The organism is uncultured Amnibacterium sp., from assembly GCF_964250715.1.
Taxonomy (GTDB): Bacteria; Actinomycetota; Actinomycetes; order Actinomycetales; family Microbacteriaceae; genus Amnibacterium.
In genome coordinates, this window is the sequence record NZ_CAXUGX010000007.1 from 55,354 (window position 1) to 112,136 (window position 56,783).

Below are 56,783 nucleotides of genomic sequence, written 5' to 3' on the forward strand. Positions count from 1 at the left end.
GCCTCGTCCTGCACCGTGGGATGCCGCAGGGTCGGTGCAGGGGCAGCGGCGGACGTGACGACCATGCCCCCACCCCCGGTTTCGCGTCTGATCCGGCCTGCGAATCGAACTCCCGATCGCGCCTCGGCGGTCTCCCATCCTCCTCGGGACCGACGGAGATCGCGCTCTTCCCCGTCGGGGGGTCGTCGATTACGTGGAACGTTCCCCTCTTCTTTTCCTTCCATTGAGTTGAATGATTAGAAGATGTGTACTAGTTTCAGGCTCTGGCCGACCCAGCCGAGATCCTTCTGCAGCACTCGCGTGCAGTGCAGTCGATCGCTGCCCGGGTACCTGGTGGTGTCGCGGGTCTCGGTTGTGCGCGTGATGCGGAGGTCGTCGCTCTGGTCGTGGCGGCGCAGGCGGTGGTGCGGTCGGCACAGGGCGTGCTCGCTGCTGCGTCGGGTGAGCTCGCCCGGCGGTCGCAGGGCGATGGTGACGCGTCCCTCGCCCGCCGGCTGGGCGAGAAGAGCGCGGTGCAGGTCGTCGCCAAGCAGGCGGGGGTGTCGCTGAACGAAGCGGCGCGGTTCGTGAAGGTCGGGGAGGCGACGACGCCGCAGGTGGCGCTGTCCGGGGAGGATCTTGCTCCGAAGCGTCCGCACATCGCTGCGGCCGTCGCTGCCGGAGCACTGTCGGTGGCGTCGGCGGAGTTGATCGAGCGGACCCTGTCCACGGTCGCCGACACGCTGTGGGCCGATCAGGCGGACGCACTGGAGCGGATGCTGGTCGAGAAGGCGGTCTCGAACACGTGGTCGGTGGCGGACTTCACCGCGTACTGCCGCCGCATCCCGAACACTCTCGACCCCGACGGGGCCGAGCCACGCGAGAACGATCTCCGCGGCAAGGCCTATATCCGGGCGACGCAGTTGGACACCGGGATGCTGCGGATCGTGATGGAACTCGACCCCGAGCGGGCCGGGTTCTGGCTGGCCGCGATGCGTGCCCGCACGAACCCCCGACGTGCCGGACTGGCCACGGTGGATGTGAACACGGGCGGTGAGAGCACGGCTGCCGAGAACGCGAGTGTCGAGAACCTGGGCGGCGCGAGCCTGGGCGGCGGCGCGAGCCCAGTGTCGGAGTCATTGAACGTGACTCCGTTCGCTCGACCCGTCGACCCCAGCCAGCCGCCGCCGATGCAGGCGAGACTCGACGCGCTCACCGCGATCCTCCGCGATTCCCTGCGCGCCGACGGGGGCCGCAACGCCGGAGTCGACACGACGATGCTGGTCCGCATCGACCTGACCGACCTGCGATCCGGGCTCGGCACCGCCACGATCGACGGGGTGCAGGAGCCGATCTCCGCCACGACCGCCAGACGCCTCGCCGTCGACGCTGACCTCATCCCGCAGGTCTTCGACGGCAGGTCCGTGCTGCTGGATCAGGGCGAGTCGAAATGGGTCTTCACGAAGCAGCAGCGCTACGCGATCCTCGCTCTGTACGCCGGCTGCGTGTTCCCGAAGTGCGACGTCCCCGGCTCGATGGCCGAGATCCATCACATCGGACCGTGGGCGACTCGGTCCCAGCATCGCAAGGGAACCGACCTGCTCAACGGCGTCCCCTTATGCGGGTTCCACAATCGCCTCATGGAACAGGGCTGGGAGCTGTCCTTCGACGACGACCGCATCCCCTGGTTCACACCACCACCACATGTCGACCCCACCCGCACCCCGGTCCGCGGCGGACATCTCGCCCACCTACACGCCGCCTGACGTGGTGCGCTCTGGATCGGGAGACCTCTGGCACACACGGAATGCGGGTCCGGATCACATCGGTCGTGATGAGGATCGACGCGTGGATGGCGACGGAGTCGCGTTCCACGGGCGGGACGGTCGACTCGCCGCTCACGCGGGGACGGGAGCGCAGCTACTCGATAGGGGCGGGTTCGTCCCACGGGAAGGGCGGGCCCGCGTCGAAGATCCGCCAGACCTCGGCTTCCGCACGAGCCAGCTCCTCCGCACCCCGTGCGAAGGCGACGTCCGTGATCGCGTCGTCGAGCTGCTGCCAGGTGCCGTTGTCGGAGAGGCTGTAGTGCTCGAGACGAGCGGTCCTGAGCAGGCTCTTCACCTCTGCTCGGCTCGCCCACCCCGCATCCGCAACCCGCACCGCCCACCCTTCCCGAACTCCGCACCGTAGGCCGGGATCGGACAGCTTGCAGCAGGTCCGTCCCAAAAGATGAAGGGCCGTCCAGTGGACGACCCTCTCGCTTCGGTGCGCCCGAAGGGATTCGAACCCCCAACCTTCTGATCCGTAGTCAGATGCTCTATCCGTTGAGCTACGGGCGCCAGATCGGTCCTGAAACCGACCGGAGCACACTACCAGCCCGACGCGCGGGGCTTCTCGGGTCAGCGGCCGGCGCGCGACCATTCCAGCAGCCGCTCCACTGGCCAGGTCGTGACGATGCGGTGCACTGGCACCGCGTTCGCAGCGGCACGTTCGGCGCCGTAGCGCAGGAAGTCGAGGTGGCCCGGCGCGTGCGCGTCGGAGTCGATGCTGAACAGACAGCCGGCATCGATGGCCAGGCGTACGAGGTCGTCGGGCGGGTCCTGCCGCTCCGGACGCGAGTTGATCTCGACCGCCACGTGGTGCTCGGCGCAGGCGGCGAAGACCCGCTGAGCGTCGAACTGCGACTGCGGACGGGTGCCGCGGCCGCCCTCCACCAGCCGGCCCGTGATGTGTCCGATGACATTCGTGCGGGGGTCGGTGATGGCGCCCAGCAGCCGCCGGGTCACGGTCGACTCGTCCGCGCGCAGGTGGGAATGCAGGCTGGCCACGACCACGTCGAGCCGGTCGAGCAGTTCGGGCTGCTGGTCCAGTGCGCCGTCGTCCAGGATGTCCACCTCGATACCCGACAGCAGGCGCACGCCCCCATCGCCCGCGTTGATCTGGTCGATGTTGATCTGGTCGACCAGGTCGAGTTCGGCTGCGAGCCGGTCCGCCGACAGTCCGTTGGCGATCGTCAGGTTCGGCGAATGGTCGGTGAGCGCCAGATAGTCGCGGCCGAGGGCCGCCGCCGCCTGCACCATCGTCTGTACGGAAGTGGTGCCGTCGGACCAGTCGCTGTGGGTGTGCAGGTCGCCGCGCAGCTGGGCGAAGAGCGCCGTGCCGGCGTCGGAGAACGTCTCGGCCGCCGCGTGGTCGCGCAGGTTCTGCAGGTAGTCGGGCACGCCGCCGGCGAGGGCCTGCTGCACGACCTCCAGGCTGCGGCCGCCGATCCCCTTCATCGCCTTCAGGCGGCCGTCGCGAGCGCGGGCGGCGAGCTCCCGCTCACTCAGGGAAGCGAGTGCAGCGGACGAGCGGCGGAACGCCTGCACCTTGAAGACGGGCGCCCGCTCCCGCTCGAGCCAGAAGGCGATCTCGCTCAGCGCCTGGATGGGATCCACGCGTTGATTCTCCGCGAGCAACAGACACCGGGCGTACAGCGGAGGACCATCGACCACCCCACCGGTCCATCACGAGAACATACGAGCCGCCGACAGCCTGCCGTCGGCAAACTGTCCAGATGACAGTGCTGACGATCCAGGAGACCTCACGGCAGACCGGGCTCAGCGAGCCGACGCTGCGGTATTACGAGGAGGTCGGGCTGATCGGACCGGTCGCGCGAGACGACAGCAGCGGCCATCGCCGCTACCGCGAGAGCGATGTCGACGCGCTGCAGGCGCTGGCTTGTCTGCGGGCGATGGGCGTCGGCATCATGGAAATGCGCACGTACCAGGCCAACCGCGCGCTCGGGCATGCTGCGGCCGGCGATCAGCGCGACATCCTGCTGCGGCATGCCGAGCGGGTTGAATTGGAGATCGCGACGCTGCATGTGCATCTCGAGTACCTGCGCCGCAAGTCAGCGCTCTGGGATGCCCGCGACCGGGGCGACGCGGTCGCGGAGGCGGCAGCGCAGCTGCGAGTGAACGAGATCCTGCCTGAGTTGAGACACCTGATGCGCGAGAGGTTGACCTCAAGCGGTTGAGGTCTGTTCTGCTGGGGCCATGACTCCTTCAGACAACAACCTCGTCCTCGTTACCGGCGGCTCCGGCTACCTCGGCACCCGCGTCGTCGCGGACCTCCTCCAAACCGGCACTCGTGTTCGTGCCACCGTGCGCTCGCTTGAGAGCGAAACCGCGCTCCGCGAAGCAGTACGACGCGGCGGGGGTGACGACGCCGGGCTCGACCTGGTGATCGCCTCACTGACGGAGGACGCCGGGTGGGATGCCGCGGCATCCGGTGTCGACGGCGTCTACCACCTCGCCTCGCCGATGACCCATGCCACGGAGGACCCGGAGCTCGTGGTCACCCCTGCGCGCGACGGCGCCCTGCGCGTGCTGGGCGCTGCCGTTCGGGCCGGCGTGCCGCGCGTCGTACTGACCTCCTCGTTCGCGGCGGTCGGCTACTCGCCGAAGCCCTTGAATGCCGACGGCGCGCGGGAGTACGACGAGAGCGACTGGACCGACCCCGACATGTCCGGGCTGCCGGCCTACCCGCGTTCGAAGGCGGTCGCTGAACGCGCCGCCTGGGACTTCATCGCAGCGGAAGGCGGCGACACGCGGCTGGTCGTGCTCAACCCGACCTGGATCGCCGGGCCGACGCTGACGTCCGACCCGCGGTCGTCGCTGCAAGCCTTCGCGGGCATGTTCGGCGGGCACATGCCGCTTGCGCCGCGGCAGCGGTTCGGGATCGTCGACGTGCGGGACGTGGCATCCGCCCACCTGGCCGCGATGGTCACCCCGGACGCCGCTGGCAAGCGCTACCTGCTGCTCGCCGACGGACCCTCCACCACCTGGCTCGGAGTCGCGGCGGTGCTGCGCGAGCACTTCGGCGCTCTGGCCGAGAAGGTGCCGACCGAGGAGGCTCCCGGCGATGAGCTGCCCCCGCTCGTGATCCACAACGAGCGCGCGAAGACGGAACTCGGGTTCGCGCCTCGCCCACGCGAGACGACGATTGTCGAGACCATCGAGAACATGCTCAAGCAGGGAATGCTCGGCTGACGATCCGCGGCGCGGCCGCAACGAAGAGGGCGGGACGGTGGTAGTACCAACCCCGTCACCGTGCTCCGGATTTGGATTCTTGATCTTCGTGCGGAGACGGAGGGATTTGAACCCTCGGAACCCGTGAGGGTTCTCCACCTTAGCAGGGTGGTGCACTCGACCGGACTATGCGACGTCTCCCGGTGCACGCGAGCATAGCCGTCGGCGCTGCGGCGGCCACACCCGAGTCGGGCGTCTCGGGCGGTGCCTCTTCGCATGGGCAGACGAACGGAGCCGCCGGCGCACATCGGAGGTTCGGAGGTGTCGACGCTGTCGCTAGCATTGATCGCACCCCGCTGCCGACGCCTCCCGCTGGACCGGCACCGTCGGGGCTCTCTTCGGGTCGCACCCCAGCCCGGTACGAAGTCTCATTGGTCGACCGTTCGGGCCGTCGTCTGGTGAGATCAGGGGGGCCGTTGGACTGCACATGGGTATGCAGGCCCGGCGGTCCTCCGCCCTTGCTCTGCACTCGCTCGGCGTTTGCTCCGCCCTGCTCACCCGAGAGGCTGGTCAGCGGAGGGGGTGGTCAGCGTCTGCCGAGGGCGTTGCCGACGGAGCAGGACGATTCGCTGGCAGGCTGCCCGAGCACGCCCGAGGGCAGGGTGACGGTTGAGGACTTGCCGCTGGACGAGGGCGACGGGGACGGGCTCGTGGATCCGCTGGGTGATGTGGAGGAATCGGCGGTCGAGCCGACCGCATCGCCCTTGGGCGCATTGCTCAGCTTGAGGGTCTTGTCCTGCTTGATGGCCTGCATCAGGGTGTCTGCCGCATCGGTGTTGGGGACGACGCCGTCACCCTGGACCGCCGTCGGGTACTGCACGAAGACCACCTTGTCCAGGTCGATGGGTGCCAGCGCCCGGCCGATGGAGACCATGGTGTCCACGTTCGCGATGCTGCTGGACAGCGTCATGCTGGTCGATGCGGTACTGGCGATGCCGTACAGCTTGGTGAGGTCGGTCAGGGTCGACCGCTGCTTCAGCTTGCGGACCAGCGACGACAGGAACACCTGCTGCGAACTGATGCGGGTCAGGTCGCTGCCGTCGCCCACACCGTGGCGGGTACGCAGGAACTTCAGCGCCGTCGCGCCCTGCAGCGTGTGCTCGCCCTTGGTCAGGTGCAGTTCGGTGTAGTCGTCGTTGATGGGGCTCGCGACGCAGACCGGCACCCCGCCGACGGCGTTCGACATCTCGACGACGCCGTCGAACGTGATCATCGCGACGTACGGGATCTTGATTCCGCTGAGATTCGCGATGGTGTCGCGAATGCAGCCGATGCCGCCGTAGCTGAGTATCGAGTTCAGCTTGACGTTCGATTCCGGCTGCAGCATCTGTCCCGGATTCTTCGGGTCCGTGCATGCCGGAACGCTCACATACGTGTCGCGCGGGAAGCTGACGACGTACGCCTTGGTGTGATCGTCGCTGATGTGCAACAGGATGTTGACGTCGTTCAGGGCGCTGCCCGGGTCGGAGCCGTAGTGGCCCTTCTGGCCCGTCCGGGTGTCGTCACCGACCAACAGCAGGTTCACCGCCCCCGAGTAGGCGCCGATGGTGGGGATGTCGGACTTCTTGTCGGGCAGGACGAATTGGCGGGCCTGCACGTTGTTGTTCAGGCTTCCGTAGACGATCGCGGCCAGCGAGACGCCGGATACCAGCACGACGCAGAGCGCGACGGCGATGAACTTGGCCACCGCAGCCGCAGGGTTCGGGACGCGCAGCCGTCCGTGCCGGGCGACCGGAGTACCCGGTCGGAGGCCGCGCCCGTCGCTCAACGGTCCTCGCCTCTCCGCCGTCCTCTGACTGGTCGTCGCTCTGACTCGGCCGTGGCTGAGAGTGCAGCCGTACCTCTGACTGGGGAGGGCCGGCCGCGCCTCGCGCAACTACGGTCGATCGGGCAACTCGCCCGACGACGTCGGCACTGTGTGCGCATTGACGTGTGCGCATTGTAACGACGGCAGCCATGGCCGGACCCCGCCCTGGCACTGCACGCCCCCGACCACCACCACGCAGACCACCCCCAGAAGCGGTCACACCGGAGCAACCCGGTGTGACTTCCAACGACCGGGAAGGCGCGCATGGCACCCATCGTCTCCGCCGTCCTGGCCCTGAGCTTGACCGCCGGCATCGGCTGGGCGCCGGCGGATGTACCGGCGACGACACCCACCTCGTCCGCGAGCGCACCGGCGGCACCCGCTCCTGGGCCGACTCCGCCGACGCCCGTCCCCGCTCCGACTCCGATTCCCATTCCGACTCCGACGCCGACCCCGACGCCGACGCCGACCCCGACTCCTCCGTCCGCACCGGTGCTCGCGACACCGATCGCACTGTCGATGAACAAGCTGGTCGGCAACTCCGCGTCGGTGCGCACCGTCACGGTGCACGGGACCGATCTGCAGAACGTGACCGAGGTGCTCGTCGGCGATCAGGTGGCGCTGAACCTGACGCCGGTCAGCCCCGACACCATGCGGTTCCAGGTGGGAACCGCACCCACCTTCCAGCCGGGGACAGCGGCCATCACGCTCGTCTCGGCCGACTGGGCCCTCGTGCCGACGCCGCTCAAGTTCCAATGGGTGGTCCACACGAAGCGGGACCGCGAGATGCAGTACGCGGGCCTGCACTGGAACGTCACCGCGAACGTGCGGTTCGGCTTTTTGAAGGGGATCGACTGCGCCAACTTCGTCAGCCAGCTGCTGCTGGCCCGCGGATGGAAGCAGTCGTCGGCCTGGTGGAATCATTACCGCACGACGAAGGCGTACAGCGCCACGTGGGTCTCCTCAACCGCCATGAGCACCTGGCTGCGCAGTCGCACCGACCTGGCGACCCGCCTGGCCTGGAGCGGACGCGATCAGGTGGTGGTGGGCGACATCGTGCAGTTCAACTGGGACGGCAAGGGGCGCGGATGGGAGCACACGGCCGTCGTCTCGAAGGTGATCGTGCTGCCGACCGGCGTGCACGACATCTATTACACGGCCCACACCTCCGCCCGACTGTTCGGTGGCAGCCTGGCCGCGATCCTGGCCTCCAAGACCTACCGGCACGCCAGGATCCAGTTCTTCCACCTACTGAAGTAGGCGGCCGGCTCGGTACGGGCTACTTCTCGGCGGTCTCGATCACCACATCGACCTCGTCGCCAACCTGCTTGTGCAGGGAGCGCAGGACCCCCGCTTTCACCGGCAGCTTGTGCGTGCCGTCGCCGAGCGCCATGAACGTGGTGGCGAATGGCACGCCGTCCATCGTGCCGGTCACCCTGACCCGGCCGCCCGTGCCGAAGAAGTCGGCCGAGCCGTCCATCACCACGTAGGTCCAACCCCGCTCGGCGGGCGACTTGCGCAGGGGCGCCGAGAAGCGGGCGAGCATCAGCGGCCTGCGAGGTGACGCGTGTCCATGCCGGCGACCATAGCCCCGGCTCCCGGCCGATCGGCGAGGGCAGCCGCGGTGCTCATCGCCCGCGCACCGTCAGCGAAGCCCCGGCGGTACCGTGCTGATGTGAAACGGAACACCTGGCAGCGCGCGGCGGTGCGCGAGGCGCTGGAGCCTCGCGACGACTTCATCAGCGCCCAGGACCTGCACACGGTGCTGAAGCAGGCCGGATCCACGATCGGACTGGCGACGGTGTACCGCGCCCTCGCCGACATGACCGCGGAGGGCGAGGCGGACGCGCTGCAGTCGCCCGACGGCGAGAACCGCTACCGGTCGTGCAGCACCGTCGCTCATCATCACCACCTGATCTGCCGATCATGCGGCCGGGCGGTCGAGATCGAGGCGGATGCCATCGAGGAGTGGGCGGCCGCCACCGCCGCCCAGCACGGCTTCGCGCGCCCGCAGCACGTGGTCGACGTATTCGGTACGTGCAGCACCTGCGTGCAGGCCGAGGAGCGCGCCCTCGCGAACGCCGCCCGCTGACGCTCCTCCGCTGTATCAGGCGTGGTCGACCACTTCGTACAACTCCAGGGGCAGCCCGTCGGGGTCGTGGAAGAAGGCGAAGGCCGCCCCGGTGTGCTCGTCGATGCGGATCGGCTCGCACGGGACGCCGTGCTCGGTCAGCTCGAGGACCGCAGCAGCGACATCGGGAACGGCGAACGCGAGGTGCCGAAGGCCCGTCGCCTCGGGCCAGGTCGCCCGCGGTGGCGGATCCGGAAACGAGAACAGCTCGATCGAGTACCGACCGGCCACGTCCAGATCGCACATCCACGAGTCCCGCTCCGAACGGAAGACCTCGTTGCGCACGGTCAGCCCCAATACCTCCACATAGAAGGCACGCGATCGCGCGTAGTCGGAGGCGATGACCGCGACGTGATGAACGGCGAGCAGGTGCATGCGGCACATGCTGCCAGGCGTGGGCGCCCGGATCAGCCGGGTATTCCCCAGCCGACGATCAGCCGGATCGTGCACGATCAACGATCGGTGATGGAGCCGACCAGCGGCTCCCCGGCGAGAGGCGGCGGTGCCCGGGTGACCCGTACGCTCACCGAATCGCCCGAATCGCCCGGATCGCCCGGATCACCCGGATCACCCGAGGCTGCGGCCCCCACCCGCCGCATGCTGGCCGATCACATCTACGACACCGTGCTCGAGCTGCTCGTCGATGGCGAGTTGCCCGCCGGCGGGGTGCTGAACATCGACGCACTCGCCCGCCGCTTCGCCGTGTCGCAGACCCCGGTGCGCGAGGCCCTGGCCCGACTCGAGTCCACCGGCCTCGTGCATCGCACCGCGCTGAAGGGCTACCGGGCAGCCCCGATGACCACACCCGGCGAACTGGAACGTCTCATGCAGGCGCGCCTGCTTCTGGAGCCGCCGCTCGCCGAGCTGGCGACCCGGCGCCTGGACCACCGGGTCGACGCCGCGCTGCAGACAGCGGTCGACGACCTGGCCGCCGCTCCGCTCGGACCCTCGTTCCACGACTTCCGGCAGTACTGGGAGGCGGACGAGCGCTTCCACCGCACCATCGCCCGGGCCGCTGGCAACGAGTTCCTGCTCAGCGCCTATTCGGCGATCGGCGGCCAGATCCAGCGCTTCCGGCTCTTCGGCGGTGCCGGCGTCACCGACTCCGCGCACTGCATCGAGGAGCACCGGCGGGTGCTCGACTCGCTGCGCAGCGGCGACGGACGTGTCGCCCGCAGAGCGATGGCGGCCCACATCGACGATGCACGCGTCCGCGCGTTGGCCTCGTTCGATGCGAACCGGGCGGCGACAGCGAACAGCTCGACGACAGCGGATCAGAACGGAGACGAACGATGAGCAACGACTTGACGACCTCGGACGTGACCCCGGACGTGGCACCGAGCGTGCAGAGGATCGAGATCGCACCCGGCGTGCTGATCCCTCAGATCGGCCTCGGCGTGTTCCAGGTTCCCGCGGACGAGGCGCAACGCGTCGTCGAAGACGGGCTGGCCGCCGGCTACCGCCACATCGATACCGCGGCCGCCTACGTGAACGAGGAGGGAGTCGGCGCGGCAGTTCGGGCGAGCGGTCTGCCCCGCGAGGAGGTGTTCATCACCTCCAAGCTGCGCAACGGCGACCAGGGCCACGACTCCACCCGCCGGGCGTACGCGGAGACCTGCAAGCGGCTCGGCGTCGACCGCCTTGACCTGTATCTGATCCACTGGCCGTACCCGTCGAAGGGTCTGTTCGAGCAGAGCTGGCAGGCGCTGCAGGAACTCGAGGCCGAGGGCGCGGTACGCGCGGTGGGTGTCTCCAACTTCCTGCCCGAGCACCTGGACGCCATCGCTCGTCACGGCGGACGGCCGCCCGCGGTCAACCAGATCGAGCTGCACCCCACCTTCCAGCAGCCGGAGGTCGCGGCCGCGAGCCGAGCGCTCGGCAGCGTGGTGGAGGCCTACTCCCCACTCGGCCAAGGAGCCGACCTGACCGCCGGCGCGGTGGTGGACGCCGCTACCGCGCACGGCGCCAGCGCCGCCCAGGTGATCCTCGCCTGGCACCTGGCCCGTGGTCATGTCGTGATTCCCAAGTCTGCGAAGCCCGAGCGCATCGCCGAGAACCTCGCCGCCGCCGACCTGCGGCTGTCCGCCGCCGAGATCGACTCGATCACCGGGCTGGATTCGGACGAGCGGATCGGCGGCGACCCCGCCACGTTCGCGCTCAGCCAGATGCGCTGAGCGCGCTGCTCACAGCCCGACCCCTCCCTCCGACGACCCCCACCCCTCCGCCGAACATTCCGACCCAGCCAGTCCCGATCCTCGAGTCCCGATGGAGTGACCACGATGAGTACCGCCACCAACGCGCCCACTGCCGGCGCCGCCGAGCCACCGACCCGATCCCAGTTGCGCACCGTCATCCTGGCGGCGTCGTTCGGCAACCTCGTGGAGTGGTTCGACTTCACCACCTACGGCCTGCTCGCGATGACGATCGCGGCGCACTTCTTCACGGCGTCCGGTACCGGCGGCGGCGGTACGGCGCTGCTGCTGGCCTTCGCCACCTTCGGGGCCGGCTTCGTGGCTCGGCCGCTCGGCGGCATCCTGATCGGGCTCTTCGGCGACCGCAAGGGCCGCAAGCCCGCGCTGCTGCTGTCGATCACCCTGATGGGCGCCTCGACCGCCGTCGTCGCGATCCTGCCAGACCAGAAGACGATCGGCCTGGCCGCCCCGATCCTGCTGGTGTTGGCCCGGCTGGTGCAGGGCGCGGCGGCGGGCGGCGAGTGGGGCGGAGCCGCCTCGTTCCTGGTCGAATGGGCGCCGAATCAGCGCCGCGGCCTGTTCGGCAGCTTCCACACCGCCACGATCTTCGTGGGCACGCTCGTCGGCTCGCTCGTGATCGCGGGACTGACCGCGCTCCTCAGGGAGGATGTGATGGACGACTGGGGCTGGCGCATCCCGTTCGCCATCGGCGGCCTGCTGGCGCTCATCGCGATACCGGTACGGCTGAAGGCCGAGGAGACGCCGATCTTCCGTGACGAGGTCGAGTCGGCGGCGAAGAAACCAGTGCCCGACGTCGTGGACGGCGGCACGATGACTCGCGGCGGGCTGGTCAAGCGCCTCGCCTTCATCTTCTGCCTGGTCGGCATGCAGTCGGCGGCCGTCTACACCTTCACCAGCTACTTCCCGTCGTTCGTCCAGCAGTACACGAAGGACGGCGCCGAGAAGGTCGGCTCCGGGGCCGCCCTCTTCTCGAACGCGCTCGCCAGCGTCGTCGTGATCGTGGTGGTGATCGCCTCCGGCAGGATCTCAGACCGCATCGGCCGCAAACCGGCGATGGTGCTCAGCTGCCTGCTCGTGCTGGTACTGCCGTATCCCCTGATCTCGCTGGCCGTCGCCGCCGACAGCCTCGCCCTCACCGTGCTGGTGCAGAGCGTGCTGGCGGCGTCCGTCGCCCTGTTCCTCGGCTGCCTTCCCGTGGTGCTCGTGGAGTCGATCCCGGCCCGGGTGCGCGTGGCGGGGCTCAGCACCAGCTACAACATCGCCTCGGCGGTGTTCGGCGGCTTCGCTCCGCTGATCGCCGGCGGACTCGTCGCCGCCACGGGCGCGCCGCCGACCGCCGCGCTCTGGACCGTGTTCGCGGCCGCCATCTCCACCGTCGCCGTCTTCTTCTTCAAGGAGAGCCGGGGCAACCCGCTCTCCTGAGCGACCCACCGTTCGTCCCGCCACATCCGGCAAACCCGCGATCAGCCCGCGATCGACAACGCCATCGACAACGCCATCAAGAAGGAGCAGTTCATGAGCACAGCCACGTTCCCGGAACGCCGCACCGCGATCGTCACCGGCGTCGGCGCCCCACGCGGCATCGGCCGGGTCGTCGCACGACGGCTGGCGTCGGAGGGCTGGAGCGTCGGTCTCGTCGACATCAGCGAGGACGGTGTGCGCGAGTTCACCGAGCAGCTGCGCGGTGAGGGCGTGGACGCGGTCGGTGTGCCGACCGACATCACCTCCCCCGACTCCGTGCAGGCCGCGATGGAGGTGTTCGACACACAGCTGCCGCCCGTGGTCGGGCTCGTGAACCTCGCGGGGATCCCCAGCCCCACGCCGCTGCTCGAACTCGGACTGAACGAGTGGAACCGCACCATGGCTGTGAACGCCACCGGAACCCTCGTGATGATGCAGGCGGCCGGACGCCGGATGGTCGAGACCGGCGTCGGCCGCATCGTGAACATCTCGTCCATCACCGCGATCGACGGCGGCGGCACCTTCTCCAAGTCCGGCTACGCGGCGGCGAAGGCGGCAGTGCAGGGGCTGACGCGCGGCGGCGCGCGCGAGCTGGGCCCGCTCGGCATCACGGTGAACTGCATCCTGCCCGGCCCGATCGACACCGACATCATGGGCGGCAAACTGACCGACGAGCGCAAGGCCGGGATGTCGGCCGACATCCCGGTCGGCCGGGTGGGCCAGCCCGACGACATCGCCGCGACGATCGCGTTCCTGCTGTCCGAGGGCGCGGCCTTCGTGAACGGCGCGAACATCAACGTCGACGGCGGCAAGCACATGCACTGATCGGCCGAGGTCGCTCCGGTCGAGCACTGCGCCCTACCGGTCGGCGTACTCGCGATCGATGAAGGACGCCATCCCCGGCACGGTGTAGGCGACGACTCCATGCTCGGGCGCGTATATGAGCCCTTTGGCGATTAGGCTCGCTCGCACGGGCCCGAAGCTAGCGGGTCGCCGACCGAGTCTGGACGCAACCTCCCCCGATCCGCTGCCCTCGTCGCCATCGACCGCCATCGCCCGCAGATACACCTTCTCCTTCGCAGTGGCCCGATCCCAGCGCGCACGGAAGAAGCCGGCGTCGAGCGCGGCCCTGCCCGCTGCGGCACCTGCTCTCGCGTCAGCGAGGTCGATCGGATCGGCCAGCGCACCATCCCACGTGGCTTGACCGTACTGCTGCAGGAAGTACGGGTAGCCCCTGCTCTGCGTCGCGATCAGCTCGAGCGCATCCGGCGCCCAGCGCACGGCCTCCGCCAGCGCGGGCTCGACGAGTGCGTCGCGCGCCAGGTGCGGCTCGAGCGCCTCGACGAGCTCGTAATCGAAACGCTCGGAATACGACTTCGCCTCCGCGAGGATGCGGGGCAGGCTGGGCAGGCCCGCGAACGCGAAGAGCACCGCCCAGTCGTCCTGACCTGCGGCGTGGGCGATCGCGCAGAGCGCCGTGATCTCGTCGGCCCGGAGGTCTTGGGTCTCGTCGATCAGGATCGCCAACCCGCGGCCCTCCTCGGCGGCCGCCGCCGCGACGTCGCGGACGACCTTGCGCAGGTCCGTCTCGATCGTGCCGGTGTCGGCGCCTCCTCCGGCGACCTCGGACAGGTCCACGCCGAAGTTCCACGTCCCGGCGGTGTCGTAGGAAGCCTTGAAGCTGAGCGCCGTCTTCAGTGCCTGCAGCAGCCGGCGACCGGCCGAGGGTCGCGCGAGGTCGGCCAGGGGATCGTGCAGCGCCTCACCGAGGGCCTCCCGAAGCGTGCGGTCCGCACCGGCCTCCACCTGCGCAACGATCCAGTTCCGGTCCGCCGCTGTTCGCCGGAAGTCCGAGAGCAGCACCGTCTTGCCGACACCGCGGAGTCCGTACAGAACGACGGGCTGCGGGCTGCGGCCGAGCTCCACCCGCTCGAGCACTGTCTGCCAATTCGCGCGCTGACGATCCCGGCCGATCAGGGCGGCAGGCTTTCGGCCCGCTCCCGGCGAGTACGGGTTCCGAACCGGGTCCACGACCGAAGTGTATCGAAATCTAGAGACGTATACAGAAAATTTACACCGTGCTAGATCTCTATAGATTCATCACCGAGCTGATACAACATCGGTTCGTCAGTAGCAGCGACGCGGTTCAGTGGCCGAACGTCACCGTTCGCCCGTACCGGAGTGGGATCCGACGTCGATCAGGAGCTTGATGATGGATTCCGCCGGATCCGCCAGCGCCTCGAACGCCGCCGGAACGGACTCGAGCGGGACGGTCCGCGAGATGAGCGGTTCGACCCGGATGAGGCCGGAGGCGAGTCGTTCGACCGCGACCGCCACGTCGTCGTCCCACATATGAGCAGCCGAGCCCATGACCGTCTTCTCCTGGACGACGAGGTCGAGCTCGTCGAAGGGTTCATCGGCGGGCGGCACGCCGAGCAGGACCGCCGTTCCACCGCGGCGCACCAGCCGGACGGCCTCGCGGGCGACTCCCGGGGCACCGGAGCACTCCACGACGACGTCCACGCCTCGCTCCGGGAAGATGAGCGACAGGGCCGCTCGACGCGCCGGTTCGTCGGCCGCCCAGACGGCGCGCACGCCGATGGCGCTCGCGATGTCGCGCCGGGCCCCGCTCGGTTCCAGCACCACCACCGGAGTGGCGCCGGCGCCCGCGAGCACCTGCGCGGTGAGGAGCCCGATCGTGCCGCCGCCGACGACGACCGCGCCGCGGCCGAGGAGCGGTCCGAGCTTTCGGGCCGCCCGGATCGCGACGGCGGCGGGTTCGGCGAACGCGGCGTGCTGCAGCGGCAGCTCGGCCGGGACCGGGATCAGCCGGGACGCCCGGCCCGGCACGTACTCCGCCAGGCCGCCGTCGACGTGCTGGCCGGTCACGACGAGCCGGGGGCACAGTCCTTCCTCATGCCGCCGGCACCAGAAGCAGGTGCCGCATCCGGTGACGACATCGACGACGACCGGGGTCCCCACGGCGGGTCCGGACCCGTCACGCGCCGCCTCGGCGACGACTCCGACGATCTCGTGGCCGAGCACGACCGGCGGTCGGATCACGACCGGCCCGTGCAGGTACTCCTCCAGGTCGCTGCCGCACAAGCCGGTCCAGGCGACCCGCACCAGCGCCTCGTCGTCGCGCACCGCCGGGACCGGCAGGTCGACGAGCGTCACCGCGCGCGGCGCCGACCAGTGCGCCGCGCGCATCGTCCTACCGTCCGGCAAGCGACCCGCCGATCCCCCCGACACTGAAGTACCGGTTCAGGGTCGCGAACAGGATCGCGGGTGGCAGCAGCATCACGACCGAGACGGCCATCACGGATCCCCAGTCGGCCGCGTTCTGCTGGAAGAAGGTCTCGAGGCCGATCGGCAGCGTGAACTTCTCTGCACTGCGCAGGAAGATCAACGCGACCAGGTAGTCGTTCCAGGCGAGCAGGAACGAGAAGATCGCGGTGGACAGCACGCCCGGAAGCGAGTTGCGGACGATGATGCGCAGGAACGAGCCGAAGACCGAACTGCCGTCGACCCAGGCCGCCTCCTCCAGGGTGACCGGGATCGTGTCGATGTACGCCGCCATCATCCACGTCGCCACGGCGACCGTGCCGCCGACATACACGATCGTGATCCCGAACAGGTTGTCCGCGAGTCCGAAGTTCGCAAACAGGATGAACAACGGGATGATCGAGGTGATGACCGGCAGCGACTGCACGACGAAGAGCAGCAGCGAGTACCCGGACACCGCGCGGCTTCGACCGCGCGACAGGACGTAGCCCGCCGGCGCCGCGACGATGACGGACACGGCGACCGTCGCTACGGTGACGAGCAAGCTGTTCAAGAGCCACCGCACCACGTCGGTCGTCCCGAACACGTGCGCGAAGTTCTCGAAGGTGAACCCGCTCGTCGACGAGGAGCGCGCGCCGGGCTGCACCGAGAGCAGCAGGATGACTGCCAGCGGGATCAGCACGACGGCCGTCACCACGACCAGGATGGCGAAATAGCCCCAGCGGCCCCGGATGTGATCCGGCCGGTGCCGGCGCCCGACCTTCTGCTGCGTCGTCGTTCGCACCGCGGTGCTGCCGGCCTGCTGGATCGTGGTCATTCGGTTTCCACCTTCTGGATCTGACGGAACAGGAAGACGGAGATGAGGACCAGCACCACCGTCATGAGGAACGCGATCGCCACACCGGGTCCGGTCTGGAAGTCCTGGAACACGGTGCGGTACGCGAGCACGATCAGCGAGGTCGTCGCGTTCACCGGTCCGCCGCCGGTGAGCAGGAAGATCGTCGGGAAGTCGTTCACGCTGAAGATCGTCATGAGGATCCAGCTGATGTACGTGGATCTGGCGATCATGGGCAGCGTGATCTGCGTGAGCTGCTGCCACCTGGTCGCACCGTCCATCCCGGAGGCCTCGTACACGCTGGGGTCGACCGCCGCGAGCGCCGCGGACGTCATGAGCATCATGAACGGGAAGCTGACCCACACCTTGAAGATGCAGACGAGGATCGCGGCCAGGGTGGGATCGGCCAGGAAGGTCGGGCTGCCCAGCCCGAGCGCTCTCGCGATGGTGGGAATGGGACTCTCGCTCGTCGCCACCAGCCAGTTCCAGGCAGTCGCCGAAACCACGATCGGCACGACCCAGGGCAGCATGAGCAGCACCTTGAAGGTCGCGGAGCCGGGGGCCTTCACGCGGAGCAGGAGTGCGAGCGCGAGGCCGATCAGCCAGCTGCCGAACACGCCCACCAGGGTGAAGACGACCGTGAACAGAGCTGCGCTCCAGAACCTCGGCTGCGTGACCACGTCGATGTAGTTCGCGAGACCGACGAAGTTGCCCGCGGTGATCAGCGAGCCGTCCTGCACCGACTGGAAGAACCCGTAGAGCAACGGGTACCCGTTGACGAGGACCAGCAGCAGCACGGACGGCACGACGAGCACCAGGAGCGTCAGGCGACTCGCGGCCGGCGCGCCGCGGCGCCGGATCGTGCTGCCCGTGCCACCGGCACCCTGCGGGGCGGATGCGCCGGCGACGCCGACGCCCGCAAGAGCGCGCCGGAACCCGGTGGGCGGTCGCTCTCCGCCCACCTTCGTATCTGAGGAGGTCATCGAGATCCTTTCGTCGGCAGAGCATTCCTGGGGGGAAGAAGCAGTGGGACCCGCGACCGCGCAGCGGGGATCATCGCAGCACCGGATCGGCGAGGGCGAGCAGTTCGAGATCCGCCCGACTGGCTGCGCCCTCCCAGTCGCCGGTCGCCATGCAGGCGAAGGCGCCGGCGATGCAGGCGAACTCGAGACGGTGCTCGGTGGACTTCCCCTCGAGCAGCGCGGTCAGGTACCCGGCGACGAATGCGTCACCTGCCCCGACCGTGTCGACGACAGGAACCTGCGGCGGCGTCGCCGAGCGGTACTCGCCGTCGACGAACGCGGTCGCGCCTGCGGCACCGTTCTTGATGACAACCTCCCGGGGCCCGAGCGCAGCGATCGAGCCGGCCAGCACCTCGAGGTCCGGGTCGGCGTCGACGAACAACTCCGCCTCCTCGGGCCCCGCGAACAGCAGGTCGACCTGCGGCAGCAGGCGGCCGAGGCGCTCGCTCGCCTCGGTGATCGACCACAGTCCGGCCCGGTAGTTGACGTCCATGCTGACCAGCACGCCCGCGGCACGCGCGACCGCGATGGCGTGGTTCACCGCTGCTGCGGCGGAGGCGGAGAGGGCGGGAGTGATACCCGTGACATGCAGGACGCCTGCGGCCGCGAGGACGGCGTCGTCGATGTCGGCGGCCGACAAGGCCGACCCGGCGCTGCCCGCGCGGTAGTACGAGACCTGCTGGTGCAGCGGCGTGCGCCGTTCCTTCACCATCACGCCGGTGCGCAGCAGCGGATCGCGGACGGCGTGCACCTCGACGCCCTCGCCACGGAGCGACCGCACGATCTCGTCGCCGAACGAGTCGGTGCCGACCCGGCCGAACCACGCCACTGGAACACCGAGCCGGCTCAGGCCGATCGCGACGTTCGACTCGGCGCCGCCGATGCGGAAGTCGAACTCCGCTCCCGAGCGCAGCGATCCCGGGCCGGATGCGGCGAAGAGGGCGAGCGTCTCCCCGAGCGTGACCACGCCACGGCTCTCGGGTGGCGCGGTCGCAACCGGGTCGGTAGTCATCGCGAGTCCGCGGACCCTGCGCTGTCGACCGCGTCGCGGCAGCGACGGGCGCGACTGGCGAGCTCGGCCAGGTCCCCTCCGCGCAGGGAGTCGCCGAGCAGCTCGCCGCCCAGGCTGACCGCGATCGCACCGGCCGCCAGCCACTCCGGGATGGAGTCGATGCTCACGCCTCCGGACGGCATGAGGGGGATGTCGGGGAACGGGCCCGCGATCGACCGGAAGTAGGCGGGTCCCAGGGACGACGCGGGGAAGACCTTGACGGCGGTCGCGCCCGCGTTCCATCCCGCCTGGATCTCGGTCGGGGTGTACGCGCCGGGGAAGACGGCGCGGCCCGCACCGCTGGCAACCTGGATCACGTCCGGCTGCACCGTGGGGGTGACGAGGAACGCCGCTCCGGCGTCGAGGACCGCGATCGCTACGTCCCTGGACAGCACGGTGCCGACACCGATCTCGGCCCGCCCGGCGTACTGCCGGACGAGCTGCTGCACCACCTCGGTCGTGCCGGGCGTGGTCAGGGTGAGTTCGATCGAGGTGATGCCGGCGTCGACGAGCACGTCGATGACCGGCCGGTAGCGCTCCGCATGGTCGGCTCGCAGCACGGCGACCGCACGCCCGGCGAGCAGAAGGGGGCTGGGCGGCACCCGCGTGGCCGCAGCGGTCGCCGTCACCGCGCGCCCTCGATCAGGTCGGCATCGACGGCGCTCCCACGGATGAGCGTCGTGAGGCGGCGGTGATACTCGACGTCCCGCCACAGCTCCACGAACTGCGGACCGCTGAAGTTGGACACCGCGATCCCGGTCCACCGGCCGGTCGCGGCGGCGTACCGGACCGCGCGCTCATTCAGGTCCTTCACCCAATCCCACTGGAGCCCCGGCCAGTCCTTGTAGTCGATGATCGACCAGCACTCGGTCGTGACGACCGGCTTGCCCGACACCCGCGACCATTCAGCCACCCGGTCGATCTCGGCGAAGAGGGTCGCATCGAACCGCTCCTGCTCGGCCAGGTACACCTGGCGGCCGCGGAGCACCACGTTGTCGTACCCGACCGAGTCGTACCGCTCGAAGGCGTACCCGACCTTCGTGTAGTAGTCCGAGGTGCCCGCCATCCAGATGTGCGGCTCGAGGAAGTCGAATGCGGCGACCTCGATGTCGGGATAGTCCTCGTACGTGGCGGAGAAGGAGTACGTGTAGTCCAGATCGGGGTACTGCTCGCGGACCAACTCGATCGACTCGCGCATCCAGGCCCCGACCCGCGGGTGGGTCAGGGGGAAGCCGGGTCCGTTGTCCGTGCCGTACAGGAACGGCGCCCAGACCGGCAGCGGGAACTCGTTGCAGAGGTCGACGGCGACGACGGAGCCGAGCAGCCCGGCCCGGTCGATGTGACGGATCGTGTCGGTCCATACGCGAGCGATGTCGGCGGGGGTCGCAAGGCGCATGCGCACGTCGTCCGCGTCCTGACGGAACCAGGTGGACAGCGCGACGTCCACCCCGTGACGCTTCGCTGCGGCGATGAAGTCGAGCAGCGCCGGCAGCAGCTGCACCGTGACGACGGACTGCGCGCCCCAGGCCTGCTGATTCCAGAAGGGGAGCAGGGTCCAGGTGCGCTCGGGGTCGGCGGAGACCAGGTGCGGGAACGCGTCGATCCTGACCAGGTCGTAGCCGCGGTCGGCGAGCTCGGCGAGCGCGACGTCCCAGTCCTCGTATCCGGCGCCCGCCCAGCGCCGTTCGAGCCACGAGAAGTCCCACATCGTGACCGCGCGCACGCGTCCGTCGATCGTGATCGTCATCGATACGTTCTCTTTCTCACGAGGTGCCGGAGCGTGAGCCGGGGCGCCGGCCGACCGCTTGAGCGGGTCCGTCGCGGTGCGATCCTAGTATGGTCATACCGGCTCGACCAGGTGTTGTCGGCAGGGTTGCGGGGTCGCTCGCGAGCAGGGCCGAAGGAGTTCCAGCATGAAGATCCAGACCGCCGAGGTCGTGGTGTGCAGTCCCGGTCGGAACTTCGTGACGCTCGTGCTGACGACCGATGACGGACTCGTCGGTGTGGGGGATGCGACCGTGAACGGCCGCGAGCTGGCGGTCGCCAGTTACCTGCGCGACCATGTCGCGCCACTGCTCATCGGGCGCGATGCGCACGCGATCGAGGACACCTGGCAGTACCTCTACCGAGGCGTGTACTGGCGTCGCGGTCCGATCACGATGGCCGCGATCGCCGCCGTGGACACCGCGCTCTGGGACCTGAAGGGCCAGGCCGCCGGCCTGCCGCTGTATCAGCTGCTCGGCGGCCGCAGTCGAACCGGTATCCGGGCGTACGGCCACGCACAGGGGCAGTCCGTCGGGGCACTCGTCGACTCCGTGCACGCGCTGCAGGAGCAGGGCTTCACCGCGGTCCGTGTGCAGGTTTCGACACCCGGCCTCGGACCGGGCTACGGAGTACCGGAGCAGGCGCAGATCGGCCTGTACGAGCCGGCCCGCTCGGGCGCCGCGCCCGCGGAAGAGCTGTGGGACGCCGGCCCGTACCTCCGGAACATGCCGAAGGTCTTCGACAGCCTGCGGTCGGCGTTCGGGCCGGAGCTTTCGATCCTGCACGACGTGCACCACCGGTTGACGCCGATCCAGGCCGCGCGCCTCGGCAAGTCGTTGGAGGAGTACGACCCGTTCTGGCTGGAGGACCTCACCCCGGCCGAGAACCAGCAGGCGTTCCGCCTCATACGGCAGCACACCACTGTGCCGCTCGCCACCGGCGAGATCTTCAACACCGTCTTCGACTACCTGACGCTGTTCTCCGAGCAGTTGATCGACTACGCGCGATCCGCCGTCACCCACGCGGGCGGCATCACCGGGTTGAAGCGTATTCTCGAACTCGCATCCATCCACCAGATCAAGAGCGCGATCCACGGGCCGACCGATATCTCGCCTATCGGCCTCGGTGCCGCCCTGCATCTGGACGCGGCGATCCACAACTTCGGCATCCAGGAATTCATGCAGCACGTCGACAGCACGTACGACGTGTTCGACGTGGGGTACACGTTCGAGCACGGACAGTTCCAGCCCGGGGAACGCCCCGGTCACGGCGTCCGGTTCGACATCGAGGCGGCGAAGCGGTTCCCCTACCGCCAGGCGTACCTGCCGGTCAGCCGACTGCTCGACGGCACGGTGCACGACTGGTGAATGCCGCGGGGGAACGATCCTCGGGGGTCGCACCTCCGAGCCGGACGAGGTTCGAGGCCGACCTGATCCGGCAGATCCTGAGCGGCGCGTACGCCGATCACGAGAAGCTGCCGAGCGAGCGCGAACTGTCGGTCACGAGTGGACTGTCCCGGCCCGTCGTCCGCGAGGTGCTGCGAGGGCTGGTCGAACGAGGTCTCATCCAGGTGATCCCGGCTCGCGGGGCGTTCGTCCGCATCCCCGACTCGATGCACCTGGCCGAGATGATGGGTTCCGTCGCGCGCCATCAGCGGGCTACGCCGCGCGACCTGGTGGAAGCTCGCGAGATGGTGGAGTCGCGATCGGCGTTCGGCGCGGCCACCAGGGCCTCGCCTGCGGATGTCGCACGACTCCGCGAACTGGTGCGGGCGTTCGACCATGGCGGCACCACGATCGATCGGGCGCGGTCCGACCTGGCGTTCCACGCCTCCATCGCGAAGTTGTCGGGCAACCCCGTGCTCGCCGTCATGTTCGGGGCGATCACGCCCATGGTCCTCGATCTGCAGCTGCGCAGCCTCGGCGACCCGGTCGTGCTGGGACTCGGCGCACCGCTGCACAACGACGTCGTGGAGGCGATCGCGGCCGGCGACGCGGAGGCGGCGGCGGCTGCGATGTCCGCGCACGTCACCCTGGCGCTCCAGCTGTACGGCGACGACCTCGACGTCCCGCTGGACGTGCTGGCGGAGGACCGGCTCGCCACGGTCCTGGGCGAGCACGGACGACTCGAGGACATGATCGAGGACGTCCTCAGTTCGACCCGGACCTCCTGACGACACGCTGTTCGCCCGGTGTCTGCCGATCAGTGCAGTGCATACCGATCAGGGCGGTGCATGCCGATCAGCACTGACGGCACTGCCAGCAACTGGTCATACCGGTCAGAGCGAGTTGCGGATAAGCTCCCCCCGTCGGCGTCGTCCTCGCCGGCCTCCGGCCCATCCGTCACGCAGATGGGTGCGGGGACAGCACACAGCCCGACCGCTTGACGTCCGATTCGTCGCCGCACTCAACGCTGAGGAGCACTCAGGGTTGAGCGGCACCGTCGGCCGAGGGTCCCCCACGAGGAGAAACAGATGAACAACGAAGTGTCAAATGCCTTCAGCCGCCGTAACGTTCTGGGCCTCGCGGCCCTCGCCGCAGCGGTCCCGCTGCTGGCGGCCTGTTCTCCCGGAGGAGCCGGCGGTGGCAGTTCCGCGGCACTGAAGTTCTGGGACATGCCCTGGGGCGCCGACGCCTTCCTCGCCGCGGAGAAGGCGCTCGTTGCGACGTACAAGCCGGCCAAGGGCCTGCCGGCCGCCAAGTACCAGCTCATCCAGTGGGACAACTTCTACCAGACCTTCAGCGCCGCAGTGGCGTCGAAGACCGGGCCGGCAGTCAGCTCCGGCGGCGGGTTCCAGGCGTTCCAGCTCGCCGATCAGGGTGCCATCGCCTACGCCGACAAGGTCGTCGACGCCATGAAGAAGAACGGGATGTATGACGACTTCATCCCGGGGCTGATCGACAGCTTCAAGACGGACAAGGGCTACGTCGCCATCCCGTGGTCCATCGACATCCGAGTGCTGTGGTACCAGAAGTCGGTGCTCGAGAAGGCCGGGGCCGAGGTCCCCACGGACTGGGATTCGCTGCGTGCTGCGGGTCTCGCGCTGAAGAAGATCGGGGCCTACGGCTTCGGCACGGGAGCCGGCAGCGGCAACGGCATCGGCAACCAGTCCGTCATGACCATGATCCTGAACAACGGAGGCGGGCTGTTCGACGAGGCCGGCAAGCCGAACACGGTGACCCCCGCGAACGTCGAGGCCGTCGACTTCCTGCTCGGACTCGCGAAGGACGGCATCATCGACCCGAACTCGATCAGCTACACGAGCGACAACATGCTGGCGCAGTGGAAGAACAAGAAATTCGGTATCGGTGTCTCCAACCCGGGCCTGGCCACGGACACGGGATCCACCGACGGCGACCTGCTGGTCATGAGCCCGCTGACGAGTGCCAGCGGTAAAAAGGGCACGATCGTCTACATCCCGAACCTGATGATGTACACGAACACGCCGTCGCAGGAAGGTTCCGAGGCGTTCCTGCTCTGGTACCTGCAGAACATCAAGAAGTACTGGGCGGCGGGCGTCGCGCCGCTGCTGCCGGCATTCAACTCGATCGCGGCACTGCCGGAGTTCCAGAAGGACACCCAGGGAGTCAAGATCATCAAGGAGTGGGCCCCCATCGCCAAGACCCTGGCGGCCAACTCTCCGAAGCAGTTCGCAGCGCTCGCCGCCCTCGACGGAGGCAGTGCCATCAACCAGTTCGCCCAGACCGTGCTCGCCGGCAAGGGCACGGCGACGGCGGCCCTGAAGACGCTGGAGACGGGGCTGAACGCGGTCGTCAAATGACGGACCCGATCGGGAGCGTCGAGTTCGGGGACGATGAGTTCGACGGCCTGATCGGCCGGCTCTCGCTCGAGGAGAAGGTGCTCGTGCTCACCGGGGCCAGCGCCTGGGCGACCGCACCGCTGCCGTCGATCGGGCTTGCGGCGATGGTGCTGTCGGACGGTCCGAGCGGCGTGCGCGGCGCGACGTGGGACGAGCGCGATCCCTCGCTGGGCCTGCCGTCCGGAACGGCGCTGTCGGCGAGCTGGGACCGCCGGCTCGCCCGCCGCTACGGCGGTGTCGCCGGCGGAGAGGCGCGGCGCAAGGGGGTGGCCGTCGTGCTGGGGCCCATGATCAACCTGCACCGGTCGCCCCTCGGCGGCAGGTCGTTCGAGGCGTTCAGCGAAGATCCGCTGCTGACCGCCGAGCTCGCCGCCGCGTACGTCGAAGGCATCCAGGAGCGCGGCGTCGCCGCGACGCTGAAGCACTACATCGCCAACGACTCCGAGACGGACCGCTTCACCACCGACGTCCATGTCGACGACCGGCCGTTGCGCGAGCTCTACCTCGCCGCCTTCGAGCGGGGCGTCCGCGATGCCGGCGCCTGGGCGGTGATGAGCGCCTACAACTCCGTCAACGGGGTCACCAACACCGAGAACGACCTGCTGACGACTCCGCTCACCACGGAGTGGGGCTTCGACGGGGTCGTGGTCAGCGACTGGACCGCGGTGCGAAGCCTCGCCAGCGCCCTCACACCCCAGGACCTCGCCATGCCGGGACCCGAGGGTCCGTGGGGCGCAGCGCTCGTGGCCGCGGTCCGGGACGGGCGCGTGCCGGAGCAGCTCGTCGACGCCAAGGTGCGGCGCATCCTGCGCCTGGCGGCCCGCGTCGGCGCTCTGGACGGGTACGAGGCAGCGCCGGTCGGCGTCGTCGAGGACGGCGTCGCGTTCGCCCGCAGCGCGGCGGCCGAGGGCATGGTGCTGCTCCGCAACGACGGCCTGCTGCCGCTCGCCGTAGCCTCACTCACCCGCATCGCCGTGATCGGTGAGAACGCGGTGCAGGCCCGCGTGCAGGGCGGCGGCAGTGCGACGGTGCTGCTGGAGCATGCGGTGAGCCCGCTCGAGGGCCTGCGATCGGCCCTGGTTCCGACCGCGATCGTCGAGCACCGGCTCGGCGCGAAGGTGCTCGACGGCTTCGCCGCCTTCGAACCGGATCGGATGACGAACCCGGTGACCGGTGAGCCGGGCGCCAGGGTCACCTACCTGGATGCGGACGGCGAGACGCTGTACGCGGAGGACCGGTTCGCCGGCCTGATCATGGAGTTCGAGCCGAGTGAGATCAACCGGCGCCGCGCATCCATGGTCTTCCAGACGCGCTATCGGCCCGACGCCACGGAGGAGTTGCTCCTCGGGTTCGCCTCCCCCGGCACGGGCAAGGTCTTCGTCGACGGCGTGCTGGTGCTCGATGCGACGATCGCCGATGAGGCGGATCAGGTGCAGGGGTTCTTCTTCCCGCCGTTCGCAACGACTCCGGTCGCGGTCACTGCCGACCAGCCGATCGATCTGCGGTTCGAGTTCGTCCCCGGAGCGATCATCGACGGAGTGCCCGGCTCGATCACGGTGACCTTCGGCACGGAATCACGTCCGCCGTCCGCGGCGGACGGCGACGATCTGATCGGGGAGGCCGTGGCACTCGCCCGCGAGGCCGACGTCGCCGTGGTCGTCGTCGGCACGACGGAGCAGTTGGAGAGCGAGGGCTACGACCGCACCGATCTGCGCCTCCCCGGCCGTCAGGACGAGCTCGTGCACGCTGTTGCAGCTGCGAACTCCCGCACCATCGTCGTCGTGAACGCGGGTGCGCCGGTCGAGATGCCGTGGCGCGACGAGGTGGCCGCGGTCGTGCTGGTCTGGTTCGGCGGTCAGGAGCTGGGCCACGCGCTGGCCGACGTGCTGCTGGGCCGCACGGAACCCGGAGGTCGCCTGCCGACGACGTGGCCGGCACGGCTCGCCGACGCTCCGGTGGTCGACGTGACACCGGTGGACGGCGTCGTGCGCTACGACGAGGGGATCCACATCGGTTACCGGGCGTGGCTACGCGCCGATGCCGAACCGGCCTACCCCTTCGGACACGGGCTGGGCTACACGACCTGGACCGTCGGACCCGCGCGCGTCGAGCAGACACCGACCGGCGTCGACGTCGTCGCGGACGTCACCAACTCCGGCGGGCGGCACGGCAAGCAGGTGCTGCAGGCGTACGCGCGCCGACCGGACTCGGCGGTGGACCGGCCAGAGCGGTGGCTGATCGGGTTCGACACGGTGCGGGCCGACCCGGGCGAGACCCGACGCGTCCGGATCTCCGCGCCCCTGCGCGAGTTCGCATATTGGGATGACGGATGGATCGTCGAGCCGGGCGACTACGAGGTGCGGGTCGGCACCTCCGTGATCGACCTCGGCGAGCCGGTCGTCGCGGCGATCGATGAGGCCGCGGCACCGGTGCGCTCCCCCTCCTGAATCGAGGCGTCGAGTCGGGCCTCGTGTAAGTTCGGCCGCCGTGCGCCTGCTGAGTCTCGCCCTGCGCGGACTGTGGTGGCGGCGCGCCACCTCGGCGGCGTTGCTGGTCGTGGCCGCGATCACCACCATCGCCGCAGCCGCGGGGCCGCTCTACGCCGCCGCTGCGAGCGATGCCGTGCTGCAACGGGCGCTGCGGGTGGCTCCGGTCGGATCCGACGGCACGGGGATCGAGGTGATCGCCGACCAGACCGGCAGGCCTTCGACCCAGCCGTTGCGGGAGGCAGTGGTGGCCGCGTTCACCGGAGCCGCGCGGGCCGCCTACCCGAGCCCGGTCATGCAGCTGTCGATCACGCAGCGCGGGGTCATCCAGCGAACCGGCCGGCCCGCGCAGATCGAACTGACCGACCGCGACGGATTCTGCGGCCACGTGCGGGCGATCACCGGCGCGTGCGTGTCCGCGGCGGATCGGACCGGGTTCGTCGTCGACGCCGCCACCGCCCGCGAGCGGCAGCTGCGGGTCGGGCAGACCATCACGGTGCCCGACCCGCGCAGCACGGAGTCCCCGGATATCCGGCTCCAACTGCGCGGCATCGTCGAGCGGCGCGTGCCGACGGACCGCTACTGGTTCGGCGACTCCGGTGCCTCCGCGTCCGGTTCGGGGGATGCGGAGGCGCTGCAGGCGTGGGTGCCGACGGCCTACTTCTCGGCGATGAAGGCGGAGTCGGGCGACGGCATCATCGCCACGGCCGATCTCGCACTCGCGCCGGGTGCGATCCACGCGAGCGGCGTCGGCGCGTTCCGCAGGTCCCTCGACGCCGCCACCAGGCGGGTGAAGACCGACGGTCCCGCCCGCCCGTCGGTGTCGAGCGGCGTGGATCGGATCGTCGCCGGTGGCCTGTCCGGCGGCTCCCGGCTCGCCCTGCCGATCGCGGTCGTCGTCGCGGAGCTGCTGGTGCTCGGCTGGTACCTGCTGCACACGCTGGTCAGCAGCGCGGCCGAAGCCCGCGGCGCCGAAGTGGCGCTGGGCAAGCTGCGGGGCCTGACGCCGCGGGCCACGGCCGTGTTCACGCTGCTGGAACCCGCGCTGCTGCTCGTCGTCGCGGTTCCGGTGGGTGTACTCGGTGCGCTGCTCGCGGTTCGGGGCCTTGCTCCGTCGGTCATCGGTGCGGATGCGCAGATCCGGCTGGGGCCGCTGCCCTGGGCCGCGGCCGCCGCGGCCGCCGCAGGCGGACTGGTCGCGGCGGTCGCCGGCAGCATCGCGGTGCTGCGGCGTCCCGTGCTGGAGCAATGGCGACGCACGACGCGGCGGCCGGCCCGCAGGGCGGCGGTGCTGGAGGCCGTCGTCGTCGTCCTGGCGGTCGCCGGAGTCGTGCAGCTACGCCTCTCCGGCGCATTGGACGGCGGCCGCAGCAGCGGGATCGCCCTGCTCGCGCCGGCCCTGCTGACCATCGCCGGGGCGATCGTGGCGAGTCGGCTGGTGGCCCCCGTCGCCCGGCTGGCCTTCGCCGCCACTCGCGCGTCCGGGGCGGTGGCGACGTTCATCGGCGTCCGTCAGTTGGCGCGCCGTCCGGCTGGCAGGCGCACCTTCGGGGTGCTCGCCGTCGCGGTGGCGATGGCGGTCTTCGGCGTCAGCAGCGCGGCTGTGCTGGCGCAGAACCGGCAGGACCGCGCGCTCATCGACATCGGTGCGCCGACGGTTCTCCACGTGGTCCGCGACAGCCGCACGATCGCCCGGGTGCGTGCTGTCGACGGGGGCGCACAGCGGATCACAGCCGTGTCGCAGGCGGAGACGAACGTGTCGTCGATCACCGGCGTGTTCGACAGCGCCGCGACCGCGAGCGCGTCGCCCTCGGTGCTGGTGGTCGATCCGGCGTCGTTCGGGTCCGTGGCCTACTGGCGCGGGGACTTCGGCTCCGCCCCGCTGACCCGTCTGCTGCATCCGCTGACCGCGCCGACGCCGGCGATGCCCACGGTCACGGGGACGTCGCTGGCCCTCGACGTCGCCGCATCGTCGGTGCCGGCGTCGCTGACCCTGGCGGTCGACCTGACCGATGCCCGCGGTTCCCCGGTCACGGCTCGACTCGGCACGCTGCGCGCGGGCAGCCGGACGTACTCCGCCCGGATCGCGGCGTGCGCGGCCGGATGCCAGCTACGTCGGGTCTATGTCACCCGGCCGGACGACGTCATCGGGGTGCTGATCACCTCGTTCACCGTCCGTGCGGTGCGGGTGTCCGGCGGTACCGCGCCGTCGATGCGGCCCGCACTGACGGCCGTGCAGTGGTCCCCCCTGAATCCCACTCCGGAGCTGCAGACCGACCCGGCGGAGACGATCGCCACCACCCCTGCGGGCCTGGCCGTCACCATCGCCGTAAGTGGGCAGCCGAACGATGGCGTTCCGGGCTTCGGGGCCGTCGCGGGAGCGGTGACTCGGCAGCCGGCGCTGGTCGCGTCGAGGCTCATCACGGGCGATACGAGGGACACCGTGACCGTCGACTCCCCCGGCGGCCAGCAGTTCGCCGTCGACCCGTCGGGACGGGTGCAGGTCGTTCCCCGGGCAGGCGACGGCGGCATCGTGCTGGCGCGCGACTGGGTCGCGGCCGCATCCCCCTCCGGCTACCTGGGCGTCGCTCCCGACCAGGTCTGGCTGGGGGCCGATGCCCCCGTGGACACCGTCGGCCGGCTGCGGCGGGCCGGCGTCGTCGTCACGAGCATCCAGCGTGCCGACGACCGCGCCGTGGAATTCGCCCGGCAGGGGCCGGCCTTCTCGACCGCACTGACCGTCGCCGGCGGAGTCGTCGCGGTCCTGCTCGCGGGAGCCACCGCCGTGCTGAGCCTCGCGCTGCTCGCCCGGCGGCGCATCTTCGAACTCTCGGCGATGCGTGCGCTCGGCATCGGTACGCGTCGGCTGGTCGGCTCCGTGGTCGTGGAGCAGGCGGCGCTCGTCGTGGGGGCGACGATCACCGGCGTGCTGCTCGGGGCGGCGAGCGCGGCGCTCGCATTGCCGGCGCTGCCCGCCTACGTCGACGCTCCGGCATACCCGGCGTTCGTGGTCGATCAACCCGTCGGCATCCTGATCCTCGTGGCCGCGATCGTCGTCGTGCTGCTGCTGGTCGCAGTCACCGCGACGGCCGTCCTGCTGGCGCGGGCGGCGTCGCCCTCCCGGCTGCGGGAGGCGGAGGGATGACCGCGGCGGTGAACGTGCAGCAGGCGGTCTGCATCCACCGCACCTCCGCCAGCGAGGTGGTCGCACTGCGCGGGGCCGACCTCACCGTCGAGGAGGGGGAGCTGGTCGCGCTCGTCGGGCCTTCGGGCTCGGGCAAGTCGACCCTGATGGCGATGCTGGGCGGCTTGCTGCGCCCGAGTGCGGGCCGGGTCGAGGTACTCGGTCAAGACCTCGGCAGACTGCCGGAGCGACAGCTGCTGTCCTTCCGCAACCGTGACGTCGGCATGCTGATGCAGGGCCCGGAGCGCAACCTGCTGCCGTACGCGACGGTGCGCGCGAACCTGGACCTGGCGCAGCTCGGTTCCCGAGCCTCGCGCCGGATCCGTCGCGACCGCGCCGACGAGCTGCTCGATGCGGTCGGGCTCGCCGAGGCCGGCGGGAAGACGGTGCGGACCCTGTCGGGCGGCGAGCAGCAGCGGGTGGCGCTCGCCGTGGCGATGGCGGGCGGCCCGCGCCTGCTGCTCGCCGACGAGCCCACCAGCCAGCTCGATCACTCCAACGGTGTGCGGATCGCCGAGCTGCTGCGCCAGACGAGGGATCGGTGGGGCACGACCGTCGTGGTGGTCACGCACGACACCGAACTGGGCGACTCCATGGATCGCAGCCTCGCGATGCGCGACGGACGCATCGGGACCGAGGGCCGCGGCGGCGAGCGGCTCGCGGTGATCGGCCGGGACGGCACGCTGCAGCTGCCGCCGGACCTGCTCGACCGGTTCCCGCCGGGCGGCCGCGCGCGGGTGGTCCGCCGCGCCGACCACATCGAGCTGCACCCCGTCCCGCTCGAGGATGAGGGCAGCTCGTGAGCGGCGGCCTGCGGCTGGACGCAGAGCGCATCGTGCTGCGCCGCGGCGGGGCGACGGTGCTCGACGACGTCGGCGTCGCCGTTCCGGCCGGATCCATCGCGGCACTCACCGGCCCGTCTGGGTCGGGCAAGACGACGCTGCTCACGGTCCTCGCGGCGCTGGAACGGCCGGACGGCGGCTCGGTGCGCTATGACGGCCGTCCGGTGACGCCCGCGGCGCGTGGCCCCTGGGTCGGCCGGGTGCAGATCGCGCACCAGGCCTTCGGACTGCTGTCGCTGCTGTCGTCGGCCGAGAACGTGGAGCTCGCCCTCCAGACGCTCCCGCCCGACCGGCGGCCGGCTCGCTCCGCTGTGCGCACCGCGGCCGCCGAGGCGCTCGCCGCCGTGGGCCTGACCGCCCGCGCCGACCACCTGGTGGAGGAGCTGTCCGGCGGCGAGCAGCAGCGCGTCGCCCTCGCCCGGGCGATGGTCACGACCCCCGAGCTGCTGTTCGCCGACGAACCGACGGCCCAGCTCGACGCCGCCAACCGAGCGGTGGTGGTCGCCCTGCTCCGCAGCATCGCCGACGGCGGCACCACGGTCGTGGTCGCGACCCACGACCCGGACCTGACCGCCGCCTGCGACCTGGTGATCGCGCTCGCCGACGGCCGCGTCCGTCCCCGGCCGAGCCCCGCGACGATCGGGTAGGGGCCGTACCGGACACGCTCGGCACCCTTCGAAGGCGCACTACTCGTCGCCTGCGGGGACGTTGAGCGTCGTGATCTGAACCTCGGACAGTCTGGCGCCCGGCCACAGGTTCACCTCGTGCGCGTTAGCCTGCTCACTCGGAGCCGTAGAGGCTGTATGCCGCAGTAGCTATACGAGGAGTCGTGATGGCGAAGCAGGCGGCCGACACCCTCGGGCTCGACGGCGTGTACCTCGATCCGCTCTGGCGGATCACCACCGAGCTCACTCCGCTGGAGCACGAGCTGCTCGGGTGCTGGTGGGTGCGCCGGCTCGGCTTCGTCGCCCATGCCGGCGCAGCGGCGATCACGACGACGCAGACGTATTCGCGCCTCGAGCACTCCCTGGGCGTGCTCGCGCTGACCGCTCGGTTCGCGCCCGACGACGCCGTGGCGCGTGCCTCCGCCCTGCTGCACGACATCGGTCATCTGCCGTTCAGCCACACCTTCGAGTCGATCGCCGGCGCGGACCACCACCGGCTCGACCATCACCGGCTCGGTCGGGATCGGCTGGCAGAGCTGGACCCGGTACTCCGTCGTCACGGCCTCAGCGCGGACGCGATTCTCGCCCGCGAGACCGAGGACGCGGCACGGCTCCGGAGTCGCCATCAGCTCGGACTCGATCACCTGGACTCGTTCCTTCGCAGCGGCCAGGCCCACGGCCGCACGACCGAGCCGCCGGCCGAGACCCTGAACCGCCTGCGGCTGGTCGACGGCGGCATCGACACGGACGGCGACACAGCGGACTTCCTCGCAGCCCTCATCGCCGCTGAGGCCCTGGCCCAGTGCTCGCCCGCCAACGTCGCACCCCACGCAGTCCTGCGCGACGTCGCCGCCACGCTGCTCGAGGGTGCCAGGGAGAACGCCGGGGAGGACGCCCGGGAGGAGGTCACGAGGATCGCGAGCATGACCGACGACCAGTTCTGGGCGCTGGCGCTTTCGAACCCCCGGACCGCGGCGACGACCGAGCGGCTTCGACGCATGCCCGGCTCGTGGGCGGTGCACCAGCTGGACCCTGGTGATCCCGACCAGCGCGGCGGTCCGGGCGATCCCGGCTCCCGCGCGCCGTGGGGCCTCGAGTACCGGATCGAACGCCTCTACGTCGACCTCCCGACCGTCGACGGACAGGACGCACCACCCCTGCAGGGTCTTCCGACCCTCCCGATCCGCTACCGGGTCAGCGCTCGGCTCGGCTTTCTCGACGGGCAGGGCCGCCTGCCGGAGGACTTCGATCGGATGGACCAGCCGACCATCGCCGCGCTGGTCGACGGCGATCCGCCGCGAACGGACCACCCGACGGCGTTCAGATCCGCACCCCTCGGATGACCGAGTCGGAGCGGGTACCGGAGCGCCCATCCGCATCGCTGATCGTGCGCTCGACCACCTCGCGGGTCTCGAGACGCCACTGATCGCGCGGTAGGGCGAGGTCGCGCTGCACGTCCTCCAGGGTCGGCAGCGCCACGGCGGGGTCGTGCCAGTCGGGCATCGCGGCGTGGCTGAGCACGACGAGCGTTCCGCCGGGGGCGGTCGCCGAGGCCGCCGTGCCCAGGATCCGCGTGCGGTCGAGGGCGACGGGCGAGTGCAGGTACTGCACGGTCACGAGGTCGTACTGCCGCTCGGGCCGCCAGGCCGCGAGGTCCGCCGCCTGCCAATGGGCCGACGCCGTCACGCCGGCCCGAGCCGCGTAATCCGCCGCACGGGCGAGCGCTGTGGGAGCCACGTCGATGCCGAGGACGTCCCAGCCGCGGGCGGCCAGCCAGATGACGTCCGCGCCCTCCCCGCACCCCAGGTCCACGGCCGTTCCGGGACCGAGGTGCTCGACCTCGCGCACGAGCAGCGGGTTCGGGTCGCCGCTCCAGACCTGTCGAGCGCCGTAGAAGCCGTCCCAGAACTGCTGCGCGGTCGTGCCGTCGGGAATGTCGGTGAACATCAACAGGTCGTCTCCATCCGTTTCAGGCCGGGCCGTTCAAGCCCGGCCGCTTCAGGCGGGACGGCGGCGATCGCCGCGGAGCGGGGCGATCACCAGGCGGGCGATCAGGTAACAGAGAAAGCTCACCCCGCTGATGAACACGCTCGGCTTCACGTCCGGGAAGGTCAGGTCGAGCAGCAGGCCGCCGTCCGCCGCGATGATCGCGATCACGATCGCGATCATCGTCACTTGAACAGGATTCGCGGTCAGGTGACGCGCCGCCGCGGCCGGTGTGATCGCCAGGCTGAGAACCAGCAGCGTGCCGACGATCTGCGACGCCTCCGTAACCGTGAACGTCAGCAGCAGCACGAAGATCAGGCCCACCGCGCGGGTGTTGACCCCCCTGGCCGCCGCGACCTCCGGATCGATCGATGCGAACAGCAGCGGCCGGTAGATGACGACCATCACGATCAGGATCGCCACCGCGATCCCGGCCAGCAGCAGGATGTCGCCGGGCCCCACGCCGAAGATCTGGCCGAAGAGGATGTTCGTGGCCTCGCTCGCGAAGCCGTGGTAGAAGGACAGCAGGAAGACCCCGAGCCCCAGTCCGAAGGCCAGGATCACGCCGATCGACGAGTTGCGTTCGCGGGGCCTGTCGCCCAGCAGGCCGATCGCGACCGCGACGACGAGGGATCCGACAAGGGCGCCTCCGAGCGCATCGCCGGCGACCAGCAACCCCGCCGCGGCGCCGGTGAAGCTGAGTTCGGCGGCGCCGTGCACGGCGAACGCCATGTCGCGGGAGGCGACGAAGGGGCCGATGAGCCCGCAGATGATCGCGACGAGCAGCGCCGCAAGCAGCGCCTGCAGCGCGAACGGCTGACCGAGATAGGTGAGGAGGTTCAGTGGTGATGCTCCTCGAACGGCAGGTTCCGGTGGGACTCTCCGGTCCCCGTGATCAACAGGCTGCCGCGGTGCCGGATCACCTGCACCTCCGTCCGGTAGAGGTCGGAGAGCGTCTCGTCCGTGATGACCTCATCGGGGGTGCCGATCGCCCAGCGACCCTCGACCAGGTAGAGAACCCGGGTCACGTACTGCAGCACGGGGTTGATCTCATGGGTGACGAAGACGACGGCCGTTCGCGCCTCCCGCCGTCGCCGGTCGATCAAGGCGGTGATCGACCGCTGGTTCGCGAGGTCGAGCGACAGCAGCGGCTCGTCGCAGAGCAGCAGGCCGGGATCGCTCAGCAGCGCCTGCGCCACGCGGAGTCGCTGCTGCTCACCGCCGGAGAGCCTGCCGATCGGCGCGTCGGCGTACGCGGTGGCGCCGACCGACTCGATCGCCTCGTCCACCCGCCGGCGCATCGCCTGCGGATGCCGCCGCGGTCCGTACCGGAACCCGTCCAGGCCGAGCGCGACCAGGTCGCGGCCCCGCGCACCGAGGTCGGCGTCGAACCCCTTCTGCTGCGGGATGTAGCCGACATCGGAATTGCCCCGACGGGCCGGCCGGCCGGCCACCGTCACCCGGCCGGCCGCCAGCGGGAGCAGGCCCAGGGCCGCCTGCAGCAGTGTCGTCTTGCCGGTGCCGTTGGGGCCGAGGACGGCGAGGAACTCTCCCGCCTCGACCGTCAGGCTGAGTCCGGCCCACAGTGTCCGCCCGCCTCGCGCCACCGCCGCATCCGTGAGCACGAGTGGAGCGGCAGCCCGTGCGGTCATCTGCCGAGGGCGGCGAGGATCTCCTTCGCCTGCCGCAGCTGCCACGACTGGTAATCCTTGTCCGTCTTCGGGATCGTCTCGGTCACTCCGACGACCGGCACACCGGCGCTGTCCGCCAGCTGCTTGATCCTGGTCGTCTCCTCGTCGGTGACCTGCCCGTTGTAGAGCAGCACCTTCACGGCCCTCGTCTTGATCGCGTTCTCGAACGCGAGATTGTCGGCGGGCGACGGCTCATTGCCCTGCTCGACGGCTTCGGTGAAGCCGGCCGGCATCCCGAGCGTCAGCCCGGCGGCGGTGGTCAGGTAGCCGGGCACGCGCTCGGTGTAGGCGATCTTGGTTCCGGCGTACTTCGCCTTGATCGTCGCGATTGTGGCATTGATGGGCCTCAGTGACGCGTCGAACTTCTGCTCGTTCGCGGCAAACGTGGAGGCGTCCGCCGGCGAGATCGCCGCGAGCCGCTGCTCGATCGCATGCGCGACGGTGGGGATGCGGGCGGTGTCGTACCAGATGTGCGGGTTGGGCGCGGAACCGGTCACGTTCAGGATCTTCTGCACAGACAGTACGGCGCGGTCCCTGTTGGGCTGGGCGCTCAACAACGTGGCCATGAAATCGTCGTAGCCGATTCCGTTCTCGATCACCAGACGGGCCGTGGACAGTGCCGACGCATCCGCCGCGTCGGATTCGTACTCGTGCGGATCGGCGTCCGGGTCGCTGATGATCGACCTCACCGTCACCCGATCGCCGCCGATCTGCGACGCGATGTCGCCCCAGAAGTTCTCCCCCGCGACGACGCCGATCGGCGCGGAGCCGCCGGCCCCGGCTGCGCTGCTCGTCGGGCCGCCGCCCGCAGTCGAGGCGCAGGACGTGACCAGCAGCACGGTCGCGGCAGCGGTCGCAACGGCGATGACCGACGCCGCGGTCCGGGTTCGGTGCATCAGGAACCTCTTCCTCAAACGCGGTGCTGTACAGCATATTGAGTATCGTTCTCGATTGAAAATCAACCGGAGTACGTCCCGCGCACCGGGTCTCGGTGCGGCGGTTAGCATCGGAACCGGTCCTGACGCAAGGGGGTGCTGCACCATGACGACCACTGAGATCGCACCGCTCACGGGCCTCTCCGAGGCGCAGGTCGGCGCCCTGCGCCTCGACTTCCCGCTGCTGGCCCGATCGGTCAACGGGTCGGCGCTCGCCTACCTGGACACCGGAGCGACATCGCAGAAGCCGCGGGTGGTGCTCGACGCGGAGCGGGACTACTACGAGCAGCGGAACGCCGCGGTCCACCGCGGCGCGCACACGCTCGCCGCCGAGGCGACCGACCGGTTCGAGGACGCTCGCGGGACGGTCGCGCGGTTCGTGGGCGCCGACGACGACGAGATCGTCTGGACCTCCAACGCCACCGAGGGGCTCAATCTGGTCGCGTACGCCCTGTCGAACGCAACCGCCGGGCGCGGCGGCGCGGAAGCAGAGCAGTTCCGGCTGCATGCCGGCGACGAGATCGTCGTCACCGAGTTGGAGCATCACGCGAACCTGATCCCCTGGCAGGAACTCGCCGTCCGCACCGGCGCGACGCTGCGCTACATCCCCGTCGACGACGACGGCGCGTGGCAGCTGGATGCCGCTGCCACCGTGATCGGTGGCCGAACGCGCGTGGTGGCGCTGTCCCACGTCTCCAATGTGATCGGCGTGGTGAATCCGGTGGAGCAGCTCATCCGGCGGGCGCATGCCGTCGGTGCGATCGTCGTGCTCGACGCCTGCCAATCCGTCCCACACCTGGCGGTCGACGTGCACGCGCTCGACGTCGACTTCGCGGCGTTCTCTGGCCACAAGATGCTGGGGCCCACCGGTGTCGGGGTGCTGTACGGCAGGCGCGACCTGCTGAACGCCCTGCCCCCGTTCCTCACCGGCGGTTCGATGATCACCACGGTCACGATGGAGAGCGCCGAGTACCTGCCGGCGCCCCAACGGTTCGAGGCCGGCACGCAGCGGGTGTCGCAGGTCGTCGCCCTCGCGGCGGCGGTGGACTACCTGACCGCGATCGGCATGGATCGCATCGCCGCGCGCGAGGCGTATCTCGGCCAGCTGCTGGTGCGCCGCCTCGGCGAACTGCCCCACGTCCGGGTGCTCGGCCCACAGCACAGCGCGCTGCGGGTCGGCCTCGCGAGCTTCGACCTGGCCGGCGTCCACGCGCACGACCTGGGGCAGTTCCTCGACGACCGCGGCATCGCCGTGCGGGTCGGCCATCACTGCGCGCAGCCATTGCATCGCCGGCTGGGCATAGTCGCGTCCACCCGCGCCAGCACCTACCTGTACACGACCGTCGACGAGATCGACCGGCTGGTGGAGGGCGTCACCGCCGCAGCCGACTTCTTCGGGGCCGGCACGTGAGCGACTCGATGGGGTCGCTGTACCAGGAGGTGATCCTGGACCTGGCGCGCAACCCGCGATCGAAGGGGCTGGTCCCCTCCGCCGACGGCCAGTCGCACCAGATCAATCCGACGTGCGGCGACGACATCACCCTGCAGCTGCGGTTGCAGCCGAGCAGCGACCGCATCGCCGCGGTGACCTGGGACGGTCACGGCTGCGCGATCTCGCAGGCGTCCGCGTCGATGCTCGTCGACGTCGCCACCGGGCTGAGCACCCCCGAGTTGCTCGGCCGGATCGCGCTGTTCCGCGAGGCGATGCGCTCACGCGGCGCCATCGCTCCGGACGAGGCCCTGCTGGGCGACGCGGTCGCGCTGCAGGGCGTCTCCCGCTACTCCGCCCGCGTCAAGTGCGCGATGCTCGCCTGGGTCGCGGCCGAAGGCGCCGTCGCCGACCTCGCGATCGCTTGACGCCCGACCGCGCCGCGAACGCGTGGCCCTCGAAGTGGGATGAGGACAGACAGAACTGTCTGTCCTACATTCATCTCAAGCGGTCACCCCGCCGCCTACCCCCAACACAATCGAATACCCCCCACAGAACCACCCGAGGTCCACGAGCCCCCACTCGCAGACCTCGGCGGCAGAACCCGTACGGTGCGGTCACCCCCCAGGCCCCACCTGCTGCTCCCCCAAGCAGTCGAACGAGAACAAAGAAGAGCCGGGCGGCCGCCCTCCCCGATCAGGCCGCCCGGCTCTTTCTCGTTCCGGGCGTCTTCCGCTCCTTCCGCGTCGGCAGGATGAGCGGACCGGGACGCGCTCCTCGCCGAAATCGGATGTGGTCGGAGAGCGGGCTTCCGGCCCCAACGCCTGGCCCCCGAACTGGGATGAGGACAGACAGACCTGTCTGTCCTACATTCTTCTCAAGCGGTCACCCAGCCGCTTGCCTCCCACACAATCGAATACCCCCTGAGATCCACCCGAGGTCTGCGAGCCCCCACTCGCGGATCCGGCAGCACATCCCGGTGCGATTCCCCCAGATCGCACCTGCTGCTCCCCCAAGCAGCTGGACGAGAACGAGAAGAGCCGGGCGGCCGCCCTCCCCAATCTGGCCGCCCGGCTCTTTCTCGTTCCGGGCAGTCACTTCTTCTCCAGGGCGATGGAGAAGGTCGTGCCGCGGCTGACGACCGCCTCAGTTCTGCGGGAAACCCAGGTTGATACCGGGCTGGGGGCCGGGACGGCCCGCAGCGCTCTGGCCGGGCGCGCGCATGGCCGGGTCGAGCCAGCGTGAGGTCACGGCTTTCTGCTGGGTGAAGAACTTCACGCCCTCCACGCCGTGCGCCTTCGTGTCGCCGAACAGCGACTGCTTCCAGCCGCCGAACGAGAAGGTGGCGACCGGCACCGGGATGGGCACGTTGATGCCGATCATGCCGACCTCGACCTCGTTCTGGAAGCGGCGAGCCGCGCCTCCGTCGTTCGTGAAGATCGCCGTCCCGTTTCCGAACGTACCGGCGTTGATGAGTGCGACGCCGTCCTCGTACGAGGCCACCCGCACCACCGACAGCACCGGGCCGAAGATCTCCTCGGTGTAGACCCGCGACGTGACCGGCACCCTGTCGATGAGCGTCGGGCCGAACCAGAAGCCGTTCGGGTCCCCGTCCACCTCGATCCCCCGGCCGTCGACCACGACGTTCGCGCCGTCCTCGATGGCGATGTCGACGTAGGAGGCCACCTTGTCGCGGTGCACCTTGGTGACGAGCGGTCCCATGTCGCAGGAGCGCCGGCCGTCGCCGATCTTCAGGGTCGCCATGCGCTCCTTGACCTTTGCGATCAGCTCGTCCGCAACCGTCCCCGCCGGCTCGGCCGTCCCGTCGCTGCGCGCCGCGCCGGTACCGGCGGGCAGGGGCCCATCGACCACGACGACGACCGAGACGGCCATGCACCGCTCGCCGGCGGAGCCGAAGCCGGCGTTGACCGCGGAGTCGGCGACCAGGTCGAGGTCGGCGTCGGGCAGCACGAGCATGTGGTTCTTGGCCCCGCCGAGCGCCTGCACCCTCTTGCCGCCGAGCGCCGCCGTCTCGTAGATGTACTTCGCGATCGGAGTGGATCCGACGAAGGAGATGGAGCGCACGTCGTCGTGGTGCAGCAGTCCGTCGACGGCCACCTTGTCGCCGTGCAGCACGTTGAACACGCCGTCGGGCAGGCCGGCCTCTTTGAACAGCCGCCCGATCCACACCGCCGCCGATGGGTCCTTCTCACTCGGCTTCAGCACCACGGTGTTCCCCGCGGCGATCGCGATCGGGAAGAACCACATCGGCACCATTGCCGGAAAGTTGAACGGCGAGATGATCCCGACCACCCCGAGCGGCTGGCGCAGGGAGTACACGTCGACGCCGGTCGAGACCTGCTCCGAGAACTCGCCCTTCAAGTGGTGCGCAAGTCCGGTCGCGAACTCGACGACCTCCTGCCCACGGCCGATCTCGGCGAGCGCGTCGGAGGTGACCTTGCCGTGCTCGCTCGTGAGGATCTCGGCCAGCTCGCCCTTCCGGGCGTCCAGCAGCTCACGGAAGCGGAACATGACGGCCTGTCGGCGCGCCAGCGAGGTACCGCGCCAGCCCGGGTACGCCGCCTTCGCGGCGGCGACCGCGGTGGCCACGTCGGACTCGTCGGCGAACGCGACATGCTTCGTCACCACGCCGAGCGCCGGGTCGTACACATCGCCGAACCGTGCGGACGATCCCTCGACCTCGCCGCCGCCGATCCAATGCGGCACGAGCGGGACTGTGACGGTCTCGTCGGTGAACGGGTCGGATTCGGTGATCGTCACGTACGTTTCTCCTCGCCCTGGCGGAGGGCAGATCGTTCTGCGGGCCGCAGTACTGGTCGAACCGAGTACTGATCGAGACGGCGATGCGCCTGCCCGTCAGGATAGGTCTGGTCGATACGGAGGAGAAAGTCGTGGAGCTGCTGGAATGGGATGCCGCGAGCTACGACGCGCTGCCGCTGCCACACTCGCGCTGGGGTGCCGGGGTGATCGACCGGCTCGCCCTCACCGGTGATGAGACCGTCGTCGATCTGGGCTGCGGCACCGGACGCGACACGGAGCGACTGCTCGATCGCCTTCCGCACGGACGGGTGGTCGCGGTCGACGGGTCTGCGCAGATGCTCGACCAACTCGGCGCCCGAATCGCCGCCCGGGCCGATCGGGTCACCGCTGTGCGAGCGGACCTCACCCGGCCGTTCCCGGCGGTCGTGCACGGGGACGCGGTGATGAGTGTTGCGACCTTCCACTGGATCCCGGATCACGCGACCCTGTTCCAGCGGATCGCGGCGACCCTGCCGACCGGCGGACGGCTGGAGGCCGAATTCGGAGGCGCCGGCAACATCGCCGGCTTCCTGGACGCGTTCCGGCGAGCCGGCGGACCGCCGGACGACGACCCATGGGACTTCGCGACACCGGAGCAGACGGCGTCGGCGCTGAGCGCGGCCGGCTTCCGCGACGTGGACGTCCGCGTCGTGCCGGACCCTGCCGTACTCGAGCCCGGCGAGCAGCTGGAAGCGTTCATCGCGACCGTGCTCCTCCCGGCCACGCTGCGGACCCTGCAGCCGGACGACGGCAGAACGCTCGTCCGGCGGACTGCGGCCGAGCTGCCCGAGCCCGTCATCGACTACGTCCGCGTGCAGGTCTCGGCGACCCGGGCCTGATCCCTCGGGTCGGCACGGCATGCGCCGATACTGAGATGGCAGGAGTCGCCCCCAGAAGTGGAGCACCACGATGACCGGATGGACCACCGAGATCGACGACGCCTCTGCCCGCAGCTGCCCGGGTTCCCGAGGCGCCGTGGGCGCGATCGACGCGCCGGATGCCCGTTCCATGACCATGCGCGTCGACCGTGGACGACCGTGACCCAGCGGTGCGACCGGGCACGCCGAGTGGCCGATCTTCCGACGCTGTGAGCGATCCGAGGCTGCGCCGCCGGCGGACGCCCCTGGTGGTGGCAGCGGCATGGCTGCTGGTCGTGCTCGCAGTCGAGTTCGCCGCCGTTCTCGGGATCGAGCGACTGCCCGTCCTCGCCGGTCTCGTGGGACCCCGCACTGCAGCGACCGTCGCCCTCGTGGTACTCGGAGTCGTCCTGCTCGTCGCCGGCGGCCTGATCGCTCGGTTCCGGCTCGCCCTCATCCTGCTGGCGGCCGCGTCACTGCTCGGCGCGGCCTGCAGCGTTCCCGTGATGCTCGCGCGCGGCTGGAGCGATGATCGCCCCGCGGCGGCGCAGGCAGGGTCGCTGCGGGTGCTGTCCTGGAACATCAACTTCAACCTGGTCTCCCCCGACACCGTCGCCCGCCTCGCCGCGCGCGAGCACGCCGACATCGTCGTGCTACCCGAGATCCCGGCGTTGGACGCCGACAACCGCTATGTGCCCGCCTTCGCCGCAGCAGGGATGCCGGTCCGCTCCTACCCCGCCCTCTCCGACTACCCGGCCGAGACGTTCGTGCTCGTGCGCAAGGACATCGGCAGCTACTCCGCCACTGTCGGCCACTCGAGCGACCCCGACCGGTCGACCGCCCTCACCCCGGTCACGGCAGGGCTGCCGACGATCGTCGCCATTCACGCGGCCCAGCCGTCGCTGCGGGACAACCCGCAATGGCGGTCCGATCTCACCTGGGTCGAGCAGCGATGCACGAACCCCAACACGATCGCCGTCGGCGACTTCAACGCCACCCTCGACAGCTTCGGCGCCGACCACCTCGGAGGATGCACCGATGGCGCCGCCCGGCGGCACTCGGCGAGCGTGGGGACGTGGCCGACGCGCCTGCCCGCCTGGGCGGGCATGCCGCTGGACCACGTGCTGACCGGCACGGGCTGGACCACCCTCAGCTTCACGATCATCCGGAGCGAGGACGGCTCCGGCGCCCGACACCGCCCGATCCTCGCCGTGGTCGCGCCCGCCCGCTGAACCATCGTCGTCGACGATCGGAGAGTCAGCCCTTTCCGCATCGTTCACGAGCGCGACATCCCGCCGGGCGATGGTGATACCGAGCGCAGGGAGTCGATGTGAGCGACGAGGACACGAACGGCCGAGTGACCCGCCGGGCGGCGGTGGTGGTGCTGGGCATCGCCGGCGCGGAGGCGATCGCGCTCGCGACGTCGGACGCGGCGGTGGCGGCAGCGGCCGCAGCAACGGGTGGCCCCGCCCATCCCGCCGGCACGACGCTGCAGCGGACCCTGCTGCGCGGCAGTCCCTCCGCTGCCGGATACCGACGCCACGTCGCGGGGCCTGGTGAGCCGTACACCGTGCGCACCGACCTCGGCGGCACGGCGAGCACGGCGCGGGCAGGCCGACGCCGGGTGCTGTCGGCGTTCGCCCAGTTCACCGACATCCACATCCAGGACACGCAGTCCCCGGCACGATTCGAGTTCCTCGACCGGGAATCGGACCTGAACGAGGAGATCCCGTTCCAGGCCGCCTACCGACCGCACGAGATGCTCTCCACCCAGGTGGCGGACGCGACCGTGCAGGCGGTGAACGCGCTGAAGGTCGGGCCCGCGACGGGTGCGGCGCTGCAGTTCGCGATCAGCACGGGGGACGCGACCGACAACTGCCAGTACAACGAGTTGCGGTGGACCATCGGCGTACTCGACGGTCACCGGATCGTGCCGGACAGCGGCAAGCGGGGGGTGTTCGAGGGCGTCGCGGACGGCAACGCTCCGACCTACGACACGCACTACTGGCATCCGGCGGGCACGCCGTCCGGCGCTGCCGGCGGGCCGGACGCATTCCGCGCGCAGTACGGCTTCCCGACCGTGCCGGGCCTGCTGAACGCCGCGATCCGGCCGTTCACACCAGCGGGACTGCGGATGCCGTGGTTCGCGGTGCACGGGAACCACGACGGCCTGCTGACGGGCAACTTCCCCATCTCGCCGGCGCTGAACGCGCTGGCCGTCGGAGCGGTGAAGCCGACCGGCCTGCCCGCCGGCATGAGTGCGCCGACGTTCGCGGAGCAGCTGTTCTCGTCGCCCGCTTCGGCTGCCGCAGTCCTCGCCGCGCTGCCCGTTCGTCCGGTGACCGCCGACCCGGATCGACGGCTGGTCAGCCGCAGCGACGTCGTCGAGGAGCACTTCACCACGACGGGTTCGCCTGTGGGTCACGGCTTCACCGCGCAGAACCGCTCGCTCGGCACCGGCTACTACGTGCGGGACCAGGCCGGAGTCGGCCGCTCCAAGCCGATCCGGCTGATCGTGCTGGACACGGTGAACGAGAACGGCGAGGCCGACGGATCGCTCGACACCGCCCAGTTCACCTGGCTCACGAGCGTGCTCGCTCAGCAGCCCCACCGCCCGACGGTCGTGTTCAGCCACCACACCGGCGACACGATGGAGAACGCCCTCATCGCCGCCGGCGGCGACCCGTCACCGCGGATCCTCGGTCCCGCCGTGATCGACCTGCTGCTTGCGAACCCGCAGGTCGTCCTGTGGGTCAATGGCCACACCCACGAGAACGCCGTCACACCGCGCCCGCGCAGCACCGGCGGCGGCTTCTGGGAGGTCACGACCGCCTCCCACATCGACTGGCCGGAGCAGGTGCGCACGGTCGAACTCGCGGACAACCTGGACGGCACCCTGTCGATCTTCGGCACCATCGTCGACAGCGCGGCGAGCATCACCTGGAACGGACGCACCGACACCACGAGCGCCCTCGCTTCGCTATCGCGGGAGCTCGCCGCGAACGACCCTCAGGAGTCAGCCCGCCCCGACCCCGCCACCGACGGCCTCCGCGGAACGGCCGCCGGCCGGAACGTGGAGCTCCTGCTGCCGAAGCCGGCAGGCCTCGTCACCTGAGCTTCGCGGGCGTATCACGCCGTCAGGCGGGCTCCTCTGCGCGCAGTAGCGCCGCCTGCTGCTCAGGAGGCGCCTCGTACCCGTCGATATGGCGCTCGTCAGGGCCGACGTACTCCGAGAGCGGGCGGATGAGGGTGTTCGCGCTGGCCTGCTCGAGGATGTGCGCGGTCCACCCCGTGATGCGGGAGGCGACGAAGATCGGGGTGAAGGTCGGGGTGTCGAACCCGATCAGGTCGTAGGCGGGTCCTGACGGGAAGTCGAGGTTGGGGTAAATGCCCTTTCGGGACACGAATTCGGTATCGAGCGCCCGGTAGAGCGCGAGGACGTCGGGTCTGTCGTAGTGCTCGGCGAGCTGCTCGAGCGCGGACTGCATCGTCGGGACGCGCGAGTCCCCACGCTTGTAGACGCGATGCCCGAAGCCCATGATCTTGCGCTTCTCGGCGAGCGCCCGGTCGAGCCAGGCGGACACGTTCTCGGCCGAGCCGATCTCGCCGAAGGTGTGCAGCACCGCCTCATTCGCGCCACCGTGGAGTGGTCCTTTCAGCGCGCCGATCGCGGCGACGACGGCGGAGTAGAGGTCGCTCAGCGTCGAGGTGACCACCCGCGCCGTGAAGGTCGAGGCGTTGAAAGAGTGCTCGGCGTACAGGATCATCGAGCGGTTGAACGCGTCGACCACCGTCGGGTGCGCCTCTTCACCGAAGGTCATCCAGAGGAAGTTCGCGGCGTAGTCGAGGTCGTCGCGCGGCTCGATCGGTTCCTGGCCGCGGCGCCGGCGCTGGCCGTAGGCCACGACCGCGGGTAACGCCGCGAATATCCGGACGCTGCGCGCGAGGTTCTCCTCGGGATCGCCGCTCGCGTTCAACACGGAGCCGGTGCCGCGGAGGTCGGCGGAGCCGAGCAGGCTGATCGCTGTTCGCAGCTCGTCCATGGGGTGGGCGTCGAGCGCAGTGAGCTCGATCGCCGCTCTCACGTCGGGGAGGAGGGCGCGATGACGTCGCTCCTCCGTCCGGAGCGCCGCCAGCTGCGCGTCGTCGGGCAGGTCGCCGTGCCAGAGCAGGTGCGCGACGGCCTCGAACGGCTGCGTCGCGGCGAGCTCCTGGACGGGGTAACCGCGGTACAGCAGCGAGTTCGTGTCGGGGTTCACCTTGGAGATGGACGTGGTGTCGACGACGACGCCCGCCAGTCCCTTCCAGATGTCGGTCATTCGCCGCTCCTGTTGTTCGCGAGGTCGAAGGTGAAGACGCCATCGTCGAACGCCGAGTACCCGGCGTAGTCGACGATCTCGTAGAGCCGTGCCCGGGTCTGCATGCTCGGTACGACGCCGGCGAGGCTTCCGTCGGCGGCGAGCGCGTCGAGACCGCGCTCGATCGCCCCCATCGCGATCCGCAGCAGCGAGACGGGGAAGATCACCATGTTCACGCCGACGTCCTGCAGCTGCTGCACGGCGAAGAGGTCGCTCTTCCCGAACTCGGTCATATTGGCGAGGATCGGCACGTCGATGGCGGCGCGCATCGCGGCGAACTCGTCGAGCGAGGCCATCGCCTCCGCGAAGATCGCGTCCGCACCGGCATCCACGAGGGCCCCGGCCCGGTCGATCGCGGCGGTCAACCCTTCTACGCCGCGCATGTCGGTGCGGGCCATGATCACGAGGTTCGGGTCACGGCGGGCGGAGGCGGCGGCGCGGATCCGGCGGACGGCCGTCTCCGTGCTGACTACGTCCTTGCCGTCGAGGTGGCCGCACCGCTTCGGGTTGACCTGGTCCTCGATGTGCAGGCCGGCCACGCCCGCGTCCTCCAGCGTCTGGACGGTCCGGGCGACGTTCATCGGCTCACCGAACCCGGTGTCCGCGTCGACGAGCACGGGAAGGTCGGTGGCGGAGGCGACCTGCGCGGCGCGCGTCGCCACCTCTGTCAGCGTCGTCAGGCCGATGTCCGGCAGGCCCAGCTCGTTCGCCATGACGGCACCCGAGAGGTAGACGCCCTCGAAGCCCTTCTCCTGGATCAGGCGCGTCGAGAGGGGGGTGAACGCCCCCGGGAAGCGCTGGATCGTTCCGGAGGCGAGACCCGCACGGAATGCCTTCCGCTTCTCGGAGGGGGTGACGGTGGACGACAGCATCAGAGGAGTCCCTTCGGTGCGGCCGGCAGCCCGGTCGCGATCACGGTGAGCTCGCCGACCTCGTCGGCGGTCAGCGCGGGCAGGCGCTCGGCGAGCGCGAGGAAGCGGTCGATCTCAGCGTCGTCGAGCACCGGGCCGGCCAGCTTCTGGAACTTCGCGGCGTAGTCGGCGTGGCCGAACGGCCTGGCGCCGAGCGGGTGCGCGTCGGCGACCGCGATCTCGTCCACGATGCGGCGCCCGTCGGTCAGCTCGATCTCGATCCGGCCGCCGAACGCCTTCTCGGATAGATCTTTCGAGTGGTACCGGCGGGTCCACTCCGGATCCTCGACGGTGGTGACCTTGTGCCAGAGCGAGACGGTATCGGGCCGCGCGGCGCGATCCGGAGCGTAGGAGGTGCTGTGCTCCCACGCGCCGTCCTGCAGCGCCACGGTGAAGATGTACGGCACCGAGTGGTCGAGCGTCTCGCGGCTGGCGGTCGGGTCGTACTTCTGCGGGTCGTTCGCACCGGAGCCGATCACGACGTGCGTGTGGTGGCTGGTCGCGAGCACGATCGACGCGACGTTCGCGGGATCGCGCAGCTCCGGGTACCGGGCGCCGAGGGAGCGGGCGAGGTCGATCCAGGCCTGCGCCTGGTACTCGGCCGAGTGCTCCTTCGTGTACGTGTCGAGGATGCCGCGCTTGGCCTCGCCGGGCTCCGGCAGCGGCACCTCATAACGTCCCTCCGGACCGTCGAGGAGCCACGCGATCACGCCGTCCTCGCCCTCCCAGATCGGGCTCGGGCTGGTCTGGCCGCGCATGGCGCGGTCGACCGCCTCGATCGCCATCTTCCCGGCGAACGCCGGGGCGGAGGCCTTCCAGGTCGAGATCTGGCCCTTGCGCGATTGCCGCGTCGCTGTGGTCGTGTGGAGCGCCTGGCCGATCGCCTGGTAGACCGTCTCGACCGGCAGCCCGAGCAGCGTGCCGATGCCGGCCGCCGCACTCGGGCCGAGGTGCGCGACATGGTCGATCTTGTGCGCGTGCAGGCTGATCGCCCGCACCAGGTCGACCTGGATCTCGTACCCCGTCGCGATACCACGCACGAGCGCGGCGCCGTCGGCACCGGCGTGCTGCGCGACGGCGAGGATCGGCGGGATGTTGTCGCCCGGGTGCGAGTACTCGGCGGCGAGGAACGTGTCGTGGTAGTCGAGCTCGCGCACCGCAACGCCGTTCGCGTACGCGGCCCACTCGGGACTGAACCGACCTTCGATCCCGAAGACGGTCGCGCCGGTACCTCCTGAGGCTGGTCCGACCGGGTGCGCCTCGGCCTGCCCGCGGGCGGCGACGATCGGGGCCCGGCGGAGGGACGCGGCGGCGACGGCGGCGTTGTCGATGACCCGATTGATGATCATCTCCGCGACCTCGGGAGCGACCTCGACGGGGTCGGCGGCGACCTCGGCGATGCGCCAGGCCAGCTGCTCCTCGCGGGGCAGTGCTTCGGCGCTCGTGTAAGCGCGAAGGGGATGAATCTTCAACTGACCTCTTCCTGGTTGGCCCTCGTGTACACAGATACTCCTGGCTTTCCGGTTCGCCCGCACACCGGGGTGCTGGACAGTGGCTCCGCTGTTCGGCGCGTGTCCCGGTTCGTGAACGCGGACGCGGCGGCAGAGTCGGCTGTGGTCCTCCTCATCGAGCTCAGGACACCGCGGGGGCGAACCGGTCGAGGGTCGTGATCCCCGCCACCTTGTGCGGCTCGATCCCGGCCATCAGTCGCCCGTAGTTCTCCGACAGCGCCTCGAGGTTGAGGGCACCGTGGAGCGTGATGACCCGTGCGTCCCGCCAGGAGCGCTGGATCGGCTCGAAGTCCATGATGGCGGTCGAGCCCGAGTTCCGCTGCAGCAGCTCGATCGCCTCCGCGCACCACTTCATCGCGTACGCGGTCTCGACGAGGACCCTCGCGCTGAAGAGCTGCATGTACTTCGGATCGGCCGAGGAGCCGGCAGCAGCGAGCTCACCGAGCCGATCGGTCTCCTCGGCGTTCGCACGCGTCATCAGCACCGCGGACTGGATCTTCGAGTGCACCTCGGCGAGCATCAGGTGCGTCAGCGGCGCCTCGAGCTGGTTCGTGTACGTCGTGCCGCGGAGCGGGCGACCCGCCGAGCGCTCGAGGAAGCGCTCCAACGCCCCTTGCGCGAGGCCGATCGACATCCCGGACATGGTGGCGAACGACCAGCCGAGCGTCGGCGCCTTCCACAGCGATCCGGCGAGGCCGCTGTCGGCGGTCCCCGCCGTGATGCGGCGGAAGTCGACGCCCTGGTGGTCCGGGACGGAGAGCTCATCGCCCTCAAGGGTGACGGAGTCGCTGCCCGTCGCCTTCATGCCGGCCACGTGCCAGTCGTCCAGGATCCGAAGCCGCTCGCGCGGGACCTGCAGCGCCACGAGGTAGGGGCCCTCCCCGTCGTCCGCGATGCAGCCGAGGTTCGTGTACGGCGTCCACCGCGCTCCGGTCGCGAACGTCCACGGGCCGCCGGAGACGATCCAGCCTCCGTCGACCTTCCTCGCGCGCCCTCGTGACGCGGGGAAATGGCTCGACCCGGCCATGCGCGGGCCGACCCACTCGCTTCCGAAGACCTCGTCGAGCACGCGGCGGCCCATGCCGGCGGGGATCCAGTTGATCGACGCTCCCGCCCACACCGTCCAGCCCGCCGAGCCGTCCCACTTGGAGACCTCCGCCACGACGTCGAGCTGCTGCCGCACCGAGAGTTCGGCGCCGCCGAACTCGGCCGGGGTCGCGATGTCGAACGCGCCGGTGGCGTCGAGGTCGGCGATCGTCTCGTCCGAGTGCCGACCGGTGCGTTCGGCCTCCGACGCGCGAGCGCGCAACGTCGGGCCGAGCTCCCGGACCTTGTCGAGGATCGACGCGAGCTGCTCCGTCGTGTTCCTGGTGGCTGTCGACGTCATCGGTTCTGTCCCTCGTTCGGCACGATCGGTAGCTGGATGTAGCTGGGGTGGTTCGGTCCGGTGTGGATCGTGTTCGTCGCGCCCACGTGATAGCTCTCGTCGTAGGCGCGGGAGGGGATGCCGGCGGGTGAGTACGGCTGGATGTCGATCCTGAGGCGGTTGCCCTTCCGGATGACCGCGCTGCTCGGATACAGGCCGACCTCGACAGGGACGATCTCGCCGGGCTCGAGCGGCCGGTGATCCGCCTCGGCGTGCGACGGGACCGGCCAGTAGTCCGTCGTGCGCGCATCGTCGAGGACGCGATGGGAGACCTTCAGGAGGCCGTGTCCGACGGGGTGGATGTTCGCTGGGTCGATCGGCGGCACGAGCGACTCGTAGCGGATCTCCCGGTCGTGCTCGTCGAGCACGCGCAGGGAGACGAAGACGTCCATGTCCGCGCTCGTCGAGGACACCCAGAGTCCCGCCTTCATGTAGCCGGCCAGGACGACGTCCTCGGTCATCGGGACGCTGATGAACGTCACCCCGGTCGACCACCGCGGGGTCCCGCCGACGTAGCCGGTGGGAGCCGGGATCGGGTGGCCGATATCGAGGTGCGCGTCGTAGCTCGCGGACGCCTCCTCGGTCGGGACGTCCGAGCGGATGCGGAGGAAGTCGGTCCGCCGGCCGTCCCCGGCCCAGTCGGAGGGGGTGGCGTCGAGATACCAGCGGGGATATGTCGTCCGCGCGATCGGCCACTCCTGCTCCTCGAGCACGTAGTGCGCACCGTTCCCGGTGCGGACCTGCACCCGCACCGGGGCGCTGTCCATCACCCTGTTGTCCACACCTTTGAGGAAGTGGTCGAAGAAGCGCAGGTGCTCGGCGATGGTCGAGTTCTTGTAGCTGTGCGGGAACCAGGCGTCGACGAAGTCGAACCGTCGAGCCGCGGCGTTCGTCGAGCGGATGAAGGTCTCGCTGCTGCCGAGCTGATGGATGACGACGCCCGTCTGCGGTCCGACGATCCAGACGGGCGCGGTGGCCCTCTCCATCTCGGGGCGCATGAACACGGAACAGTGAGGGCCGTAGGCGGCCTCGTCGTTGAACGGCGTGGCCAGCACGCGAGCCCGCCAGTCGGTCTCGGTCCGTTCGCCCGTGTAGTTGTGGCCGGCCATCGCTGCGCGCCACCAGGTCCAGAAGCCCTCGCCGTACAGCCCGCCGCCGTAGACGGCCTCGTTGTAGAGATCCGAATCGGTCCCGAGGGCGATCATCGCCTTCAGGTGCGGCGGCTGAAGGCTCGCCACCGTGTGCTGCGTGATCGCGAGGTACGACATGCCCCAGAGGCCCACGTTGCCGTTCGACCACGGCTGGGTGGCCGCCCACTCGATAGCGTCGTAGTAGTCCTCGGCCTGCTGGACGCTGAACGGCGCCTGCTCGCCCGGGCTCTTCCCGACGCCGCGTGCGTCGATGCGGATGCAGACGTAGCCGTTCGGCACCCAGACCGAGGAGTCGACGCTCTCGTGGTTCTCGTACTGCAGACCGTCCGGGTTGCCCGTGAAGAAGCGGTCCTCGAGCTCCTCCTTCGCCTGCGCCTCCTCGGGGCTGCCGATGACGCCGTGGTCGAAGCTCTTGCCGTAGAACCCCTGGTTCATGATCGCCGGGTAGCGGCCGTCGTCGTCGGGCCGGAAGATGTCGGCGCAGACGTAGGAGCCGTCGCGGAGAGGGATCCGGACGTCGGTCTGCTTGATGATGCCGCGGATGTTGCGCCGCAGCTCGTTGCGCGCCGGGGCCCCGTTCTGCAGCCGTCGCGGGGTGTTGGCGGTGAAGACGCCCGGGGCGGCGTTGAGGGTCTCGAGGAGCCCGGTGACGGCCGGGTCGCCGGCGAAGGCGACCGTCGTGTCGGTGGAGAACGCGACCATCGCCGCGGTGCCCGTGCCGTCGGCGCCCGCGAGCACGGCGTCGTCCTGCCTCGCATCGGTGGCGGCCTGGTTGAAGTTGACGACCACCGGGCCGACCAGGTCGTGCACGGTCGGGGAGATCGTGAGCCCGTTCTCGAGGTCGCCGACCTGGTCCAGCGTCTGCACGAGCCGCGCGAGGTTGGTCACCATCGGGTCGTGCAGCCGGTCGACCTTGCCGTCCGAGCGGTCGACCAGCTGCGCGAGCGTGATGCGCGGAGCCCCCTCGACCGATCCCAGCACCAGGCCACCGACGAGGAACGCGATCGACTCGCCCGGCCGGTACCGGAACCCTCCGCGCTCATCGGTGAGGTCGGTGATCGTCGGGGTCGCGTAGCGCAACCCGCGGATCGGGCCGGCGAGGAAGCCCTCGAGGACGCCGTCGGACGGTGCGGACGCTGCGGACGGATCGGTGGTGCTCATGCGGTGCTCGTCTTCCTCGACCGGGTGACCGCCGCCGGAGCGGAGCCGGGGAAACCGGTACCGTTCGGGACGACGACGTACTTGGTGTGCGGCGAGCGCGCCTGCGCCCGCCAGGCCGCCGGCAGCTCGTCGAGCCGGATCGGGGTGACCTCGGTGCGGAGGCGCCCTGAGGCGAGCGCTCGCCACAGCCACTCGAGCCCGGCCCGCTTCTCGGCGAGAGGGGTGTGCAGGCCGGCGAATCCGATGAGCCTGATCTGCTGGCCGCGAAGGACACCCGCGGCGATCCGAGCGGTATGGCCGGCCGAGTGCCCGACATTGACCACACGGGCGTGCGGCGCGCAGACCTGCAGCGCGGCTTCGAGCGGTGTCCCGTACAGGCAGTCGAGGACGACGTCGACCGAGCCGATCGCTTCCCGCAGGCGGCTCGCGAGCGCATCGGCATCCTCGTCCGCGCGGAGGGCCACGATGGCATCGGCGCCGAGGGCCGGTAGCTGCTCGAGCATCTCGACGTTCCGAGCGAGGCCGACTACTCGGCCGGCACCCTGCTGACGCGCGATCTGGACCGCGAGCCGACCGACGGCGCCGGTCGCCCCGAGGACGAGCACCGTCTCTCCTGGACGCAGCTGCGCGGTCTCGATCATCGGGAGGAACGCAGCGATCCCCGAGTTGCCGACGGCTGCGGCGAGGACCGGATCGACCCCTGTCGGCAGCGGCAGTAGATCGTCGTCCGCCACGACCACCCACTCGGCGAAGGCGCCGGGCGTGGTCGGCGACGCGTGGCACTCCCCGTACATCAGCGATCCTGCCGCATGAGTGTCGGACTCCTCGACCACGCCGACGAACTCGCTGCCGGGCACGTACGGATCGTCGTGACGCGCCGAATGGAAGGTTCCGGAGGCGATGAGCAGGTCCAGCGGGTTGAGCGGTGCGGCGAGGACGCGGAGCGAGGTCGTTCCCGCGACCCTCTCGGGGACCGGGACGGAGCGCATCCGGGGCTCCTCGCCCGGAGCCTCCACGAAGGCCGCGAGGATCGAGACGGAGCGCCCGGCGGCCATGACGGCGCCCGCGCTTCCGGAGTCCATCGATCCCACGGAAGCCCCTTCGCTTACCATTCCTACCGTTAGGAGGTTTTGCGAGTATGCGCGGCCCCTCGAGGGGTGTCAAGGCGATCGCGAGCCGACTCCCCGATGGCGCTGAACCTGCGCAACGGTTAGTATCTTTCTGTGATCAGTCAGGATGCACGATGAGCACCGCCGATGCTTTCGACTCGCTGAGCCATGAGGACCCGCAGACGATCCAGAAGCTGCTCGTCGGCGTGATCGGACTGATGGACACGTTCTCCGCCGAGCAGCGGTCCGCCGCCGTCTACGGGTTCGACGACCCGCGCCGACTGGATTGGGACATCATCCCGAAGCCCGACCGTCTCGGCGTCTCGCTGCACAACCTGGATCGCCATCAGAAGGTGGTCGTCCTGGAGTTCGTCCGGCTCGCGGTCTCCTACGAGGTGTTCACGAAGATCCTCGCCATCATGCAGCTGGAGCACGTCCTCCGCGCTCGGGAGGCCGACTTCCTCGGCGTCGCCGCACCGCTCTGGCGCACGTCCGACTCCTACTTCTTCAGCATCTTCGGCCGACCCGGGTTCGAGGACATCTGGTCCGTCCGCTTCCTCGGTCATCACGTCTGCATCAATGTCACCGTCGTGAACCAGCGCTGGATCTCGTGCACGCCGAGCGCGCTCGGCCAGCAGCCCACGATCGGTGCCGGCGTCCTGAACCCCATGGCAGACGATGAAGGGCTCGGGTTCGCCCTGCTCCACGCACTGAGCGACGAGCAGCGCCGCGTCGCCGTCATCCACGACGTCGCACCGGCTGACTTCGTGTCCCGCCAGGTCCCCGCCATCGGCGCGATCGAGTACCCGGATCACTACGACCTCGGCATGCCGCAGTACCAGATCACGACCGAGGACCGTCGAGCGCTCGCTCTCCGGCGCGACGAGCCGTCCGGCATCTCCGGGGATCAGCTCGACTCGAAGCAGCTCCCGGTGCTGAACGGATTGGTGGATACCTACCTCGCACGCCTTCCCGCCGCTGCCGGAGACCAGTACCGCGCACAGATCGACTCAGACGGCCCATCCCGCACCTCCTTCGCTTGGGCGGGAGGGCTTGTGAGGGGGGAGCCGCACTACTACCGGATCCAGACCCGTTCGCTGCTGATCGAGCTGGTCAACGCCGTGGACAGCGGGAACCATCTCCACTCGGTCATCCGGGACTTCGAGCACGACTTCGCCCGCGACTCTGTGCTCGCGCACGAGGCGCACGTGAGCGAGCACGGGTCACACCTCTCGACCCGGACGACGTCGAGCGAGGGAACCGAGCTCCGAGCGAACGACTGGGCCTGGTGACCGGCCTCCGCGACGAGCGCGCAACACCTCGAACCGTTGCGATGTCTCTCAGTAGGGTGACCGCATGAGCACGTATGCGACGCAGACGCGCGCGAACGTGCTGGCGAGCGAGATCGAGCAGCAGATCCTCGACCGCGAGTTCGCACCGGGCCAGCTGATCGGCACGATCGACAGCCTCCGTACCCGATCGGGCTTCGCCCGTTCGACCGTCGCGGAGGCCATCCGCCTTCTCGCTGATCGCGGACTGGCGGAGATCCGCCCGGGCCGCGGTGGCGGTCTGTTCGCGACCGCGGCGGGACCGATGGTCCGGATCCGGCACACGTTGCTCGCGGTCACGGACGCCCCGACCTCGGTCGCCGAGGCGGTCGCGGTGCGGGAGGCGCTGGAGGTGCTGATCGACACGGAGGCCGCCACGCACCGCACCCCCGCGGACATCCGCGACATCAAGAAGCTGCTGGCCCGGCTCACGGCGGCAGCGAGCCGGGGCACGACGGAGTTCCTGCTCGCGAACTGGGACCTGCACGAGCGGATCGCGCAGATCTCCCCGAACCAGACCGCGTCGGCGCTGTACCTGTCCATGACGCGCTTCGTCAGGGAGCACGCCGTCGCTGCGACGCACGACGAGGACCCCGCCTCGGCCGCAGCGTGGCTGCACGTCCGGGTCGGAACCCACGAGGAGCTCGTGGCGGCGATCATCGCGGGCGACGTCCCTCGGGTGAAGGCGGCCGTCGACCGGCACGCCGGCCTACTCGACACCAAGTAGCCCGCGTCGGCTCAGGCTGCCGGCGGCTCGAGCTCTGCGCGGACCCACTCCTCGAAGCTCGTCGGCGCCCGGCCGAGGAGCCAGGTCAGCACGTTCGGGTTCCCGACGAAGTCGTTGCTGGTGTAGCGAGCGCTGATGGCTCGCATCGCTCGGAGCTTGTAGGCAGCGACGTTCGGGTCCGTATCGTCGAGGACCCGGTCGGCGAAGGTGTCCGCATCGATCTCGCGGGCCCGCACGGGCCGATCGAGGACCGAGGCGATGATCGCCGCGAGGTCGTGCGCCGTGTAGCGACCCGGCGACGCGAGTTCGTAGCTCGCGCCGTAGTGCCGCTGGCCCTCCACGAGCACCGTCGCTGCGACGCTCGTCACGTCCTGGAGCGCCACGAGCGACTGCCGTCGTTCGAGCGACCACGAGAGCTCGAACACACCGCGTTCGACCGCGGGCTTCAGCCGATGCGCGAGCATGTAGTTCGTCGGCTGCAGGATCGTGAACTCGAGTCCGGATGAGAGCAGATGCTCCTCGACGTCCCGCTTGACCTCGTGCTGGACGAGGTCGGTGATGATCGCGTGCAGCACCGAGCTCATCACGAAGTGCTCGACACCCTCTGCCCGCGCGGCACCGATGAGGGCGAACCCGCTCGCCCGTTCGGAGGGCGACAGGGTCGGCCCCACGTGATAGATCCGCTCCACCCCGCGGACGGCTCGCCCGATCACCTCCGGGTCGGCCAGGTCACCCACGAGGACATCCTCCACACCGGCCATGTGAAGCGCGTCCGCGGACGCCTCGGACCGGACGATGGCGCGAACCTCGCTCCCGACGGCGAGCAGCTGAGGAACGAGCAGCCTGCCCTGGTTGCCGTTGGCCGCCGTCACCAGGATCACGAGTCCGTACCTCGGTCCTCATCTGGGACGACCTCCGGCGGGACGATCGGCAGCTGGATCAAGCTGCGATGGTCCGGTCCCGTGTAGAGGGTGTTCGTCGCCCCGTCGTGGTAGCCCCGGTCGTAGGCGTGATGCATGCCGTGGGCGACGCCGTCGAACGGCTGGATGTCGACGCGGAGACGCTGCCCCTGGCGCATGAGGCCGGTGTTGGGGATGAGCTCGATCTCGACGCGGACGGGCTCACCGGCCACCAGCGGCGAGTGGTCCGCCTTCCTGTGGGTGTGCTTCGGGCTGTACGAGGTCGACCGCTGCTCGTCGAGCACCCGGTGGGAGGCCTTCAGCCAGCCCTTCATCAGCGGGGTCGGTCGGTCGCCGAAGCCCATCGTGGCGAAGCTCGTGTAGTCGACCTCCCGCCCGTCCTCCTCGAGGACGCGGACGGACACGTAGATGTCCATGTCCTCGGACGTCGACGACACCCAGAGCTCCGCCTTGCCGTATCCGGCCAGCACGGCGTCCTCGGCCAGCGGGTCGCTGATGAAGGAGACCCCGTTGAAGCGGGGATCGGACTCGACCGAATCGGGGTCGACGCGGATGGCTGCGCCGACGCCCGGGCCGACCAGCGCGACCTCGGCGGAGTAGGACGCCTCGCGTTCGAGGGAGGGTTCCGTGGACGCGACCCGAAGGAAGTCGGACCGGGTCCCGGTGCCGGACCAGTCCGACGGCTCGGCGTCCAGGTACCAGGGCGTGTAGACGGTGCGGGCGATCGGCCACTCCTGCTCCTGCAGGACGAACGAAGCGCCGTTGCCCGTCCGGACCTCGAGACGGATCGGTGGCGTGTCCATCACCCCGTTCTCGACGCCCTTGAGCCAGTGGTCGAAGAACGCC

51 protein-coding genes and 2 tRNA genes (2 of these 53 only partly in view) are annotated in these 56,783 nt (G+C 70.0%); 25 read left to right on the plus strand and 28 right to left on the minus strand.

The features are described 5' to 3' along the window. Positions 1–65 carry the 5' end (the start) of a hypothetical protein gene (locus ACFE7H_RS08585; protein WP_375400816.1) on the minus strand. Its footprint begins 703 nt before the window's first position, so 65 of the gene's 768 nt are visible here — the first part of the coding sequence; the start codon lies at positions 63–65; the stop codon falls past the left edge of the window. Positions 66–305: 240 nt separating this feature from the next. On the opposite strand from ACFE7H_RS08585, the gene ACFE7H_RS08590 reads away from it, so the two are divergent. Beyond that, positions 306–1,745, plus strand: a complete 1,440-nt coding sequence (locus ACFE7H_RS08590; protein WP_375400817.1) for a DUF222 domain-containing protein — start codon at positions 306–308, stop codon at positions 1,743–1,745. A gap of 154 nt (positions 1,746–1,899) precedes the next feature. On the opposite strand, the gene ACFE7H_RS08595 is transcribed toward ACFE7H_RS08590, so the two are convergent. From ACFE7H_RS08595 to ACFE7H_RS08605, 3 genes are all read right to left on the minus strand, one after another. Then, the gene (locus tag ACFE7H_RS08595) at positions 1,900–2,139 is read right to left on the minus strand and encodes a hypothetical protein (RefSeq protein ID WP_375400818.1); all 240 of its coding nucleotides are present in this window, start codon (positions 2,137–2,139) and stop codon (positions 1,900–1,902) included. Positions 2,140–2,245: 106 nt separating this feature from the next. Then, positions 2,246–2,318: transfer RNA gene (locus ACFE7H_RS08600), tRNA-Arg, on the minus strand. 60 nt (positions 2,319–2,378) lie between these two features. Then, positions 2,379–3,416 carry a PHP domain-containing protein gene (locus ACFE7H_RS08605; protein WP_375400819.1) on the minus strand — a complete coding sequence of 346 codons (1,038 nt, stop codon included), beginning with the start codon at positions 3,414–3,416 and terminating at the stop codon, positions 2,379–2,381. A 119-nt stretch (positions 3,417–3,535) separates the two neighbouring features. On the opposite strand from ACFE7H_RS08605, the gene ACFE7H_RS08610 reads away from it, so the two are divergent. Then, complete coding sequence (locus tag ACFE7H_RS08610; protein ID WP_375400820.1) at positions 3,536–3,997, plus strand: MerR family transcriptional regulator; 462 nt, start codon at positions 3,536–3,538, stop codon at positions 3,995–3,997. A 19-nt stretch (positions 3,998–4,016) separates the two neighbouring features. After that, entirely contained in the window at positions 4,017–5,012 is a 996-nt protein-coding gene (locus ACFE7H_RS08615; protein WP_375400821.1) for an NAD-dependent epimerase/dehydratase family protein, read from the plus strand. A 91-nt stretch (positions 5,013–5,103) separates the two neighbouring features. Here ACFE7H_RS08615 and ACFE7H_RS08620 read toward each other — a convergent pair. Together ACFE7H_RS08620 and ACFE7H_RS08625 are read right to left on the minus strand one after the other, a co-directional pair. Beyond that, positions 5,104–5,192, minus strand: a tRNA-Ser gene (locus ACFE7H_RS08620). A 385-nt stretch (positions 5,193–5,577) separates the two neighbouring features. Then, positions 5,578–6,738, minus strand: coding sequence for an LCP family protein (locus ACFE7H_RS08625; RefSeq protein ID WP_375400822.1), 1,161 nt, complete (start codon positions 6,736–6,738; stop codon positions 5,578–5,580). 384 nt (positions 6,739–7,122) lie between these two features. On the opposite strand from ACFE7H_RS08625, the gene ACFE7H_RS08630 reads away from it, so the two are divergent. Next, entirely contained in the window at positions 7,123–8,118 is a 996-nt protein-coding gene (locus tag ACFE7H_RS08630; protein ID WP_375400823.1) for an amidase domain-containing protein, read from the plus strand. Between the two features lie 19 nt (positions 8,119–8,137). Here the strand turns inward: ACFE7H_RS08630 and ACFE7H_RS08635 are convergent, their stop codons facing one another. Then, complete coding sequence (locus ACFE7H_RS08635) at positions 8,138–8,404, minus strand: DUF1905 domain-containing protein (protein ID WP_375400824.1); 267 nt, start codon at positions 8,402–8,404, stop codon at positions 8,138–8,140. A gap of 129 nt (positions 8,405–8,533) precedes the next feature. Here ACFE7H_RS08635 and ACFE7H_RS08640 point away from each other — a divergent pair, with 129 nt between their 5' ends. Continuing rightward, the gene (locus tag ACFE7H_RS08640; RefSeq protein WP_375400825.1) at positions 8,534–8,950 is read left to right on the plus strand and encodes a Fur family transcriptional regulator; all 417 of its coding nucleotides are present in this window, start codon (positions 8,534–8,536) and stop codon (positions 8,948–8,950) included. A gap of 15 nt (positions 8,951–8,965) precedes the next feature. Here ACFE7H_RS08640 and ACFE7H_RS08645 read toward each other — a convergent pair whose 3' ends face one another. Further along, positions 8,966–9,364: a VOC family protein gene (locus ACFE7H_RS08645; RefSeq protein ID WP_375400826.1), complete on the minus strand. Its 399-nt coding sequence runs from the start codon at positions 9,362–9,364 to the stop codon at positions 8,966–8,968. A 135-nt stretch (positions 9,365–9,499) separates the two neighbouring features. On the opposite strand from ACFE7H_RS08645, the gene ACFE7H_RS08650 reads away from it, so the two are divergent. The 4 genes from ACFE7H_RS08650 to ACFE7H_RS08665 all read left to right on the plus strand — a co-directional run bounded on the left by ACFE7H_RS08650 (position 9,500) and on the right by ACFE7H_RS08665 (position 13,488). Then, complete coding sequence (locus ACFE7H_RS08650; protein ID WP_375400827.1) at positions 9,500–10,285, plus strand: GntR family transcriptional regulator; 786 nt, start codon at positions 9,500–9,502, stop codon at positions 10,283–10,285. Continuing rightward, positions 10,282–11,163 carry an aldo/keto reductase gene (locus tag ACFE7H_RS08655; RefSeq protein WP_375400828.1) on the plus strand — a complete coding sequence of 294 codons (882 nt, stop codon included), beginning with the start codon at positions 10,282–10,284 and terminating at the stop codon, positions 11,161–11,163. Before ACFE7H_RS08650 ends, ACFE7H_RS08655 begins: the two co-directional genes overlap by 4 nt. Before the next feature lie 105 nt (positions 11,164–11,268). After that, positions 11,269–12,624, plus strand: coding sequence for an MFS transporter (locus ACFE7H_RS08660; protein WP_375400829.1), 1,356 nt, complete (start codon positions 11,269–11,271; stop codon positions 12,622–12,624). Between the two features lie 93 nt (positions 12,625–12,717). Further along, the gene (locus ACFE7H_RS08665; protein ID WP_375400830.1) at positions 12,718–13,488 is read left to right on the plus strand and encodes an SDR family NAD(P)-dependent oxidoreductase; all 771 of its coding nucleotides are present in this window, start codon (positions 12,718–12,720) and stop codon (positions 13,486–13,488) included. A 33-nt stretch (positions 13,489–13,521) separates the two neighbouring features. Here the strand turns inward: ACFE7H_RS08665 and ACFE7H_RS08670 are convergent, their stop codons facing one another. From ACFE7H_RS08670 to ACFE7H_RS08700, 7 genes are all read right to left on the minus strand, one after another. Beyond that, positions 13,522–14,694 (minus strand): ATP-binding protein, encoded by a 1,173-nt coding sequence (locus tag ACFE7H_RS08670; protein ID WP_375400831.1) that lies wholly within the window; start codon positions 14,692–14,694, stop codon positions 13,522–13,524. 129 nt (positions 14,695–14,823) lie between these two features. After that, positions 14,824–15,873 carry a zinc-binding dehydrogenase gene (locus tag ACFE7H_RS08675; protein WP_375400832.1) on the minus strand — a complete coding sequence of 350 codons (1,050 nt, stop codon included), beginning with the start codon at positions 15,871–15,873 and terminating at the stop codon, positions 14,824–14,826. 4 nt (positions 15,874–15,877) lie between these two features. Then, on the minus strand, positions 15,878–16,765 hold the full coding sequence (locus tag ACFE7H_RS08680; RefSeq protein WP_375400833.1) for a carbohydrate ABC transporter permease: 888 nt from the start codon (positions 16,763–16,765) through the stop codon (positions 15,878–15,880). Then, positions 16,762–17,766, minus strand: coding sequence for a carbohydrate ABC transporter permease (locus ACFE7H_RS08685; RefSeq protein WP_375400834.1), 1,005 nt, complete (start codon positions 17,764–17,766; stop codon positions 16,762–16,764). Before ACFE7H_RS08685 ends, ACFE7H_RS08680 begins: the two co-directional genes overlap by 4 nt. A 70-nt stretch (positions 17,767–17,836) precedes the next feature. Continuing rightward, entirely contained in the window at positions 17,837–18,817 is a 981-nt protein-coding gene (locus ACFE7H_RS08690) for a sugar kinase (RefSeq protein ID WP_375400835.1), read from the minus strand. Then, on the minus strand, positions 18,814–19,485 hold the full coding sequence (locus ACFE7H_RS08695) for a bifunctional 4-hydroxy-2-oxoglutarate aldolase/2-dehydro-3-deoxy-phosphogluconate aldolase (RefSeq protein WP_375400836.1): 672 nt from the start codon (positions 19,483–19,485) through the stop codon (positions 18,814–18,816). The genes ACFE7H_RS08690 and ACFE7H_RS08695 overlap by 4 nt, the downstream gene beginning before the upstream one ends. Continuing rightward, a complete protein-coding gene (locus ACFE7H_RS08700) occupies positions 19,482–20,603 on the minus strand; it encodes a cellulase-like family protein (RefSeq protein ID WP_375400837.1) in 1,122 nt (373 codons plus the stop codon). The genes ACFE7H_RS08695 and ACFE7H_RS08700 overlap by 4 nt, the downstream gene beginning before the upstream one ends. 166 nt (positions 20,604–20,769) lie before the next feature. Here ACFE7H_RS08700 and manD point away from each other — a divergent pair, with 166 nt between their 5' ends. From manD to ACFE7H_RS08740, 8 genes are all read left to right on the plus strand, one after another. Beyond that, positions 20,770–21,987 carry a D-mannonate dehydratase ManD gene (manD, locus tag ACFE7H_RS08705; RefSeq protein ID WP_375400838.1) on the plus strand — a complete coding sequence of 406 codons (1,218 nt, stop codon included), beginning with the start codon at positions 20,770–20,772 and terminating at the stop codon, positions 21,985–21,987. After that, a complete protein-coding gene (locus ACFE7H_RS08710; protein WP_375400839.1) occupies positions 21,984–22,793 on the plus strand; it encodes a FadR/GntR family transcriptional regulator in 810 nt (269 codons plus the stop codon). Before manD ends, ACFE7H_RS08710 begins: the two co-directional genes overlap by 4 nt. A 300-nt stretch (positions 22,794–23,093) precedes the next feature. Further along, positions 23,094–24,401 (plus strand): ABC transporter substrate-binding protein, encoded by a 1,308-nt coding sequence (locus ACFE7H_RS08715; RefSeq protein WP_375400840.1) that lies wholly within the window; start codon positions 23,094–23,096, stop codon positions 24,399–24,401. Continuing rightward, positions 24,398–26,887, plus strand: coding sequence for a beta-glucosidase (locus ACFE7H_RS08720; RefSeq protein WP_375400841.1), 2,490 nt, complete (start codon positions 24,398–24,400; stop codon positions 26,885–26,887). Before ACFE7H_RS08715 ends, ACFE7H_RS08720 begins: the two co-directional genes overlap by 4 nt. Before the next feature lie 40 nt (positions 26,888–26,927). Then, positions 26,928–30,071, plus strand: a complete 3,144-nt coding sequence (locus ACFE7H_RS08725) for an FtsX-like permease family protein (protein ID WP_375400842.1) — start codon at positions 26,928–26,930, stop codon at positions 30,069–30,071. Beyond that, complete coding sequence (locus ACFE7H_RS08730) at positions 30,068–30,913, plus strand: ABC transporter ATP-binding protein (protein ID WP_375400843.1); 846 nt, start codon at positions 30,068–30,070, stop codon at positions 30,911–30,913. The genes ACFE7H_RS08725 and ACFE7H_RS08730 overlap by 4 nt, the downstream gene beginning before the upstream one ends. After that, positions 30,910–31,599, plus strand: a complete 690-nt coding sequence (locus ACFE7H_RS08735; protein WP_375400844.1) for an ABC transporter ATP-binding protein — start codon at positions 30,910–30,912, stop codon at positions 31,597–31,599. Before ACFE7H_RS08730 ends, ACFE7H_RS08735 begins: the two co-directional genes overlap by 4 nt. A gap of 185 nt (positions 31,600–31,784) precedes the next feature. Then, positions 31,785–32,960: an HD domain-containing protein gene (locus tag ACFE7H_RS08740; RefSeq protein ID WP_375400845.1), complete on the plus strand. Its 1,176-nt coding sequence runs from the start codon at positions 31,785–31,787 to the stop codon at positions 32,958–32,960. On the opposite strand, the gene ACFE7H_RS08745 is transcribed toward ACFE7H_RS08740, so the two are convergent. Genes ACFE7H_RS08745 through ACFE7H_RS08760 form a run of 4 tightly spaced genes read right to left on the minus strand, consistent with a single transcriptional unit; the run spans position 32,938 to position 36,190 of the window. Beyond that, complete coding sequence (locus ACFE7H_RS08745) at positions 32,938–33,564, minus strand: class I SAM-dependent methyltransferase (RefSeq protein WP_375400846.1); 627 nt, start codon at positions 33,562–33,564, stop codon at positions 32,938–32,940. The two genes, ACFE7H_RS08740 and ACFE7H_RS08745, sit on opposite strands and share 23 nt — an antisense overlap. Positions 33,565–33,615: 51 nt before the next feature. Beyond that, positions 33,616–34,446, minus strand: coding sequence for a metal ABC transporter permease (locus tag ACFE7H_RS08750; RefSeq protein WP_375400898.1), 831 nt, complete (start codon positions 34,444–34,446; stop codon positions 33,616–33,618). Next, positions 34,443–35,255 (minus strand): metal ABC transporter ATP-binding protein, encoded by an 813-nt coding sequence (locus ACFE7H_RS08755; RefSeq protein ID WP_375400847.1) that lies wholly within the window; start codon positions 35,253–35,255, stop codon positions 34,443–34,445. The genes ACFE7H_RS08750 and ACFE7H_RS08755 overlap by 4 nt, the downstream gene beginning before the upstream one ends. After that, complete coding sequence (locus ACFE7H_RS08760; RefSeq protein WP_375400848.1) at positions 35,252–36,190, minus strand: metal ABC transporter solute-binding protein, Zn/Mn family; 939 nt, start codon at positions 36,188–36,190, stop codon at positions 35,252–35,254. Before ACFE7H_RS08760 ends, ACFE7H_RS08755 begins: the two co-directional genes overlap by 4 nt. A 145-nt stretch (positions 36,191–36,335) precedes the next feature. Here ACFE7H_RS08760 and ACFE7H_RS08765 point away from each other — a divergent pair, with 145 nt between their 5' ends. Then, positions 36,336–37,640 carry an aminotransferase class V-fold PLP-dependent enzyme gene (locus tag ACFE7H_RS08765; protein ID WP_375400849.1) on the plus strand — a complete coding sequence of 435 codons (1,305 nt, stop codon included), beginning with the start codon at positions 36,336–36,338 and terminating at the stop codon, positions 37,638–37,640. Between the two features lie 8 nt (positions 37,641–37,648). Beyond that, positions 37,649–38,086, plus strand: a complete 438-nt coding sequence (sufU, locus tag ACFE7H_RS08770; protein WP_375400899.1) for a Fe-S cluster assembly sulfur transfer protein SufU — start codon at positions 37,649–37,651, stop codon at positions 38,084–38,086. A 718-nt stretch (positions 38,087–38,804) separates the two neighbouring features. On the opposite strand, the gene ACFE7H_RS08775 is transcribed toward sufU, so the two are convergent. Next, entirely contained in the window at positions 38,805–40,433 is a 1,629-nt protein-coding gene (locus ACFE7H_RS08775) for a CoA-acylating methylmalonate-semialdehyde dehydrogenase (RefSeq protein ID WP_375400900.1), read from the minus strand. 89 nt (positions 40,434–40,522) lie between these two features. Between ACFE7H_RS08775 and ACFE7H_RS08780 the strand changes: the two genes are divergently transcribed. The 4 genes from ACFE7H_RS08780 to ACFE7H_RS08795 all read left to right on the plus strand — a co-directional run bounded on the left by ACFE7H_RS08780 (position 40,523) and on the right by ACFE7H_RS08795 (position 44,450). Beyond that, on the plus strand, positions 40,523–41,317 hold the full coding sequence (locus ACFE7H_RS08780; RefSeq protein WP_375400850.1) for a class I SAM-dependent methyltransferase: 795 nt from the start codon (positions 40,523–40,525) through the stop codon (positions 41,315–41,317). Between the two features lie 70 nt (positions 41,318–41,387). Beyond that, positions 41,388–41,519 carry a hypothetical protein gene (locus ACFE7H_RS08785; protein WP_375400851.1) on the plus strand — a complete coding sequence of 44 codons (132 nt, stop codon included), beginning with the start codon at positions 41,388–41,390 and terminating at the stop codon, positions 41,517–41,519. Between the two features lie 46 nt (positions 41,520–41,565). Continuing rightward, a complete protein-coding gene (locus ACFE7H_RS08790; protein WP_375400852.1) occupies positions 41,566–42,567 on the plus strand; it encodes an endonuclease/exonuclease/phosphatase family protein in 1,002 nt (333 codons plus the stop codon). 98 nt (positions 42,568–42,665) lie between these two features. Next, complete coding sequence (locus ACFE7H_RS08795; protein ID WP_375400853.1) at positions 42,666–44,450, plus strand: TIGR03767 family metallophosphoesterase; 1,785 nt, start codon at positions 42,666–42,668, stop codon at positions 44,448–44,450. A gap of 22 nt (positions 44,451–44,472) precedes the next feature. Here ACFE7H_RS08795 and ACFE7H_RS08800 read toward each other — a convergent pair whose 3' ends face one another. The 6 genes from ACFE7H_RS08800 to ACFE7H_RS08825 form a co-directional block, all read right to left on the minus strand. Beyond that, positions 44,473–45,654, minus strand: a complete 1,182-nt coding sequence (locus ACFE7H_RS08800; protein WP_375400854.1) for a bifunctional 2-methylcitrate synthase/citrate synthase — start codon at positions 45,652–45,654, stop codon at positions 44,473–44,475. Beyond that, positions 45,651–46,565 carry a methylisocitrate lyase gene (gene prpB, locus ACFE7H_RS08805; protein WP_375400855.1) on the minus strand — a complete coding sequence of 305 codons (915 nt, stop codon included), beginning with the start codon at positions 46,563–46,565 and terminating at the stop codon, positions 45,651–45,653. Before prpB ends, ACFE7H_RS08800 begins: the two co-directional genes overlap by 4 nt. Further along, positions 46,565–48,076, minus strand: a complete 1,512-nt coding sequence (locus ACFE7H_RS08810; RefSeq protein ID WP_375400856.1) for an MmgE/PrpD family protein — start codon at positions 48,074–48,076, stop codon at positions 46,565–46,567. Before ACFE7H_RS08810 ends, prpB begins: the two co-directional genes overlap by 1 nt. Positions 48,077–48,236: 160 nt before the next feature. Continuing rightward, positions 48,237–49,502 carry an acyl-CoA dehydrogenase family protein gene (locus ACFE7H_RS08815; RefSeq protein ID WP_375400857.1) on the minus strand — a complete coding sequence of 422 codons (1,266 nt, stop codon included), beginning with the start codon at positions 49,500–49,502 and terminating at the stop codon, positions 48,237–48,239. Then, positions 49,499–51,853, minus strand: coding sequence for a CocE/NonD family hydrolase (locus tag ACFE7H_RS08820; RefSeq protein ID WP_375400858.1), 2,355 nt, complete (start codon positions 51,851–51,853; stop codon positions 49,499–49,501). The genes ACFE7H_RS08815 and ACFE7H_RS08820 overlap by 4 nt, the downstream gene beginning before the upstream one ends. After that, positions 51,850–52,935, minus strand: coding sequence for a zinc-binding alcohol dehydrogenase family protein (locus ACFE7H_RS08825; RefSeq protein WP_375400859.1), 1,086 nt, complete (start codon positions 52,933–52,935; stop codon positions 51,850–51,852). The genes ACFE7H_RS08820 and ACFE7H_RS08825 overlap by 4 nt, the downstream gene beginning before the upstream one ends. A gap of 161 nt (positions 52,936–53,096) precedes the next feature. On the opposite strand from ACFE7H_RS08825, the gene ACFE7H_RS08830 reads away from it, so the two are divergent. Further along, the gene (locus ACFE7H_RS08830) at positions 53,097–54,254 is read left to right on the plus strand and encodes a DUF3500 domain-containing protein (RefSeq protein ID WP_375400860.1); all 1,158 of its coding nucleotides are present in this window, start codon (positions 53,097–53,099) and stop codon (positions 54,252–54,254) included. A 64-nt stretch (positions 54,255–54,318) separates the two neighbouring features. Beyond that, on the plus strand, positions 54,319–55,017 hold the full coding sequence (locus tag ACFE7H_RS08835; protein ID WP_375400861.1) for a FadR/GntR family transcriptional regulator: 699 nt from the start codon (positions 54,319–54,321) through the stop codon (positions 55,015–55,017). An 11-nt stretch (positions 55,018–55,028) separates the two neighbouring features. Here the strand turns inward: ACFE7H_RS08835 and ACFE7H_RS08840 are convergent, their stop codons facing one another. Both ACFE7H_RS08840 and ACFE7H_RS08845 read right to left on the minus strand, forming a co-directional pair. Continuing rightward, on the minus strand, positions 55,029–55,898 hold the full coding sequence (locus tag ACFE7H_RS08840; protein WP_375400862.1) for an SDR family oxidoreductase: 870 nt from the start codon (positions 55,896–55,898) through the stop codon (positions 55,029–55,031). Then, positions 55,895–56,783, minus strand: the 3' end of a protein-coding gene (locus tag ACFE7H_RS08845; protein WP_375400863.1) for a CocE/NonD family hydrolase. 1,406 nt of this gene lie beyond the right edge of the window; 889 of the gene's 2,295 nt are visible here — the last part of the coding sequence; its start codon lies beyond the right edge, outside the window — the gene reads right to left on this strand; its stop codon occupies positions 55,895–55,897. The genes ACFE7H_RS08840 and ACFE7H_RS08845 overlap by 4 nt, the downstream gene beginning before the upstream one ends.

Bases quoted from the DNA above. Each gene is read 5' to 3' on its own strand.
- ACFE7H_RS08610 (WP_375400820.1), top strand. From the start codon at position 3,536: ATGACAGTGCTGACGATCCAGGAGACCTCACGGCAGACCGGGCTCAGC.
- ACFE7H_RS08615 (WP_375400821.1), top strand. From the start codon at position 4,017: ATGACTCCTTCAGACAACAACCTCGTCCTCGTTACCGGCGGCTCCGGC.
- ACFE7H_RS08630 (WP_375400823.1), top strand. From the start codon at position 7,123: ATGGCACCCATCGTCTCCGCCGTCCTGGCCCTGAGCTTGACCGCCGGC.
- ACFE7H_RS08635 (WP_375400824.1), bottom strand. From the start codon at position 8,404: ATGCTCGCCCGCTTCTCGGCGCCCCTGCGCAAGTCGCCCGCCGAGCGG.
- ACFE7H_RS08645 (WP_375400826.1), bottom strand. From the start codon at position 9,364: ATGCACCTGCTCGCCGTTCATCACGTCGCGGTCATCGCCTCCGACTAC.
- ACFE7H_RS08655 (WP_375400828.1), top strand. From the start codon at position 10,282: ATGAGCAACGACTTGACGACCTCGGACGTGACCCCGGACGTGGCACCG.
- ACFE7H_RS08660 (WP_375400829.1), top strand. From the start codon at position 11,269: ATGAGTACCGCCACCAACGCGCCCACTGCCGGCGCCGCCGAGCCACCG.
- ACFE7H_RS08665 (WP_375400830.1), top strand. From the start codon at position 12,718: ATGAGCACAGCCACGTTCCCGGAACGCCGCACCGCGATCGTCACCGGC.
- ACFE7H_RS08675 (WP_375400832.1), bottom strand. From the start codon at position 15,873: ATGCGCGCGGCGCACTGGTCGGCGCCGCGCGCGGTGACGCTCGTCGAC.
- ACFE7H_RS08680 (WP_375400833.1), bottom strand. From the start codon at position 16,765: ATGACCACGATCCAGCAGGCCGGCAGCACCGCGGTGCGAACGACGACG.
- ACFE7H_RS08685 (WP_375400834.1), bottom strand. From the start codon at position 17,766: ATGACCTCCTCAGATACGAAGGTGGGCGGAGAGCGACCGCCCACCGGG.
- ACFE7H_RS08690 (WP_375400835.1), bottom strand. From the start codon at position 18,817: ATGACTACCGACCCGGTTGCGACCGCGCCACCCGAGAGCCGTGGCGTG.
- ACFE7H_RS08700 (WP_375400837.1), bottom strand. From the start codon at position 20,603: ATGACGATCACGATCGACGGACGCGTGCGCGCGGTCACGATGTGGGAC.
- manD (WP_375400838.1), top strand. From the start codon at position 20,770: ATGAAGATCCAGACCGCCGAGGTCGTGGTGTGCAGTCCCGGTCGGAAC.
- ACFE7H_RS08715 (WP_375400840.1), top strand. From the start codon at position 23,094: ATGAACAACGAAGTGTCAAATGCCTTCAGCCGCCGTAACGTTCTGGGC.
- ACFE7H_RS08720 (WP_375400841.1), top strand. From the start codon at position 24,398: ATGACGGACCCGATCGGGAGCGTCGAGTTCGGGGACGATGAGTTCGAC.
- ACFE7H_RS08730 (WP_375400843.1), top strand. From the start codon at position 30,068: ATGACCGCGGCGGTGAACGTGCAGCAGGCGGTCTGCATCCACCGCACC.
- ACFE7H_RS08740 (WP_375400845.1), top strand. From the start codon at position 31,785: ATGGCGAAGCAGGCGGCCGACACCCTCGGGCTCGACGGCGTGTACCTC.
- ACFE7H_RS08745 (WP_375400846.1), bottom strand. From the start codon at position 33,564: ATGTTCACCGACATTCCCGACGGCACGACCGCGCAGCAGTTCTGGGAC.
- ACFE7H_RS08755 (WP_375400847.1), bottom strand. From the start codon at position 35,255: ATGACCGCACGGGCTGCCGCTCCACTCGTGCTCACGGATGCGGCGGTG.
- ACFE7H_RS08760 (WP_375400848.1), bottom strand. From the start codon at position 36,190: ATGCACCGAACCCGGACCGCGGCGTCGGTCATCGCCGTTGCGACCGCT.
- ACFE7H_RS08765 (WP_375400849.1), top strand. From the start codon at position 36,336: ATGACGACCACTGAGATCGCACCGCTCACGGGCCTCTCCGAGGCGCAG.
- sufU (WP_375400899.1), top strand. From the start codon at position 37,649: ATGGGGTCGCTGTACCAGGAGGTGATCCTGGACCTGGCGCGCAACCCG.
- ACFE7H_RS08780 (WP_375400850.1), top strand. From the start codon at position 40,523: ATGCGCCTGCCCGTCAGGATAGGTCTGGTCGATACGGAGGAGAAAGTC.
- ACFE7H_RS08785 (WP_375400851.1), top strand. From the start codon at position 41,388: ATGACCGGATGGACCACCGAGATCGACGACGCCTCTGCCCGCAGCTGC.
- ACFE7H_RS08800 (WP_375400854.1), bottom strand. From the start codon at position 45,654: ATGACCGACATCTGGAAGGGACTGGCGGGCGTCGTCGTCGACACCACG.
- prpB (WP_375400855.1), bottom strand. From the start codon at position 46,565: ATGCTGTCGTCCACCGTCACCCCCTCCGAGAAGCGGAAGGCATTCCGT.
- ACFE7H_RS08815 (WP_375400857.1), bottom strand. From the start codon at position 49,502: ATGACGTCGACAGCCACCAGGAACACGACGGAGCAGCTCGCGTCGATC.
- ACFE7H_RS08820 (WP_375400858.1), bottom strand. From the start codon at position 51,853: ATGAGCACCACCGATCCGTCCGCAGCGTCCGCACCGTCCGACGGCGTC.
- ACFE7H_RS08825 (WP_375400859.1), bottom strand. From the start codon at position 52,935: ATGGACTCCGGAAGCGCGGGCGCCGTCATGGCCGCCGGGCGCTCCGTC.
- ACFE7H_RS08830 (WP_375400860.1), top strand. From the start codon at position 53,097: ATGAGCACCGCCGATGCTTTCGACTCGCTGAGCCATGAGGACCCGCAG.
- ACFE7H_RS08835 (WP_375400861.1), top strand. From the start codon at position 54,319: ATGAGCACGTATGCGACGCAGACGCGCGCGAACGTGCTGGCGAGCGAG.